Origin of the sequence: Extibacter sp. GGCC_0201, assembly GCF_017566055.1 — a bacterium.
Classification (GTDB): domain Bacteria; phylum Bacillota; class Clostridia; order Lachnospirales; family Lachnospiraceae; genus Extibacter.
The window spans coordinates 1-57,671 of the sequence record NZ_JABFCH010000024.1 but is presented as its reverse complement, the minus strand read 5'-3'; the positions used below and the strand labels follow the sequence as shown (position 1 = coordinate 57,671).

The following is a 57,671-nucleotide window of genomic DNA, read 5'->3' as shown; positions in this document are numbered from 1 at the left end:
GCAGACCTCCAGATTATCCCGTCAGATACATTTCGAATCGAATACTGCCTGGTGGGTCCGAAAAAGCCTGTATGTACGGTAAAGGAAGGGCATCTGACAGTAAGAGAGGCGGAGTATAGGCGTTTTTTTAACTTTACCTTTATGATACCTCAGACCGGTGACTTTACAGATAACTATGTAAAGCTCTATATACCGGAAAATACCGTATTCAATACTGTTCATTTACAGACGGAAGACGGGAATATCAATCTGCCGGCCATAAAAGCCGACACTTTGGATATCAGGTCGGAGTATGGGGATGTCACGTTGAAAGATTTCGAGGGGACGACGTTCTCTGCCTCTCTTGACGACGGCTATTTTTCAAGTCAGAAAATCAAGACCGAACGGATAGAGATGACGAATGAATATGGTGACATCTCACTGAAAGAATTAGAAAGCGATACTCTTGACGCTGGGCTCAATGACGGTGACTTTACAGTGGAACGTCTCATTACCGGAAGTGCGGAGATTGAGAACGAATACGGTGACGTGCATCTTGGACTGTCCGCCTCTGTCAAGGATTATTCTTTAGACCTTGTCACAGAATATGGCAATATACAAATACCGGAATATGATGTCATATCCGGTGATGACGGCAGCCAGTGCCGTGTGACAGGTACGTCCGGGAAGACGGTAAAGGTAAGCTGCGAAGATGGGGATATCCGTATCTTTGATGCGCGTTAATCTGGAAGTTTACGTGAGGCGGATACAAGCCGGATAGAGTAGAACAATGAGGAAGAGCCGGAATCAGGCCAGAGATGTTATGTGAGGTAACATCGCTTTGCCTGATTCCGGCTCTTCTTGCTTACATGACCGTCCTCACCGAGGTTATGCTATCTGCTCTAATACTTCTTCTGCAATATTCCTTGCATGGTCTGAGATACGTTCCAGACAGACAAGTGTATCCAGGAACACGATACCTGCCTCCGTATTGCACTGGTTATTTGTCAGACGCTTGATATGCTTGCTGCGAAGTGCAATCTCCAGATCGTCAGCCTTTGTCTCTTTTTCAATCACCTTCAGCGCCATCTCCCTGCTGCCTTCATTGAAAGCTCTGAGTGCATATTTGTAACTGTCGATACATACGTCGAGCATCTCTTCCAGCTGTTCTTTACCTACGTCAGAGAATGTCACCTTTTTCTCATACAACGTCTCCGCAAACTCGGAAATATTTTCACAGTAATCGCTGATCCGCTCTATGTCAGACACCATCTGAAGCAGATGTGCCACATCCTGGTGTTCCCGTTCGCTTATCTGCAGGGAGCTCAGCTTGATGGAATATGCCGTGATGCCTGCACTAAGCCTGTCCACCGTGGACTCTTCATCCTTCAGGAACTGGATGTCGTCGTGGCTCTTCGTAAATAAGACATTTCTCGCAACATCGAGAGAATCCTCTACAATCTGTCCCATACGTGCGACTTCCTTTACCGTTGACTGCAACGCCATAACCGGTGTCTCCAGAATACGGTCGTCCAACAGCACCCTGCTCTTGTCCTGCTCTGCTTCTTCCACCCGGCCGATTTTCTTTGCCAGCCTGATAATCCAGTTGGACATAGGGAACAGAAGTACCGTGGTTCCAATATTGAAGACCGTATGAACCAAGCTTATCTGCGTCTGTGTTATAACTCCGGTGCCCGCAAGCGGATTCAGCACTTCAAAGTACAAGATAGCAATCAGGCTGAATATTACCGTTCCGATAATGTTAAACAGAAGATGCATGAGCGCTGCCGTCTTGGCATTCTTTTTAGCCCCCATACTGGACAGCATGGCAGTCACACATGTTCCAATGTTCTGTCCCATGATAATATAGATTGCCGCGCTAAACGGCACGAGGCCCGCGGCGGCAAGACTCTGCAGTATACCGACGGACGCGGATGAACTCTGGATGATTGCCGTGACCAGTGCACCCGCAAGTATGCCGAGAAGCGGGCTGCCTCCCAATGTCACGAATATATTGCGAAATCCTTCGGAATCCTGAAGCGGCGCGACTGCCGAGGACATCGTCGTGATACCGATGAACAGAAGACCGAAACCTACGATAATACTTGCTATTTCCTTTGAAGAACGTCTCTTTCCGATAAGCATGATGACAACACCGAGCATGACTGCAATCGGGGCTACTTTTGACGGGCTTAGAAATTCCGCCCACTCTACAGATGAGACAAGCCAGCCGGTCACTGTCGTCCCGACATTGGCACCCATGATGACCCCCATCGCCTGAGACAGGTTCATGATGCCGGCATTTACAAAGCCTACGACCATGACTGTCGTGGCTGATGAGCTCTGTATTACTGCCGTGATTGCCGCGCCGAGAAGCACCCCCATGAGCTTATTCTTCGTCAGCACTTCCAGCAGTGATTTCATCTTATTGCCTGCCGCGTTTTCCAGTCCCTGCGCCATAATCTGCATGCCGTAGATGAACATGCCGAGACCACCGACAAAGGGGATTATAATATTTACGTAGTCCATTGATTTCCTCCTAATGTACTCATATCCTTCAAAACCATCATTTTTACAATACCATTATCATAAGGAGAAAACAACAAGATTTTTTATTTTTTCATTTTAGGTTCAAATATCAAAGATGCCAGATATCCAAAGATGAGAGCCGCAGAGATTCCCACTGCACTGGCCTTGAATCCTCCCATGAAGATACCGATGAATCCGTGGCTGTCTACCGCCTCTTTAACGCCTTTCCACAACACATTGCCGAACCCTAATAGTGGTACACTTGCACCGGCACCGGCAAACTTAAGAAATGGCTCATATATCTGAAGCGCCCCGAGCACCGCTCCCGAACATACGAGCAGTACCATGACGCGGCCCGGCATCAGCTTCGTCCTGTCCAGCAGAATCTGTACAAGAGCACAGATCAGTCCCCCAATCCAGAATGCATTAACATAATCCATATCCTACCTCCTTGTAAATTGGGGACGGGGTATTTTTAGAAAAACTCCGTCCCAAATTAAATTTTCCCTGTCCCTTTTTCGTTTTGCCGTGTCCCTTCTCAGCAGTGTTCGAGCACTATGCCGTGTGCAATACCCGGCACGCTTTCTCCTTCGTTGAAGCTGACGGTGGACATGAGGGCGCCCGTCGGCACGAAAAGTATCCGTTTCCACTCTCCCCGCTCTAGCTTCGGCAGTATATAGGAGGAAAGTGTTACGGCCGCACACCCGCAGCCGCTCCCTCCGGCATGGGTGTCCTGTGTCTTCTGGTCATAGATCGTCATTCCGCAGTCCATATGATTTTTCTTTATATCAACGTTTTTTCCCCTCATCAGATCGAACAGGATGCTTTGTCCGACATATCCCAGATCGCCTGTCACGATACGGTTGTAGTCATCTGGCGTACGGCCGAAATCTTCCAGATTCCTCAATATCGTGTCGCAGGCAGCAGGTGCCATGCATGCTCCCATGTTCTGTGAATCTTTAAGTCCGTAATCTACAATCTTACCGACGGTGATACCTGTCACACGTACATGGCTGCGCTTCGTTCCGACCACGAATGCTCCGCTGCCCGTTACAGTCCAGTGTGCGGAGAGCGGCCTCTGATTCGCATATCCGAGCGGAAAACGGAATTCTTTTTCTGCACTTCCAAAATGGCTGGATGTAACTGCCAGCATGTTATCGCCATATCCCGCGGCTACGCTCATGGATGCCAGCGCGATAGCTTCTCCCGATGTAGAGCAGGCACCGTAAAGGCCGAACATCGGTATGCTCAGCTCCTCGACGCCCATCGAAGTGGCTACCCCCTGCCTTAGTAGATCCCCGCCGAACAGGTATCTTATATCCCGTGCGTCCATATGTGCTTTGCCAAGGGCAAGTACGCACGCCTCTTTCTGCATGGTACTCTCTGCCGCCTCCCACGTCTCTTCGCCGAATAGGTCATTTTCTTCCACCATGTCGAACATGCTTCCGAGCGGCCCTTCTCCTTCTTTTTTTCCAACAACGGATGCGCTGCCGACTATATAAGGTGAGTTTTCAAACGCAATGCTTTGTAATCCCTGAATCATTCTTGTTTCCCTTCCTATCTTACTATTCCTTAATAACATAAAAGAACCGATAGGATTACCTATCGATTCTTATGCTTTCCATTTTCACTTGATTGCATACATCCTTTTCCGGTTTTTGCAAAAACACCATAAGCTCATGGGCCAGTATTGGAAATGCTGCCAGCATCGTCAGCCGGATCCATTCATGAAGTTCGAGATGGACCGTGCCGAAAGCCTGGATGAGTACCGGAATCTCCGTCACAGATATCTGAAGTACGAATCCAAGTATAAAGGCTACAATCATCCATTTATTTTCCAGATGGTTCATGCGGAACACCGACCTGTGGATATCCCGCATCCCAACCGCATGGAACAGCTGCGACATCCCCAATACTGTAAATGCGTATGTCTGGGCTCTCATGAGTATCTCTTCGCTCTGGAGTGCAAGCGCGATATTGGAAATCGAAAACGGGGCGCCTTTGCTCATGAGCAGTTCATAAGGAACCGTAAAAAATGCAGTCAGGCTGATTCCCGCAATGAGCAGTCCATAGAAACATGTACATGCCAGGCCCCCTCTCGCGAACAGGCTTTCCTTGGCTTTTCTCGGAGGCTCTTCCATCAGGCTGTCCCCGTCGTTTTCATCCACGCCAAGCGCCAGCGCCGGCAAGGAGTCTGTAATCAGGTTGATCCAGAGGATGTGGCTTGATTTCAGCGGCGACGCGATGTCACAGAGCACAGCGAGAAACATCGTCATAATCTCGCCGAGGTTGGAGGACAGGAGAAATATTACCGTCTTTCGGATGTTCTCGTACACTCCTCTGCCTTCTTCAATGGCTTTCTCTATCGTTGCAAAATTATCGTCTGTCAATATGATGTCCGATGCCTGCCTGGCCACATCGGTCCCTGTCATTCCCATCGCGATTCCCACATCTGCTGATTTGAGGGAAGGGGCATCATTTACACCGTCGCCCGTCATCGCAACGATATTTCCCCTTGTCTTAAATCCTTTTACAATACGTACCTTATGTTCCGGGGATACCCGGGCAAATACACGTACGTCGTCCAGCTTCTTCAAAAACTTATCCTCCGGCAGGTTCTGCACTTCTTCTCCTGTCATGCACTGTTCCTGGCGTTCTACTATGCCAAGCTGCCGGGCTATTGCAAATGCAGTGTCTACATGGTCTCCTGTTATCATTACCGTCGTAACTCCTGCCTGCTTGAATCTGGCCACCGCACCTTTTGCCTCCGGCCTGGCCGGGTCTCTCATCCCCACCATTCCAATAAAAGTCAATTCCCGTTCCACCGGTGCCGTACCACCAACGCGCATAGCCACTGCCAGCGTTCTCAGCGCCTGCGAAGACATTTTCTCGATTGCTTCTTGAATCTGGCGGCGGTGCGTTTCCGTCATGGCCGTAACATTGCCTCGTATCAGTATGCGGCTGCATCTTTTGAGTACCACGTCCGGAGCGCCTTTTGTATACGTCACGTTAGAAGAGCCGTTCTTGTGCATGGTGGACATCATCTTGCGCCCGGAGTCAAAGGGCAGCTCCTTTTTCCTCGGCATCTCCTTCTCCAGCGCTTCCCTTCGGATGCCATACTGTTCCGCAAGATTCAAAAGGGCCAGTTCTGTCGGGTCGCCGATGCTGTTTCCATCCTTCTGGACTGCGTCGTTACACAACGTCATTCCCTGTAGCAGCTCCTTATGTTCCCTTACGTTTAGCTCCTTCTTGTCTAAGATTCTCTGATTGATATAGCAGCCTTCCACTGTCATCTTATTCTGTGTCAGCGTCCCCGTCTTGTCAGAGCAGACAACGCTTACTGCTCCGAGCGTTTCTACAGAAGGGAGCCTCCTGACTATCGTATGTACCTTTACCATCCGCGTCACGCTTAGTGCCAGACAGATTGTAACGACGGCCGGAAGCCCTTCCGGTACCGCGGCCACTGCAAGTGATATGGCTGTGATAAGCATCTCTGCCATGTTACGGTGCTGTAGTACCGCAATCACAAATAAGGCGGCGCACAGTCCAAGCGACAGTATGCTCAGCATCTTTCCAAGTTCTCCCAGGCGCTTCTGCAGCGGTGTTATCTCCTCCTGGCTGTCATTGATCAGTGCCGCTATCTTCCCGATTTCTGTATGCATCCCTGTGGCTGTCACTATCCCAATCCCACGCCCGTTTGTCACAATGGTGGACATATATGCCATGTTTCTGCGGTCTCCAAGTGGAACGGACGACGCTTTGTATCCTTGTCCCTTCCCTTTTCCGGCAATAAAGTCTACATTTTTTTCAATCGGCAGCGATTCTCCGGTCAGCGCAGATTCTTCTATCTTTAGATTATTTGCCTTGACAAGCCTCATATCGGCAGGTACCTGGCAGCCGGCGTCCAGACATACGATGTCTCCTGGCACGAGCGAAGACGCCTGTACCTCCTGCTCTTTTCCTTCACGGATTACGATTGCCCTTGGGCTTGTCAGCTTCTTCAGGGAATCTAGCGCTTTTTGCGCCTTTCCTTCTTGGATGATACCGACAAACGCGTTCATCAGCACTACGACGATTATAATGATGGCATCGCTGACTTCCTGTAACAGTATAGAAACCGCCGCCGCGGCAAGCAGGACATATATGAGCGGGTCATTAAGCTGCTCGAAGAACGACTCAATCTTCGTCTTCTTTCTGGCAGACTTGAGCTCATTTGTACCATTGTCCTGCAGGCGCTGCGCTGCTTCCGCATAGGAAAGGCCATGCTCTGAATTAGTTCTCAGCTCTTCGCATGTCTCCCTGACTGTCTTGTTTTCAAACATAATATTCCCTCTCCTTATCCGCATTAACCCCTTAAAATGGAATTCAACAGGCCTGTACTTCCTGTCCTAGTACAACCTTATGCGGTAAGAATCGGGAATATGTTGTCTATTGAAAAAATCTATTTGATGATGTCCGCAAGTTTTAAAATCCAATATCCAAACCCGATGGCCCAGCTCGTGAAAATACCATACAGAATAACCGGACCTGCAATCGTGAAAATCTTACAGCCAATACCCATGACCTGGCCTTCCTTCTTGTATTCTATGGCAGGCGCTGCCACAGAGTTAGCGAAACCGGTAATTGGCACAAGCGCGCCGGCTCCGCCCCATTTGGCGATGCTCGGGTATACATTAATCCCGGTCAGCAGTACGCTGAGCAGGATAAGAATGAGAGACGTCCATCCCGCACTCGTGTCCTTATCAAGCCCCACCTTCTCACAATAATTCAAAATTGCCTGTCCTATGACACAGATGATGCCTCCGATAACGAAAGCCTTCGCCATATTTGCCGGAAGATTGTGTACCGGCGTTTTCTGTTTAACATAATTTTCATAAGCCTGCTGCTGTTTTTGCTTATCCACAATTATACCTCCTTTTGGGGATAACTCGGGCGGGTGAGGTTGGGGACGGAGGTTTTTTAAAAAACCTCCGTCCCCAACCTCACTTTCCCCTGTCCCCGATTGATTTTGCCGTGTCTCTTTTTACCAACGGTTGAAAAAGAATATCAGTGAGCCGATTCCTTTGCCCAATGCCATCCCGGCGATTAGATAAGGGATGTATCTCAATAGCTTTACCCGCCGGATAAAAATTGGAAATACGTTTAAGATTTCTGCCAGCGCCATGGACCAGCAGCCAACAAATATGCCTGCAAACAGCCCGAATATCGGCAGCAGGAAGCCGCCGTGCGGTATGTCAATCCTGTAGATAAAGAATATATTGCCAAGCATGCCGCCAAGTGCGACGCAGTCCTCATACAATAAGATGTGTTCTCCGGTGTGCGTACGGTCTGCAAAATCGGATACGACTCCAAGTCCGATGATAAAGGAAAACAGACCGCCGGCAACAACTACTCCGGCGCTAAGTCCGATGAGTGCCAGAAGGATTTGTGCTGCCCACATCCTGCTCTTTGCCCTTTCTGGAATAAGTTTCTATCAATGTCGTCTGGATATCATTTTCATAAAGACGCATCTCAACTTCCATTGGAGTCGGATCTACGGTGAATTTTTTCTTTCCAAAGTGATTAAAGAATATGAGAATACCTATAATCAGCCCGATACAATACGTAAGCTCCAGAATCGTAAAGCCACTAGACTTCTGCCCTGTCACAAGCTTATATATCTGAGAGAACAGCTTGACCGTATCAACGTCATTGTTAAAGGCCATAATAGAAAATGCAGCACCTATGAACGTAATGACGATAACACTTGCTGCTTTCAGGGCATGTACAAGTCCACCGGCCGTCTGCTGCTGTTCGTATGTTACGATAAAATCTTGCTCCCCCAGGTTCTGTATATCCATGTTGGGGAACTGCTCGTGGATAATTTCTATCACTTTTAAGATAGATACTGCAACTCTGTTCTGGCTTTTCTTATCTGTGTGATGAAACTTTAGAAGCTTCAGTGTATTCAGCTTCGGAACGACCGACGGATTGGAGCATTCCATCGTAAGCACGTCCCCTAACGTCACATCGGGCTTGGTGACCTCTACGTTCCTGTCCGCTTTTATATATACTGTCTCGCTGTTTGCCGCCATGCCTACACCCTGCTTTCCGTTTCAGTCATGATTAATGTCCCCTCGCTGATGTCGCTTTTGCTTCTTACATCATTAAAGTAGTAGATACAGCCGATTATCACGGCCGCCGCCACAACACAAATTAAGCATACCCGGAGTTTTTTCCTGGCCTCATCCATACTGACACCCTCCTTATACTTCTTTTGTGGGTTAGTATGGATATATTTCGGGAAAATATACACGGGTATGCTTTTTATATTCTTTCGCGCAGACGTTTTAATATTTTCTTTTCCAGACGCGATACCTGAACCTGGGATATACCCAGCTCCTGACCTACCTGCGACTGCGTCTGGTTGGCAAAATACCGCAGATAGATAAGCTGTCGTTCATCTTTGTTCAGATATTCCAGCAGCTGCTGGAGCAGCATATGGTTCAGTATTTTCTCCTCTCCGCCTTCCTTTTCCGGCAGCTTGTCCATAAGGCGGATTTCCTGTCCTTCCTTTTGATATATCGGTTTATGCAGCGATTCGATATCACCGCTTGCATCCAGAGCCATCGTAAGCTCTTCCCTGTCGACCTCAAGGTATTCTGCTATCTCGGTGATGGTCGGTTCCCGTCCAAGTGCCTCCTGAAGCCTTTCCTGACAGAGATATGCTTTATAGGCAAGCTCCTTTAACGAACGGCTCACCTTGATCATACCGTCATCTCTCAGGAAACGTTTTATCTCTCCTGATATCATCGGAACAGCATAGGTCGAGAACTTCACTTCATACGACATGTCAAACTTGTCGATTGCTTTTAAAAGTCCGATATTCCCGACCTGGAACAGGTCTTCCGCCTCGGCGCCCCGGTTATAAAAACGTTTAACAATGCACCATACAAGTCCTGCATTTTCCTCCACTAACTGTGCTCTCGCTTTTTCATCCCCCTGGTGAGATTTTTGAATCAAAGCGATTGTGTGGTCCATACCTTACGTCCTTTACCAATAGTCTTTTCCATTTTTACGGTTGTTCCTTTTCCTGGTTCAGAATCAACTTCCAGATGGTCCATGAAAGCTTCCATGAACGAAAAGCCCATGCCAGAGCGGTCCAGTTCCGGCTTCGTCGTAAACAACGGCTCCATGGCCCTTTTTACATCCGGAATCCCTTTTCCCTTGTCCTCGATCTCCAGGTATAATGTCTTTTCCTCTGTCCTGCAGCGGATATAGATATTATGTATCTCGTTCTCATATCCATGGATAATCGCGTTGGTGACCGCCTCAGATACGGCAGTCTTGACATCCGAGACTTCTTCCACTGTTGGATTCAGCGAGGTCATAAAAGCTGCTACCGTCACCCTGGCGAACGACTCATTCGATGATCGGCTGTCGAATATTAACTGCATTTCATTCGTATTTTCCATCTACTTATCCTCCTCATATATCTTCATAATTTTTGTTGCTCCGGACATCGTCAATATTTTCTTCATTCTTTCATTGGTGTGGACTGCACACACCTCTCCTCCTAACATATAGATTCGCTTGTAGCGTCCCATAATCACGCCAATCCCCGAACTGTCGCAGAAAACCGTATCCTCAAAATCAAAGATTACATATCGGATATGGTTCTTTTCAATCAGATGGTCAGCCTCCCGCCTGATGCTCTCTGCATTGTGATGATCCAGTTCTGTCGGCAGGAATATGGTAAGACAATTCTCCTGCACTTCATACTTCATGTTACTCCTCCTCTTTTCTATGTTTTATATCGGGACAGGGCAAATTCAATTTGGGACAGGGCTTTTTTAATTGGGGACGGAGGAAATCTAAAAAACCTCCGTCCCCAACCCCTTCTTCGTTGTCACCAAAAAAGGACATGCAATCTAATTGCATATCCTTTATCTTCTGTAACCCTGTTTTATTCCTTATTCAGTTTGATCGTCTGTGCCGCCATCGTCTTTGCTATCCCCGCCGGCCTTCTGTTCATCCAGCGCGCTTTGCGCCTCGGATGCCGCCTCGGTGTTCGGATAGTTCTCGATGATCTTCTGATACTCGATATTCGCCTTGTCCTGGTCGCCTTTCTTTTCATAAGACCGGGCAAGCAGCAGCTTGGCGCCGCCGTCCGAATATCCCTCGTCCATCTGCATTACTTTTTCAAGGTTGCTGATGGCCGTATCATAGTTGGCAACTTCAAAATTATTCTTAGATGTAGAGTACAGGTCCTCGCACATCCTGGGATAGAGCTCCCCGGTTATCTCGTCAAAGCGTTCCCGCCCCACGGTTCCGAGGGACTCGGCATTTACTTTCAGAAGTTCCTCCAGCATGGCATCGTTGCTCATATCTTTCGCATTGTAATGCTTGGAGATATTCATGACGATCTCGTAGCTTTCCTGGGTAGAAGTAGCCGTTGCTTTGGCATTCTCCGTCTCCTCGCTCGTGGAACGGTAATCCTCCAGCTCTTTCTTCAACGCACTTATCTGTGCTTTCTGGGTTGCAATCTGGTCGCTGAACGCCACGGTCTGCTTGTTGAGCTTATCCTGCTTTGAAGCGTTAATCGCGGGCATAATCATAAACCACATGACCGCAACTCCGACAAGCACTCCGATTGCTATATTCACAATCGTATGCAGCCCTGTGTGTTCTTTATAGCTTGATGACACCGGCTGTATGATTGTTTCATTTCCAATATTATAAGTAACGGTCTGCTGCTGTTCCTCGGTATCCTTCTCCTTGATTCTGGCATTTTTAGATCTGCGTACCTGGTTCAGCTCATGCATATACCTGAGCGTGATGTCATCCGTCGTGTCCAGCTTGTGGGCTATCCTCAGGCACTGCCTCGCTTTGGAATACTGCTCCGTCTGTAGATATAATAGCGCAAGAAGCTGATATGCTTTCACAAATGTCGGATGGGCGGCGACGACCTTCTTAAGCTGTATGATTGCCAGGTCCTCACCGTTCTGACGGGCATAGCCAAGAGCCTGATTGAACTTCTTAATCGCCTGATTCAGCGTATCAAGCTCTCCTGGCGTCTCCTGAAGCTTCTGGATGTAATAGTTGGATATGTTTTCATGAGACTGGAAATTCTTGCTGAGGATCCACTCTACCAGAGCCTCGCCGATATCTCCCCTGCCGTAATACACAAGACCAAGAAGGTTTCTGGCTGCAATGTTCGCTCTATTGTATTGTAAACTGCGCCTCAAGGATGTTATCGCACCGGATAAATCCCGGATATTGGCTTTCTTAAGTCCATCGTTATACCAATAATTGGACTGGTATAAGAGTTTCATTGAATAATCCATATATCGTCGTAACCCTTCTTCTACTTCGTCTGCTCTATCATTTCCTTGAGTATATCCGTCATATCAGTCAGATCCTCCTGATAGACCGCATCTTCTATATCTTCCACTTCCACACTGGGCTGGAATTTCTTCAATTCTTCTTCAAAATCAAGCATGCTCTTCTCCTCCTGCCAACAGCTTCTTCACCATTCCCGCCAGATACAGAGAACCAAGACAGTAGATCTCTCCATCTCCTCTGATATCCCGGGCCGTGTCGAGGGCATCCCCCAACTCATTTTTCACAATGACTCTTTTATCTGTATATCGCTCAAATACCTGTCCCAGTTCCCGGGCCGGCAGTTTCCGCCTGTCATCAATCTCCGTGACAATATAAGCCGATGCCTCTAAGTTCCCGCACAGATAAGATATCATCTGTTCATAGCTCTTATCCGCCACTGTGGAAAATATGATTACAGGCCTTGCAGCTTTTCCTTCTTCCAGTATCCGCACGGTCTCTGTAAATGCCTCCACCGCGCCAGGATTGTGGGCTCCGTCAATCGTCACATGAGGGGCCGCTTCTTCCATCCTGCCCTGCCACTTTACCGCAGCCAATGCCTCTTGCCACCGGTCTTCGTGGACGTGTTCGTCTGCGAGAAGATAATCCGCAGCTTCCAGCGCAAGAACCGCATTCATGACCTGATAGACGCCACAGACAGGCATCTGCCACGTAACATCTTTATCATACGCATTCACCCTGCAAAAAGCAATAGATTTACGTCCAACTTCCAGGATTTCGTACGCATTTTTCGAGATTTCTCTACAGGGTGCATGCATCTCTTCTGCCTTCCTCCGAATCACTTCCGCCGCAGGGCGGCAGTTTCCGTCGAAGATCAGAGGCACCCCTGTCTTGATGATTCCTGCTTTTTCAGCAGCTATCTTCTCTATCGTATCTCCAAGTATGTCCGTGTGATCCAGACTGATAGATGTTATGACAGTCAGGCACGGATGTTCCGCAGAATTCGTCGCATCAAGCCTTCCGCCCAGCCCAGTCTCAAGTATGATGTACTCGACGTCTGCCGCAGCAAACGCCTTCATGCCCATGCCATAGAGAAATTCAAAATAGGACGGATGAGATATGCCATCCCTCCCCATCTCTTCAACTACTTCCATGACCTGGCAGAATATATCAAGAAATGTCTCATCATCCACCGGTATGTTATCAATCCGGATCCGTTCATTGATGGATATAAGATGAGGGGACGTAAAGAACCCTGTCCTTTTCCCCTCAGCCATCAGCAGCGCTTGTATATATGCACACACCGAACCTTTTCCGTTCGTCCCTGCCACATGGACAATCTTCCGGTCTTCACCCGGATGTCCAAGCCGCCTTAAGAACTCCCTCGTATGATCCAGCGTGTGCTTTTTCGTAAATTTGGGCAGCTCTTCAATATAGGCTGCAGCCTCATCATAATTCACTGCTCTCACCACTATTCTCCTGAATTATCAGTCTGCTTGGTCCACGATTTATCAGGGTCTGTCCCGGTACCTTCCTGCACCGTCAGAACACCATCCTGATATACGTATTCATTTGACGTCCGGAAGGTCGTATTGCTGGAGCCCATCTGGACGACCGTGATGACGTCTCCGTCTGACGGAGTAGTCTCCGGCAGATCAATCCGGGTATTATTCAGAAATGTACTCTTTTGCTTTTCCCCGTTAATAAATACCTTGCTGTGCTTTGTAAAGTTCTCCCCGTACAGGCTGCAGCCCTCCTCGAGATGCTTCACTACATTCGTGAGCGTGACGTCTTTGACTCCCATCTGCATATGGCCTTCCGTGATAGGCACGTTTCCATTATAAACGTATTGCTTGCCATACAGAATGTCATATTGCAGAAGCTCCAGATCCGACAGGTAGTTCTTTGTCTTCCTGCGTTCCTGGTGATAGTTGAATACGGTTCCGGAATGAATATCAAGGCGGTCAAATACATCCGCCATAATCTGATAGGACGGAATGTTGCGGTCTTCTTTCTCCAGTCCGATATTGTCCCAGATAACATAGTTCGTATTGTAGAGATAACGGCCTTTCAGGTCTTCCGCTTTCAGCCCCATCGTCGGAAGATGGTCACCGTAGAATACGACCACTGTCGGTTCCCCTCTCTCTTCGATGGCCTTTACGAGGTCCCCCGCAAACTGATCCATCTCATACACCTGGTTCACATAGTATTCCCATTTATTTTTCAGGCCTTCGTCTTCAATACCTTCCACCTTGATCTTCGGATTTTCAATTATCTGTTCTTCCGGATAATCCCCATGGCCCTGCACGCTGACACCAAACACAAAGTCCTGCTGTTCTGTCGTATCCATGGCATCCATAATGTGCTGGATGAGGATATCGTCTTTTGCCCATCCGTTCTCTGTCGTCTGCAGGATATTCATGAACTCTTTGCTTGTAAAACTGTCAAATCCGATATTGTTAAATACATTTGCCCTGCTGTAGAAATTTCCCCCGTTATTGTGCAGCGCATGAGACCCGTAACCGAGAGCGGCCAATGCAGTGGCGGCACTTTCGGCCGTCTGGTTCTTAAGCACCGTCTTATACGGATACTCGCCGGGGCCAAAATACCTGAGGTTCATGCCTGTCAGCACTTCAAATTCCGTATTCGCCGTACCTGCGCCCACGGACGGCACTTTAAAGTAGCCGGAGGAATAGTTCTTGTACATGGCATGTAGGTTCGGGCTGGCATCCTCGGATGTAGTAAAGAACTCTGCATCTGCCACGTCAAAATAGGATTCCAGCTGTATAAAGATGATATTCGGCAGCTCCTCTTGCGTACGGCCGGTCTCGTTTTTGGTAATTTCTCCATTATTGCTTATCTTTTCAATCGTCTTCTTATTGTAATCGTTCGGCTCATTGATGCCCGTATTGAACACGCTCGCCATAAAGCAGTATGGGAAACCATAATCTTCGTAAGCAAATGCTATATTTCCGAAATACGTCGATACGACTCTCTTTTCTACCGCAAGATTAGAGAAAAGCCCATATGCGGCAAAGCATACGATTATGCCAAGCAATGCCCATACATGATGGACCTTGCCTTCGAACTGCCCGCCGCGTTTCCACATGGACACGACCCAGATGACGACGGATGCGATACCGATGATCAGGACGACAAGCTCAAATCCGTTAAAATAATTGTTGATAAGACTCAGACCATCCTTTGCCACTTTCAGATCCTGCGCGTTAAATGGCGTGACCCGCTTAAGCAGCATATAGCCGTTGGCCACTCCAAGAACGAGCCAGAACACGCTGATTAAGATTCTGACAAATACTCTCCTCCTGAACAGGTACACGATAGAAAACGTTATGAATATCATAAATGCATTGTAGAAAAATACCATAGGCGTACCTGTCATATAATCCAATGCTTCAAACAGGGAATGCCTTGATATCGCTTCAATCACGAGGTTGAGGAAGCATGCAAGTATCACATGTAATAGAAGGGAGAAGCGGTTCATAAACTTATACACCGGCTTCATCTTCCTTGCAAAAGCGCTGTTGCGGCGCTGCTCGATAATCATGGCACGCCTTTCCTTTCTGGCCTTCCAGTAAGCTTTGGCGTCTTCCTTATTCATATTTTTCAATTTATGAAATGTACCCTTTATATCAGGTTTTTTTATCTGAATCTTCATATTATCCCCTTATGGCTGTCTGGCTTTCAATCCTTCCAGCCTTTCTTTTACCTGTTCTAACATCTGCTGATATTTTACAAGCTTATCTTTTTCCTCCTGGACCTTTGCCTCCGGAGCCTTGCTCATGAACTTCTCATTGTTCAGCATCCCTGTGGCACGTGCGATTTCTTTTGTAAGCCGTGCCTCTTCCTTTGTCAGACGTTCTGTTTCCTGTTCAAAATCTACAAGCTCATTGAGCGGAACATAGGCAATTGCATCCGGCACGACGACAGAGACCGCATCTTCCGCGATACCATCTTTGTTATGCTGAATGATAAAGTCGCTTGCACAGGACATTCTTATAATAGAATCCTTGAGCATGTCAAGGCCGCAGCACAGCTTTTCGTCCTCGCTCACAACGTAAATCTTCGTTTTCCTTGCCGCAGGCACATTCATCTCTGCGCGGATGTTTCGCACGCCGGAAATTATCGCTTTCAGATGCTCTGCCACGTCCTCTGCCTCCGGATAGTTCCTGTCTTCCCGGTACTTGGGCCATGTGGACCTCATCAGTGACTCCTCCTCAGGCACAAGCTTGCCATAAATCTCTTCTGATACGAAAGGCATAAACGGATGAAGAAGCTTAAGCGCATCTTTCAGCACAGTTTTCAATACCCACAGCGCAGCATTGGCTGACTCCGGCTCTTCCTGTGCACGGTAGATTCTCTGCTTCGCAATCTCAATATACCAGTCGCAGAATTCGTCCCAGATAAAATCATAAACCTTCTGAAGCGCAATACCAAGCTCAAACTTATCCATATTTTCCGTCATGTCGTGAATCAGCCTGTTACACTTGGATAAAATCCATCTGTCGCCGGGCAGAAGTTCAGACACTTCCGGCTCTTTTATCTCTTTGCCTTCGATGTTCATCAGAATAAAACGCGACGCATTCCATACCTTATTGGCAAAGTTACGGCTCGCTTCTACTCTTTCATTATAGAAACGCATATCGTTGCCCGGTGCATTTCCTGTCACCAGCGTCATGCGGAGCGCGTCTGCACCATATTGGTCGATAATCTCCAACGGGTCGATACCATTTCCAAGAGATTTGCTCATCTTACGTCCCATCGAATCTCTCACAAGTCCGTGGATGAATACGGTATGGAACGGCGATTTGCCGGTATGCGCATACCCGGAGAACACCATCCGGATAACCCAGAAGAAGATGATGTCATATCCTGTCACTAGCACGTCGGTAGGATAAAAGTAATCCAGGTCTTCATTCTTCTGCGGCCAGCCAAGTGTGGAAAATGGCCACAGCGCGGAACTGAACCACGTGTCAAGCGTATCCTCATCCTGTGTGAAATGTGCGCTTCCGCAGTGCGGACAACCTTCCGGCCTCTGCCTTGCCACAACAACTTCACCACAATCGTCACAGTAATAGGCCGGAATCCTGTGGCCCCACCAAATCTGGCGGGAGATGCACCAGTCACGTATATTTTCAAGCCAGTGCAGATAAATCTTGTCAAAACGTTCCGGAACAAATTTCAGCTCTCCCGTCTTGACTGCTTCAATGGCAGGTTTTGCCAGCTCTTCCATCCTTACGAACCACTGCTGCTTGATAAGCGGCTCTACTGTCGTATGGCAGCGGTCATGAGTGCCTACATTATGGGAATGGGGCACAACTTTGACGAGGTAGCCCTGTTCCTCAAGGTCCTTTACGATTCTCTTTCTGGCCTCATACCGTTCAAGGCCTGCATATCTTCCGCCATTTTCGTTGATGGCAGCGTCATCGTTCATGACATTGATTTCCGGAAGATTGTGGCGCTTGCCGACTTCAAAGTCGTTCGGGTCATGAGCCGGTGTAATCTTTACGGCGCCTGTACCAAACTCCTTGTCTACATAGTAATCTGCAACAATCGGAATCTCCCTGTCTACAAGCGGGAGCAATGCCGTCTTTCCAACGATGTCTTTATATCGCTCGTCATCCGGATGCACCGCAATCGCGGTATCTCCGAGCATCGTCTCCGGACGTGTGGTCGCTATTTCAAGGAATCTGTCTGTACCGACAATCGGATACTTCACATGCCAGAAGGAACCGTCTTGTTCCTCATGTTCAACCTCTGCATCCGAAAGGGAAGTCTTGCAGACCGGGCACCAGTTGATGATTCTGGAACCTTTGTAAATATATCCTTCTTCATACAGTTTGATGAATACTTCCTCTACTGCCTTGGAACAGCCTTCGTCCATAGTAAACCGTTCTCTGTCCCAGTCACATGACACACCGAGCTTCTTAAGCTGCCCTTCTATCGTCCCTGCATATTCATCCTTCCACTGCCACGTACGCTCTAAGAACTTTTCTCTTCCAAGCTCTTTCTTATCAATGCCCTCTCCTTTGAGCTGGTTCGTAACTTTAACCTCTGTGGAAATAGCGGCATGGTCCGTCCCCGGAATCCAGAGTGCATTATATCCCTGCATTCTTTTATAGCGGATAAGGATATCCTGCAATGTGTTATCAAGCGCATGTCCCATATGCAGTTTGCCGGTAATATTCGGTGGCGGCATCACTGTTGTAAATGGCTTCCTGCTTCTGTCCACTTCAGCATGAAAATATTTGTTTTCACACCATTTTTCATATAATTTCGGTTCAATCTCTTTCGGATTGTATGTTGTTTCCAGGTTCTGACTCATAGTTTCCTCCTCATACTCCTTTGTAAATGTTTCACACTCTTTTCACAATTCGGGGCAGGTAAAGGATGCCAGGAAGCACCCTGCCAAATAAAAAATCACCCCTTACCAGCATGTAAAGGGCGAATTGAAATCCGCGGTACCACCTTCATTGTACAGAAGAAACTGCTTCTATACATCTCATCATATTCGCTAACGGGAACGACTCCGGGATGGTCTACTTGCCCTTCAACCAACCGGCTCCAAAGCTACCTTCCGTCACTCCTACTTGAAACCATCTTCCAGCCCGTGGATGGTCCTCTCTTGCAAGGGTGGTGCCGTACTCTTCTTCTTCAACGCCTTTATCTTAATAAACTAATGAATATCATAGCCATCTAAGCCTGGTTTGTCAAGGTGTTTAGAGGATTTTCAGAATATCTTAAGGAGTTAAAAATATATGGTTTTCAACTTGTCAATCTTGTGTTATAATCATGCCATGGGGTATTGGCGCAGTTGGGAGCGCGCTTGAATGGCATTCAAGAGGCCACGGGTTCAAGTCCCGTATACTCCACTTCCGGCAAAAATCATTAAGAACCCGCAATCCTTTCAAAACAGAGGGATTGCGGGTTTTCTGTATGCAGAACTTCTATTCTGTATATGCCGTAAAATATGCAGTTATGCAACACGGCGCAACATGAAGTGCAATATAGAAAATGGCCTTGCCCGCCCGGCCGTCATTTTGTGCCAGCGGTGAAGGAAAAACTGTTTCCAGGCTCCCTATATGGTTAGACTATAGTTTTGCAAGAATTATCCGTGCATTTATGCTGTACTTGGAGGTAACTGCAAGGTGAAGCCAACCACAGTATGACCATCTGGAGGAGTGTAAGCTACATTTACATCAGCCTGTCCTATAATAGCGATTTCATAAGATCCTATATTTTTTGTTTCAAATCTTAGTTTGCTATTTAAAACCTCTCCCTGCCGGTTGTCCAGCGCATAGCCTTCTTCCATCGTCTCAAGGTTGTTCTCGATATTTACCGGGCCTGCCGGTCCCCGGTCTCTCTTGTCACCTTTCGGGCCCTGAATTCCCTGTAATCCTTGCGGTCCCGTCTTACCTGTCTCACCTTTTTCGCCTTTTGGTCCTTTAAATCCTGCAACGCCTGGGTCGCCTTTTGGACCTCTGGCCGGCACCTGCGTGTCAGATTCTCCTATGTGCCAGTTGCCATTTTCACCGATGTAGATTTCCGGTATAAAGCTTGTTGTCTCTTCCATATGTATGTCCTCCTTGTTATTTGGTAGCTATATCCTGTCAAAAACAATTGGAACAAGAAGGGACAATATGGTAATTTTTTTCTTTTTCTAACGGTAATCCAGATATAAAAGACCTTTCTACCACGTCTACCCCCGTCTCAGAGCATCCCCCATGACTTCAGAATATATAGCCAGCCGGTAAGGGAAAATGCGCTGAAAAACGTTGTCAGCATGATAACGCTTGATGACAATATTCCATCGTGTCCCATATTCTTTGCCATCACGAAGCAGCTTACCGTCGTTGCAGACCCAAGCATGACAAGTATTGCGACCAGCTTCTCCTCCCGGAAGCCCATCTGAATGGCCACCGGCAAAAATAAAGCGCAGAACCCCACCAATTTTAACACGGCGGCAGTAAGGGCCGGCCTGGCTTTTGCGAAGGCCCTGTGGACATCAAAAGAGGCCCCCATCGCCATCAGTCCCATGGGCGTTGCCATTCCCGAGATGCTTGTAACCGTTTTTTCTACGATATGAGGCATCGGAATCTTAAGTGCAGACCATAACAGACCTGCTGCAATACCGATGATGATTGGATTTGTAACAATCCCCCGCAGTGTCATCCTTACCACCTTGCTGCTCAGCTTCTCACGTCCCGGGCAAAAAACAGACAGCATAGCAACTGCCATAACATTATATAGCGGCACGCTTCCAATAATCATGAGCGGCGCCATCCCTGCCGTACCGTATATATTCTGAATAAACGCTATTCCCAGAAGTGCCGCACTGCTTCGATAGGATGACTGTATAAATTCTCCTTGAATCGTTCTATCCTTCCACAAAAATGAGACAGCTGCAGATATGGCTATGCTGGCGACAGTTGCCAGAAGACAAAACAGAACAAACCTCGTATCCCAGACCTGGCTGAAATCCACCGTAGCAAGGTCATGAAACACAAGTACCGGAAGTGGGACAAGAAATACAAACCGGTTCATTTTCTCTGCAAAAATGTCATCAATCCATCCGATATATTTGAGCAGCAGCCCCAGAAGCATCAATATAAAAATAGGAACTGTCGCATTTAAACTAAAAATCAAATTATCCATGGTACCTCCCTGACCAGGCTGGGGACACCCAGGATTTAGTTGGGGACGGAGGTTTTTTAATTTTCCTCCGTCCCCAACTACGTTTTGCCGTGTCCCTCTTTAGAGAAATAATTTTTTGTATATATTGTAATCTTCGTTTTTATACACATTTATCACCACTCGTTCCACATTGGATGTGGATAAGTATTTATCAATCACGTGGATAGCAGTTTCTGCTGCCAGCTTATTTGGAAAATGGAATTCTCCTGTCGAGATGCAGCAGAATGCGATAGATTTCAGATTGTGTCTTTCTGCCAGCTTCAGGCAGCTTTTGTAGCAAGACTTCAGCTGTTCTATCTGCTGATCTGTTACCTTTCCCCCAACTATCGGTCCTACCGTATGTATGACATGGCTGGCAGGCAGGTTATATCCGCCCGTCAGCTTTGCCTTTCCGGCTGGCTCTTCGTGTCCCTGCTCCTCTATTATCTGTGCACATTCGTTGCGCAGCTGTAGTCCTGCCGCTGAGTGGATAGCATTATCGATACATCCATGGCACGGGACGAAGCATCCCATCATCTGAGCGTTAGCCGCATTGACTATTGCATCTGCCCTGAGCCTGGTGATGTCACCTTGCCAGAGGATGATCCGGTCTGCATTTTTTATCTCAGTACATGGATATTCGTCTCCGATTACCGGTAGCTTCCTGACATCTACGACCCCTTTTTCTTCCAATTCCTCCTGCAGCAGTTCATCCTGTACTTTTATAACCTCTGGAGGTACCGGCCCTGGAAACCGGACGTTCATCAAGCTTCTTAGGAGCCTTCTCTTCTCCTGCATGTCAACAGGTTTTGGAATAGACGCATAGCCCGTATTTTCCGCGAGAAGCTGTTCAATTAAATACTCTATCTTGCCTTCTCTGTTCATAAGCCACCTCTTATCTTCCTATATATATTGCTTTATGACCGAATATGCCTCGTACAGTTCTTCGTAGGACATCCTGCAGTTTGCCGGGCTTGTAGACGGCAGCGCAACCGCCTCGATTCCTGTCTTCGGCATGCAGTACCGCTTATACAGCTGTGCCGCCTTCGTGCCTGTCGTAAAAACTGCCTGTATCGGAGCATGTTTCAATATGATGTCCAAATCGTTTGCCACAGGGTTGCGGATGCTGCTGTCATCCGCGCCTTTTATGTCGCAGCCCGCCAGCACATCCCACACTGCAATCTTATATTTCAGGGCAAATGCTGTCTTTTCCTCTTTCGTCTGCGGCTGCGGGGCCCCGCATACATCTGGGAGCACTTTCCAGAACCGGTTCCTTGGATGTCCATAATAGAAGCCGACTTCCCTGGATTTAGGGGATGGCATTGTGCCAAGCATCAATATACGGGATTGCTCATTGTAAATGGGCTGAAAATTATGAGTAATATATTCCTGCTGCATCTTCCTACCTCCTGTCTGTACAAGGTCAGCTGGCAGAGGAACACAAGGTTAATAGCTGCCAATCGACGCCAATCATTCATACTATACAGCATCACGCTTGGCTCGTCAAACAGCACGGTGTAAATTCGTGAAATCTTAAACTTTTGTTGAGTAAACATACTCATTATGCTATAATTCATACAAACGTACTAATCACAAAGGTATATCCTGAGTGAAAAGGCGCACAGAAAAGTTCGATATAACAAGGAGATACTATTCTCTGACGAAGGTCTGCGCCTATAGGTGCAGATTTTTTTTATTTCCTACGATATTTATCCAGAGGTGATATATGAGAGAGCTCATCGACAAGCTACAGGAAAATAAGGCTTTATCCAAATACGAATGGACCGTATTAATCGAAGGTCGGTCGCCAGAACTCGCTGAGTATCTGTTCCAGCAGGCGCGCAGCGTACGCCACAAGTATTACGGACATGACGTGTATGTCCGGGGACTGATTGAATTTACCAATTACTGCAGAAATGACTGCCTTTACTGCGGTATTCGTAAAAGTAACCTGAAGGTGTCCCGATACCGGCTGTCCAAGGAGGAGATACTCTCCTGCTGCGAAACAGGTTATAGCCTGGGGTTTCGCACTTTCGTACTTCAAGGTGGGGAAGATGCCGGTTATGACGACTCCAGGCTGTGCGGCATCATATCCGCTATAAAGACAGGCTGGCCAGACTGTGCTATTACTTTATCTGTCGGGGAGCGCAGCTATGACAGTTATAAGGCTCTCCATGACGCTGGTGCAGACCGTTATCTTCTCCGTCATGAAACATACGATGCAGAGCACTACGCAAAGCTGCATCCGCCTCTGTTGAAAGCGGCAGATCGTCAGGATTGCCTGTGGAACCTGAAAAAGATTGGTTACCAGGTGGGAACCGGCTTCATGGTTGGCTCGCCTTACCAGACTGCCGGGCATCTTGCAGAGGATATGCTGTTTATAAAGGATTTAGATCCGCAGATGGTTGGCATCGGCCCATTCATTTCCCACCGTGACACGCCATTTGCCGGACAGTCTTCCGGCACGCTGGAGCTTACATTATTTATGCTCGGTCTACTGAGGCTCATGATTCCCAAGGTGCTTCTCCCCGCCACGACAGCACTTGGAACGATTCATCCAAAAGGGCGGGAACTTGGAATCCAGGCCGGCGCAAATGTTGTCATGCCGAATCTGTCTCCTACGACTGTCCGGAAAGATTATGCGCTCTATGACAATAAGATCTGTACCGGCGATGAAGCTGCGGAGTGCAGGAACTGCCTGGAGCGCCGTATGGAATCAATCGGATATCACGTAGTTACCACTCGTGGTGACTCACTGAATATATAACTTATAAATCTTATAAAATAATGGAGGTAATGTACTATGTATGATGTAAATTCAAAACATGCGGATGATTTCATCAATCACGAGGAAATCCAGGAAACACTGGCCTATGCCGATGAGAACAAAAACAACCATGCATTAATCGAGTCACTTATTGAGAAGGCAAAGCTTAGAAAGGGGCTGACTCACCGCGAAGCTTCTGTTCTGCTCGCATGTGAAGATGCGGATATGAACGAAAAAATCTTCCGTCTGGCAGAACAGATTAAAAAGGATTTTTATGGAAATCGGATTGTTCTGTTTGCCCCGCTCTATCTTTCCAACTACTGCATCAACGGCTGTACATATTGTCCATACCACATGAAGAATAAGCATATTGCCCGCAAGAAGCTCACACAGGAAGAAATCCGCAAAGAAGTCATCGCCCTGCAGGACATGGGGCATAAGCGGCTTGCCTTAGAGGCCGGAGAAGACCCTGTACGCAACACGATGGAGTATTATCTCGACTGTATCAACACCATTTACAGCATCAAACATAAAAATGGCGCAATACGAAGGGTAAATATCAATATCGCCGCTACCACGGTTGATAACTACAGGCTGTTAAAAGAAGCAGGAATCGGCACCTACATCCTCTTCCAGGAAACATATCACAAGGAAAGTTATCTGCAGCTTCATCCAACCGGTCCAAAGCATGATTACAACTATCATACGGAAGCCATGGACCGTGCGATGGAAGGCGGTATTGATGATGTGGGCGTCGGCGTATTGTTCGGCCTCGACAAATTCCGGTATGAATTTGCCGGACTACTCATGCACGCTGAGCATCTGGAAGCTGCGTTCGGAGTCGGCCCGCATACAATCAGCGTACCACGCCTGAGAAATGCAGACGATATCGATGCCGATGCATTTACAAACGGCATTGATGACGACACCTTTGCAAAAATAGTTGCCTGTATACGAATCGCTGTACCTTATACCGGTATGATTATCTCCACACGTGAAAGCCAGAAAACGCGTGAAAGAGTGCTCCATCTCGGTATCTCGCAAATCAGCGGAGGTTCCAGGACAAGCGTAGGCGGCTACTGCGAACCAGAGCCAGAAGACGAGAAATCCGAACAGTTCGACGTCATTGACAACCGTACCCTCGATGAAGTCGTACGCTGGCTTATGGAGATGGACTATCTGCCAAGCTTCTGTACCGCCTGTTATCGCGAAGGCCGTACAGGCGACCGCTTTATGTCTCTGTGCAAGAGTGGGCAGATACAGAACTGCTGCCATCCAAACGCCTTGATGACGCTGGAAGAATATCTGATGGATTACGCATCACCTGAAACGAAAGCCATCGGAGACAAATTGATAGATAAAGAAGTCTTAAACGTTCCAAATGAAAAAGCACGGCAGGTCGTACTCGAGAACCTTCGCCTCATACGCGAAAACAACCGGCGAGACTTCCGGTTCTAAATATTTGGGGACGGAGGTTTTCTAAAAAAACCCCGTCCCCAATTAAAATATCCCTGTCCCTTTTTCAATTCACTATGTCCCTTATGGAAAGGAATAATATATGAGCTTAAACAGTACCCCTTCTTCCGAACGTATCCATATTGGTATCTTCGGAAAGCGCAATGCTGGCAAATCCAGTATTATCAATGCTCTTACCGGGCAGAACCTGGCAATCGTATCAGATGTAAAAGGTACGACAACCGACCCTGTTCTCAAGGCAATGGAGCTTCTCCCACTCGGCCCCGTCGTTATGATTGACACACCTGGACTTGACGACGAAGGCGATCTGGGCGCTCTCAGAATACAAAAAGCCTATCAGGTATTGAATAAAACAGATATTGCAATACTTGTGGTCGATGGAACTGTCGGAATGACCAAAGAAGACCATGCCATTTTAAATCGTATAAAAGAAAAAGGAATACCTTCCATCGTCGTTTTGAATAAGGCAGACATCGCTCTGCCAGGACAGTTTACGGATGCCCCCTCACTTGGGCTGGCCCCAGAGGATTATTTTATGTGGGTGAGCGCCTCTGATATGAGTAATATATTTGAGTTAAAAGAACTTATCGCTACACTTGTCCCTGCAGATGACCCTAAATTAAGAATTGTAGGCGACCTTATCGAGCCTTCAGACTTCATCATACTAGTTGTTCCAATTGATAAGGCGGCGCCAAAGGGACGCCTCATACTACCTCAGCAGCAGACCATACGCGATATCCTGGAAGCTGATGCTGCTGCCATTGTCATAAAAGAAAATGAATTATCCCACACCCTTTCATCTCTTGGGAAAAAGCCGGCTATGGTAATTACAGACAGTCAGGTATTTGGAAAAGTATCAAAAGAAACACCGGATGATATTCCACTCACCTCGTTTTCAATCTTGTTTGCAAGATATAAAGGCAGTTTAAGAACAGTAGTAGACGGCGCCAGGACTTTAGGCACACTGGAGGATGGTGATACAGTCCTTATCGCTGAAGGATGTACACATCACAGACAGTGCGACGATATTGGCACCGTAAAGCTGCCCCGACTGATTCAAAATTACACAGGGAAAAATATCAACTTTGAGTTTACAAGCGGCACCGAATTCCCAATTGACTTATCCACATATAAGCTGGTTATCCACTGCGGTGGCTGTACCTTAAACGAACGTGAAATGAAATACCGACTGAAATGTGCAGAAGATGCACGATTACCAATAACGAACTACGGAATTGCCATAGCACATATGAATGGTATACTAGAGCGGAGCATAGAAATATTCCCAGAATTATAAAAAGGGACACCCTATTTTTAATTAGGGACGGAGGAAAATTAAAAAACCTCCGTCCCTAATTTGTCCCCAATTTCTTCAGAACTTCTAAATCTTGCCGTAAAATTCTTTATAAATTCTTCAGAAATGCTACAATACATCTTTATTTCTTTTCGTTACAATATTCATATCAAATTAAAACATTATCTTTTCCTAGGGGGGATTTTGATATGAAGACAATGGCAAAGAAAATTGAAAGCACTGTTTTATCGCTCAGTCCATTTACTGAATTAAACTATGAACGTACGTATTCTGTTGATTCTTTAATTCTTATGTTTTTCGCATTCTCTGGAATCGGCTGGATTTGGGAGGTATTTTTACATATCATTGAAGATGGCATGATTATAAACCGGGGCGTTATGACTGGTCCATGGCTTCCAATATATGGTATGGGCGGCGTCTTGATACTGGTTGTTCTTAAGAGCTGGAGAAACCATCCTACGCAGCTTCTTTGCATGATCATGGGATTATGTGGAGTGATTGAATATGTAACAAGCCTTATGTTGGAAACTATATTTGGTGCCAGATGGTGGGATTACAGCGATATGTTTCTTAACATCAACGGCAGGGTTTGTGTGGAAGGTCTTGTGATATTTGGTATCGGCGGTCTTTTCTTTATATATATCATCGCTCCTAAAATGGACAACCTGCTGCAGAAGTTTTCATCGAGGTCTAAATTCATCGTGTGTGTATTTTTGACCGCTGTATTTCTGGGCGACCTAGTGCACATGTTCATAGCACCTAACATGGGATTCGGTATAACTTCATAATCAGGCAAACATTGGCCGGGGACGGAGGTTTTTTAGAAAACCTCCGTCCCCGGCCAATGTTTGCCCTGTCCCTTTTATAATCTACTTTTCCACAATTTGTGGATTAAGTATTCTTTTGCCTCTTTACAGTCTTTTATATGTATTGATTTATTTCCGATAATATATTCAACTGTCTCCTGCCATTCTTTTAGTTCGTATTCGTTTTCATCTATTGACTCTATTGCTCCCAATACTTTATCACTATATATAGGCAGAATGACATCTGACAAATAGACACATCCCGCTTTGGACGCTATCACCGCCAGCAGCTCTTCCCTCGTATTCTTTTTCATCTTCTATTCCCTTCCTGCGCCTTATCCGACTACATCCCCTCAAAGAAATATGGCTACAAAATCAGACATTTTTATCCATCAATGATACTATTATTTTATGTAATCGCTTTAATTAAGTAGGATTTGTGTTAAAACGCTTTGAACTTTGTTGTTATTATATGGAAATTTATGTCTACATTTCTATCCATTTTTATACCAATTTATCGTCCATGTATATCATTCTCTTCTATATAGAGCTTAATCCATTTTGAAACTGTCGTATGGTTCGTCCCCATGATCTTCCCTGCCCTGCGCATACTAATCTTGCCCTGTCTCCACAGTTCGAACACGTGAGGAAACTCCTCCGGTATCTCTTTTGCAGGCCGGCCGAAAGCAACGCCCCTCGACTTGGCAACCGCAATTCCTTCCGCCTGCCTCTGCCGTATATTCTCACGTTCTATCTGGGCCACATACGACAGTATCTGTAGTACGATATCTGCGATAAACTTACCGGTAAGTCCGTTTACCTGGTTCCTCGTATCCAGCAGCGGAAAATCTATGACGACAATATCAACATCCTTTGTTTTCGTCAGGAGCCTCCATTGTTCTATAATCTCATCATAATTTCTCCCCAATCGGTCAATTGACTTCACGAACACAACATCTCCTGCATGCAGCTTGTTCATCATATTCTGATAATTGGGCCGATCGAAATCTTTTCCCGACTGCTTGTCTATGTATATGTTTTCTTCCGGCACTGATACTTTTTCCAACGCTGCAATCTGACGCCCGATGTTCTGTTCCTTGCTCGATACCCTGACATAACCATAGCATATTTTATCCATTCTGATCTCTCCTTCTCCGTATATAATATCGTAAATGAGAGTATTATATATTTCCAAATATTACCATATGTTATGATATAAAACAGTTGTTTTGACAGAATGATATTATAATAATCGAGTAGGAGGCTAGCCATTACTTGGTTAGCCTCCCTCTCACACCACCGTGCGTACCGTTCGGTACACGGCGGTTCAATCAACTTAACAAGCACCACACCTTTCGGTATAGTAGTCTAACATTGAGATTAGTCCAAATGAAGCTAATCTCTTGTTTGTTATAGCTGGGCTCACATCTGATGCTCTACATACTCTTGCATAACCTTTTGCGTATGTAGTTCTCCATGCTGCCCATCTTGGAACTCCAGGTTTTATCAGATTTTGCGCTCTGTTTTGAGGTGTTTTCCAATATTTCCAGACACACATACGTATTCGATATCTTATACGTCCATCCATATCTCTACATATGCTTTTCATACTACCGATTTTAAAATAATTTATCCACCCTCTGGTTAGTTCATTAAGTTTCTTTATTTATACTGATGTGCCTTACTGTCAAAATAAAATCCAAATCCAAGGTATTTAGTCCGCTTGGTCTGTCTACCTTGCTCTTTGTCACATTTACTTTAAACCCTAGATTTACCTCAATAAACTTCGTGAGATTTCTCATCACTCGCCTTGCCGACATTTCACTACCGACCATGATAATACAGTCGTCCGCATATCTGACAACGTTCAGTCCTCTTTGTTCCATCTCCTTGTCCAGTTCATTTAGCATGATGTTTGCCAGAAGTGGCGAGAGACTTACACCTTGTGGTGTGCCTATCACTGATTCCTTGTATTCATCATCTACCATAATTCCACTGACTAAGAACTTTCTGATGATTGAAATAACTTCTCCATCTTTGATTGTTCTTCCTATAAGGGTCATCAGTTTGTCATGGTTTACTGTGTCAAAGAACTTTTCCAAATCAATGTCAACTATCCAATGCAAATGAAACCGCTGTGAGACCTCCACGCTTAAGGTGCACGCTCTTTCTCTCCATCTATCCGCCGCATTTACTCTGCTTCTACAAATGTGGTAGTTATCAGACTTTATTGCTCCCTCTAGAGCGCGCCCACGGCGCGCAAACCAAAAAGCGGAGCGCCTCAGGCGCTCCGAAATTTTAATCCATGTCAATATGTTTTTTATCTGTGTACAGCTATCTGTCCTAGCACTTCACCGATAGGTGCGGCAATTGTCAGATCCGCGCCCACTTCCTTCGCCGTAGCACTTTTGTTAATCACCACAAGGTGACTGCCTCTGAAATAGTCGATAAATCCGGCTGCCGGATACACGATGAGCGACGTGCCGCCGATAATAAGAGTATCCGCCTCGCAGATTGCCTTAATGCTTTTTGATATGACCCCCGCATCCAGACTTTCCTCGTAAAGTACCACATCCGGCTTGATGAGCCCGCCGCACCCGCACCTTGGGATGCCGTCTGCCTGCTTGACATATGCCGCCTCATAGAACTTTCCACAAGCCTGGCAATTGTTTCTGTGGATACTGCCGTGGAGTTCCAGTACATTCCTGCTTCCTGCGGCCTGATGCAGTCCGTCAATATTCTGTGTCACGATTGCCTCCAGCTTTCCGGCCTCCTCCAGTTCCGCCAGCTTCTTATGGGCCGGATTCGGCTCTGCATCCAGAAACATCATCTTCTCCTTATAAAACTCATAGAAATCCTCTGTATTCCTCGTAAAGAAGCTGTGGCTCACTATCTGTTCCGGTGAATACTTGTACTTCTGCCTGTAAAGTCCATCCGCGCTTCTGAAATCCGGAATACTGCTCTCTGTAGAGACCCCCGCGCCTCCGAAAAATACGATGCGGCTGCTCTCATCGATAATCTCCTGAAGTCTCCTCACATCCTCGTCCATGGTATTACCTCCTGTCCGTTATCCATAAATATTGAACTCGTACTAGTCTGCCTGCATATCCCTTCTTTCGCTTACAATCTAGTTTGCCTGATTCAATTACACTGTAATTCTATTATAGCGCAAAAAAACCATGCTGTAATCCTATAAATACAGCATGGTTCTATTATCTTCTATCGGCTGCTTATCTCTGCGTTCGTTGACTTTATCCAGTCAATCACTTCGAGCAGGCTGCCCATCCGGGCTGTTATCCCGTCCAGGACTTCTTCCGGTATATCTGTTTCATCCGGAATATATATGATATATCCCCCTGCCGCCTTGCCTGCCAGGACTCCTGCAGTACTGTCCTCCAGCACAAGGCATTCGCAAGGGCGGCATCCAAGCTCTTCCGCCGCTTTCCAGAAAATGTCCGGCTCCGGCTTGCTCTTTTCCACCGCATCTCCGCAGATGCACGCAGAAAGGTACTCATAAGCCCCTGCACGTCTGATGATATCCACAGCCCTATCATGAGCGGTGGATGTGGCAACCGCCATCGGAATCTGCTCTTCCTTCAGATAGTCCATCAATTCAAACAGCCCTTTTTTAATAGGTATGCCGTCTCTCTTCGTAAGCATTTCAAAAAAGTCATGCTTTACTTCCTTCACATATTCATAGTCCACATCCGGACCAAGTGCTTCGGAAAATAATCTTCTTATCTGCGCCGGGTTCCCGCCCCTGAAACTTTCAATAAGCCGGTCATCGATATCCAGATTCAGCTTCTCCCCGGCCATCCGCCATGTCACGGTAGACAGATGTTCCGTATCGAACATCGTACCATCCATATCAAATATTACGCCTTTTACCATCCGCCTCTCCCGCCTTCTGTACTCTGCATTCTTTGCTCTGCTTTCTTTACTTTGCTTTCTTTTCTCTGTTTCCTTAGCTACTGCTGCCGTCCCCGCTGTCACGGCGCTGGCTGTAGCCGCAGAAGAATTCATCAAGAGCGTCCAGCGTCTTGACAAGTACCGGAATCTCATCTTCGCTGAGCTTATCCAGTATAGCCTGCGTCATCTGGCGGTGGTAGTCTTCGTGGTGCCTGTATGCGCTTACCCCCTTATCCGTCAGCTTCACATACACGACCCGTCTGTCTTCCTCGCTTCTCCTGCGCTCCACGTACTTTTTATTTACAAGGCTGTTCATGGCAGTGGTGAGAGAGCCTACGGTGATGCCAAGCCTTCGGGCTATCGCAGACATATTATTACCGTCCCCGAGGCCGACCGCCTCTATCACATGCATGTCATTATTCGTCAGGTCTTTGAACTCCTCTGTAATAATTGCCTTTTCCTCAAGCTCCCATATCTCATTGATCAAGTTCACCAGTATATGGTTAATTGTCTTATAAGCGTTTTCCATCTTACGCTCCCTCTTTGAATACCATCAACATTTACCTGTCTACCATTATACCCTCTCAGGCAGAAGAGAATCAATAACTTCTTTTACGGTTTCTATCCGGTCTGCTTTATATGCATTGGCTCCGCAGAACAGAAGCGCGTCTTCCACTTCTCCCCTGGCCGCATGGATAAGAGCGTCCGTAATACAATACGGAATCTCATCCGGGCTGCATTTGTGAAGGCAGCCATGGCATGGGCTGTGAGGTATCCGCTCCCCTGACAGCACCCGCTCCATAAATGCATTTCTAATTGCTCTCCCCGGCATACCGACCGGGCTTTTAACAATAACGACATCTTCTTTTCCAGCTCTTAAGTACGCTTCTTTGTAACGGACGTCCGCGTCACACTCTTCTGTGGTAACGAATCTGCTGGCTACCTGGATGGCGTCTGCTCCAAGGGAAAATGCGTGTGCAGCCTGGTCGGAAGTCTCTATCCCACCTGCCAGGGCGACAGGTATCTTCTGGTCATATCTGTCTTCATATCCCTTTACCGTGTCCATAATCCTCAGAATCTCGGCATCATAAGAATCCCCTCCGAACAGCTCCAGCTGCTCCCTCGTAAACCCGAGATGTCCTCCGGCCTTTGGACCTTCAATAACGAGCAGGTCGGGGACACGTTTATATTTCCTGTCCCAGTATTTTAAAATTACCTGGGCAGATTTATCCGTGGAGACGATAGGTGCCAGCTTAACCTCTGAATCTCCCGCAATCTTCGGAAGCTCTGTGGGAAGGCCCGCTCCTGAGATAATCAAGTCCGCCCCCGCCTCTATCGCGGCACGTACGTATGCCTCATAATGGCGCATCGCCACCATGATGTTGAACCCGATTACTCCATGGGGCGCAGCCTCTCTGGCCTTATCATACTCCTTGGGGATTGCCCGCAGGTTTGCTTCCAGAGCATTCCTGTCAAAATCGGGTTCTCTATAACCAATCTGGGCGGCAGAGATAATCCCTATACCGCCCTCACGAGCCACAGCCCCGGCCAGGCCGCCCAGGCTGATTCCAACGCCCATGCCCCCCTGTATGACCGGTACCTCTGCTCTGATATTACCCATTACCAACGGTGCTGTTTTCATCCTGACATCTCCTACATTCTCCGGAACCGCATATATCTGTGCTCTGTCAGCTCTTCCTCCGACATCTGCCCGTAAATTCCGAGAAATCCCTCCATATATTTCTTAAGCTTAGACGTAACCTCTCTCAGGTTCTGTATCGTATAGTGTACCGGTTCTTTTACGATGCGCTCGACGATTCCCGCCTCAAGCAGGTCTTGGGCCGTAAGCTTCATCACCTCTGCAGCCTCTTTTGCCCGCGTGCTGTCCTTCCACAGAATACTGGCAAATCCCTCAGGCGACAAGATAGAATACACCGAGTTCTCCAGCATCCATACTTCATCTGACGTCGCCATCGCAAGAGCTCCGCCGCTTCCGCCCTCACCGATGATGACAGATAGTACAGGCACCTTGAGCGCAGACATCTCATATATGCTTCTGGCAATCGCCTCACCCTGTCCCCGTTCTTCTGCCTCCAGCCCGCAGAATGCGCCTGGCGTATCCACGAAGCAGATGACAGGACGGCGGAACTTCTCCGCCTGTTTCATGAGGCGAAGTGCTTTCCGATATCCGTCCGGTGACGGCATGCCAAAATTACGTTCAATATTTTCCTTCGTATTCGTACCCTTCGCCTGGGCAATAACCGTAACGGGACATCCTTCAAACCTTCCCACTCCCCCGATTATCGCTTTGTCATCTGCAAAGCACCGGTCTCCGTGGAATTCTATAAAATCTGTAAACATAGCCCGGATGTAATCTTCTCCCACCGGACGGTCTTTCATCCTCGATAATTCCACCCGGTCCCATGCGGATGCCACTTTGTTATATTGATCTGTTATATTATCACTTTCCGGCATGGCTGCCGTACCGGCTTTTGTCTCCTCACGGCCCGTGTGGAGCTTCAGGATACGGGAAAGCGTGCCTTTGAGCTCAGGCCGCTCTATAATTCCATCTATGAATCCATGTGCAAGCAGAAACTCGGAACGCTGGAACCCTTTCGGCAGCTTCTGGCCAATCGTCTGCTCGATAACCCTCGGCCCTGCAAATCCGATGAGAGCACCCGGTTCTGCCAGGATGACGTCTCCCAGCATGGCAAAGCTGGCTGTCACCCCTCCGGTCGTCGGATCTGTCAGCACGCTGATATACAGCTGCCCGGCATCGCTGTGCCGCTTCAGTGCGGCGGACGTCTTAGCCATCTGCATGAGGGAAGTGATGCCTTCCTGCATCCTGGCGCCGCCGGAACAGGCAAATATAATGACTGGAAGCTTTTCCTTCGTTGCCCGCTCCACTGCCCTTGCTATCTTCTCTCCGACAACCTCTCCCATACTGGCCATGAGAAAGCGTCCGTCACATACCCCGATTACGGCATCCGTGCCGTCTATGCGGGCTCTGCCCGTAATGACCGCCTCTTCAAGCCCAGTCTTCTCCTGCAGAGCTTCCAGTTTCTCTTCATACCCTTTATAGTCCAAAGGGTTTCTTGTCGTAAGTCCTCTGTCCCATTCTTCAAATGTTCCTTCATCGGCTACCATCTCTATCCTGCGGTATGCATGTACCCGGAAATAGCCTCCGCACTTTGGACAGATATAGCCACCTGCTTTTACATCTTCCGTAATGATAGCCTGGCCGCATCGATTGCATTTTCTCAAAAGTCCCTGGGGCACTTCCGGCTTGGCTTCCTTAAGCGAGATGTAATTCTTCCGGCTGGAAGAAAGCCTTGTCTTCTTGAACATATTTTCTAATTTCATAGGAGCTCACCTTTACATTTTCTCGATAAATTCAATGTCAATGTTGCCTTCCTGGTAATCTGGATGGCCTAATATCTCATACTGGTAGTCTACATTTGTATCGATACCTTCGATAATCACTTCTCCGAGGGCGCTCTGCATCTTCCGTATCGCTTCCTTGCGGTTCTTAGCCCATACGATGAGCTTTGCCACCATGGAATCGTAAAAAGGCGGTATCGTGTATCCGCTGTAGATGGCTGAATCTATACGGATTCCTTTGCCTCCGGGAAGATACATGTCTGTAATCGTACCCGGGGACGGGCGGAACCCTTTTGCAGGGTTCTCTGCGTTGATCCTGCACTCGATTGCATGGCCCGAAAGCTGTATCTCATCCTGAGTATAGGAGAGAGGCCTGCCGGACGCAATACGTATCTGCTCTTTGATCAAATCGATGCCGGTAACCCATTCCGTCACAGGATGTTCTACCTGGATCCGGGTATTCATTTCCATAAAATAAAAGTTTCCACTTTTCTCCAGCAGAAATTCTATCGTTCCGGCGTTGACATATCCTGCCGCTTTCGCTGCCCTGACCGCCGCGTCCCCCATCTTCTTCCTGAGATTTTCATCCAGCGCTACGGAAGGGGATTCCTCTATCATCTTCTGGTGGTTCCTCTGGATAGAGCAGTCACGCTCTCCGAGGTGTATCACATGTCCCTGGCTGTCCGCTAATATCTGGAACTCGATATGTCTTGGCTGCTGTACAAAGTGCTCGATATACATCGTATTATCGCCAAACGCCATCTGCGTCTCTTTCTGGGCAGTCTGAAATGCCTGGGAGAATTCCTCCGGCGTCTCTGCCACCCGCATCCCTTTGCCGCCTCCGCCGAGGGCGGCCTTCACGATAACCGGGTATCCTATCTGGGCTGCGATGACGGCACCTGCTTCCGCATCATATATAGGTTCCGTACTTCCCGGTATGACCGGTACGCCTGCCGCAGTCATAGTATTTCTCGCTTCCTGCTTGTTCCCGAGTCTGGCGATTACGCCGGATCCCGGTCCTATAAACGTAATGTTGCACTGCTCACACAGCTCTGCAAACTTACTGTTCTCGGACAGAAATCCGAATCCCGGATGGATGGCGTCCGCCCCGGTAATAATCGTCGCACTGATAATCCGGTCCATGCTCAGATAGCTTTCGCTTGACGGAGCAGGTCCGATGCATACGGCCTCATCGGCCAGCTGTGTATGGAGGGCATCTTTGTCTGCTTTAGAATATACAGCCACTGTCTCAATTCCCATCTCCCGGCATGCACGGATGATACGCACCGCAATCTCCCCGCGGTTGGCAATCAATATCTTCTTAATCATGTAACTCACCTATCCAATCATAAATGTCAGTTCCGCGCTAACGACGGTCTTGCCGTCTACGGATGCCACAGCTTCTCCCACGCCGACAGGACCCTTCTGCCTGATGATCTTCGTCTCCAGACGTACCTTGTCTCCCGGTATGATCTTGCCTTTGAACTTGCATTTGTTAATCCCGCCGAAATAAGCAATCTTGCCCTTGTTGGCCTCCTTGCTCAGGATTGCCACTGCTCCCACCTGCGCGAGAGCTTCTACGGTAAGAACGCCCGGCATCACCGGCTCCTGCGGGAAGTGGCCTGCAAAGAAGTCCTCCCTGTATGTGACGCATTTATAGCCGATTGCATACTCTCCCGGCTCGTAATCCTCGATATAGTCAACCAGAATAAACGGGTGACGGTGAGGGATAATTTCCTTGATCTGACTGATGTCTAAATGATTCATATTTCCTCCTTGGGGACGTGATCTTTTTCAAAAGGGTTACGTCCCAAATTGAACTTTACCCTGTACCTTTTTTAACGGATGCAGAACAACGGCTGGCCGTATTCTACTGCCTGGCCGTTTTCCACAAAGATTTCAGCGATTGTGCCGTCATAGTCACTCTCAATCTCGTTCATCAGTTTCATCGCCTCTACAATTGCAAGTGTCTGGCCTTTTTTTACTGTATCGCCGACAGATACGAAGGCTTCCGCTTCTTCAGACGGTGCTGTGTAGAATGTCCCTACGAGGGGGGATTCTACAATCTTTCCGTTGGGCTGAGCTGACTGGCCGGCTGCCTCTGGCTCTTCCTTTTGTGCCGCGGTGCTCTGGACCGGAACTGCCGGTGTGCCCGCCGACGGCGCTTCGGTCATAGCAGCCTGCCCGGCAGCCACGACGTGTACGTTATCTTGTTTCTTTGTGAGATGAAGCTTAACTCCGTTCTCTTCGTATTTTAATCCGGTCAGTTCTGACTCTGATACGGCTTCTATAAGTGATAGCAGATTTTCAAATTCCATACTATTAAAGTCCTTTCTAACCTTCGAATTTCTTAACTAATAAGGTTGCATTATGCCCGCCGAATCCGAGGGAATTGGTAAGCACGTATGTGATATCCTTCTCAATCGGCGCTCCGACCGCGTAATTTAAATCGCACGCTTCATCCACGGTCTCCGTACCGGCCGTCTGATGGATGAATCCGTCCTGTATGGACTTCACGCAGGTGATGAACTCCACACCGCCAGCTGCTCCGAGGAGATGGCCGATCATAGATTTGGTGGAGTTGATGACGACGTCTTTCGCCGCATCGCCCAGCGCCAGCTTGATAGCCCGTGTCTCGAACAGGTCATTGTGATGGGTGCTCGTTCCGTGTGCATTGATATAATCTACCTGTGACGGTCTGATATTGCCCTCCTCTATTGCCAGAGTCATTGCCTTTGCAGCCCCCCCTCCGTCCTCTGCCGGCGACGTGATGTGGTATGCATCCCCGGTGGAACCATAGCCTGCTACTTCCGCATATATTCTGGCGCCTCGTTTCTTGGCATGCTCCAGTTCTTCCAGCATGACAACACCGGCACCCTCGCCGAGGACAAATCCATCCCTGTCTCTGTCAAATGGAATAGAAGCACGCTTCGGGTCAGTGGATGTAGAGAGCGCGGTCAGGCTCGTAAAGCCCGCCACACCTGTCGGACAGATACAGCTCTCCGTCCCCCCTGCAATCATTACGTCGGCATCGCCGTACTGGATGGCCCGATAGGCGTCCCCGATACAGTTGGTGCCCGATGCGCAGGCAGTCACCACATTGGTACATTTCCCTTTGAATCCGAGCTGTATGGAAATGTTACCGGCTGCCATATTGGAAATCATAAGAGGTACCATGAGCGGATTCACCCGGCCCGGCCCCTTTTCCTTGATCTTCGTATGTTCCTGCTCCACACGTTGGAGGCTGCCGATGCCAGAACCTACGATGACTCCCGCACGGTAGGCATCTTCCTTCCCTATATCAAGCCCTGAATCCTTATATGCTTCCAGAGCCGCAGCTACTGCATACTGGGAAAATAACTCCATCCGTTTTGCGGCTTTGAAATCCATATAGTCTTTTGCCGAGAAATCCTTTACCTCCGCCGCAAGCTTTACTTTATATTCTGTTGTATCAAACTTCGTTATCTCTCCGATACCGACCTTTGACTCTTTGATGCCGGACCAGAACTCTTCTACGGAATTTCCTATCGGAGTCACTGCTCCCATTCCTGTAACCACAACTCTTTTCTTCATATTGCTGTCTCCCTCTGTCATCTGCACTTATGCTACATTACCATGCCGCCGTCCACGTGGATTACCTGTCCCGTAATATATCCAGACGCCTCTGATGCAAGAAATGCGGCCAGCTTCGCCACATCTTCCGGCCTTCCGAACCTTGCGAGCGGTATCTGTGATACCGTCGACTCTTTTACCTTCTCCGGCAGGGCATCTGTCATGTCTGTCTCGATAAAGCCGGGCGCAATCGCGTTCACCGTAATACCACGGGACGCCAGCTCCTTTGCCGCCGCCTTCGTAAGCCCGATGATGCCAGCTTTAGACGATGCATAGTTTGCCTGGCCTGCATTGCCGGCAACGCCTACGACAGAGGACAGGTTGATGATTCTCCCGCTCTTCTGCTTCAGCATCTGGCGGGAAGCGAAACGAATCGTATTGAATGCTCCTTTTAAATTGACATCGATCACTTTGTCGAAGTCTTCTTCGGACATCTTCATCAACAGTCCGTCCTTTGTAATGCCTGCATTATTGACGAGAATATCCAGGCTTCCAAACTGCTTCACGATACCTTGAACCAGCTCTTCGCATTTGGCAAAGTCAGAAATATTACACTGATATATCTCTGCCCTTCCGCCTCTGCTCTCTATCTCCTGCTTCAAATCCATGGCCTTATCCTGGGAGCCGTTATAGTTAATTACCACTATGGCGCCTCCCTTGGCAAGCTCCAGGGCAATCGCCCTTCCTATGCCACGCGCTCCTCCTGTGACCAGTGCTACTTTTCCTTCCATGCCGTGCCTCCTTCTAAATCAATCTGCAAGCGCTGATTACCGTCTCCATGTCAGCCCATTCTGCAATGTTATATACCGTTACAGCCCGGTTGATCTTCTTCATGAATCCGGCCAGCGTCCTGCCCGGCCCGATTTCTATAAATGTATCCACCCCGTCAGCTATCATCGTCTCCACGCTCTGCTGCCAGCGCACCGGCATGCTTACCTGTTCCGCAAGCAGTGCTTTTGTCTGTGCGATGTCCGCCACCTTTTTAGCGGTTACGTTCGTCACATACGGTACCGTCAGCTCATGAAGCTCAACCTTTTTAAGCTCTGCCGCAAGCCTGCTGCCTGCATCCTTCAGCATCGGCGAATGGAACGGGCCGCTTACATTAAGCGCGACCGCCCTTTTTGCCCCTGCAGCTTTCAGTGCGTCACAAGCCTCTTCTACCGCTCTTGCCTCTCCGGTAATGACAATCTGACCCGGACAGTTATAATTGGCAATCGTAACCCCGGGCATATCTTCCATCACCTGCTCAATGGCTTCCCCTGCCATACCGAGGATAGCCGCCATGGCTCCCTCTCCCGCAGGCACGGTATTCTGCATCAGTATGCCGCGCTTACGCACAAGACGGATAGCGTCCATAACATCCATCCCTCCCGCAGCTGCGATGGCGCAATACTCACCGAGGCTTAAGCCTGCGGTGACAGTTGGGGTCAGGCCCCCCTTTGCCACATCTTTCAAAGTCTCCGTTATGGCAAGGCACGTCGTCACGAGCGCCGCCTGTGTATATTCTGTCAGATCAAGTTTTTCATTTTCCTTAAAGCACAGTGCTTTCATGTCCAGTCCGAGTGCCTCGGAGGCTTTATCGTATATGTCTCGGGCGATGGGGCTGTTCTCATAGAAATCTGCGCCCATCCCTGCTTTCTGGGAACCCTGTCCCGGATAGATATATGCAATCTTACTCATACACTTTCGCTCCCTTTACCAGCGCGTCCGTCTCGCTCACCAGCTTCTGAATCAGCTCCTTACAGGACATTCTTTCTTTTACCATTCCTGCAATCTGTCCTGCCATGACGCTTCCGTTCTTCACATCGCCGTCCACAACCGCTTTCCTCAGGCCGCCAAGCGTAAGGTACTCCAGTTCCTCAAAACTTGCTCCGTTATTTTCCAGTTCGATATATTTCTTTGTCATCTCGTTGCGAAGGGCCCGCACCGGATGTCCGGTCGTTCTGCCTGTCACTCTGGAATCGATATCCTTCGCCTTGATGATTCTCTCTTTGTAATTGTCATGTACGATGGACTCATCTGTCACTACAAAATGTGTCCCCATCTGTATCCCCTGTGCACCGAGCATAAATGCCGCGGCCGCGCCTCTGCCGTCCGCGATACCTCCCGCGGCGATGACAGGGATATGTACCGCATCCACAATCTGCGGCACAAGCACCATCGTCGTATTTTCGCCGATGTGCCCGCCTGCTTCGCATCCTTCTGCTACGACGGCATCTGCTCCGCAGCGTTCCATACGTTTTGCAAGGGCTACAGAAGCAACCACAGGAATCACCTTCACTCCTGCCTCTTTCCACATTTTCATGTATTTTTCAGGATTTCCGGCTCCGGTCGTGACAACTTTCACGCCTTCTTCTACGATTACCTTAGCCACTTCATCCGCATATGGGCTCATGAGCATGATATTCACTCCGAACGGCTTATCTGTCAGCTTTTTAGCCTCTCTGACCTGGTCTCTCACCCAGTCTGCCGGAGCACTTGCCGCACCGATAAGTCCAAGTCCGCCGGCCTCGGATACTCCTGCTGCCAGATGATATTCGGCGACCCAGGCCATGCCTCCCTGGATGATCGGATATTCAATTCCCAATAATCTGGTTACTTCTGTCTTCATACTGCCAACCTCGCTTTATTCGTTCTGTTTATTTGTGTGCTTCTACGTATTTGATAACATCGCCTACTGTTGCAATCTGCTCCAGATCTTCCGTCGGAATCTCCACACCGAACTCTTCTTCCAGCGCCATCACCAGCTCAAATAAGTCAAGAGAGTCTGCGCCCAGGTCATCTTTGAAGGAAGAAGCCTCTGTAATCGTGCTCTCCTCTACTCCTAAGTTGTCTGCTACCATTGATTTAATCTTTTCTAACATCGTCGATCTCCTTTATATACATTTTTTATATAGTTTCGCCAGTAGGCGTAACTTACTGCCATTCAAGGACGCTTGCTCCCCAGGAAAGGCCTGCGCCGAATCCTGCGATAATAATCCGTTGTCCTTTTTTCAACCGTCCGTCTCTGCTCATTTCATCCAATAATATTGGAATGCTTGCAGATGACGTGTTACCGTATTCCTGAAGATTCATAGGAAATTTTTCCATATCTTCTCCGAGCCTTTTTGCAACTGCTTCTACAATCCGCTTATTCGCCTGATGGAGGACATAATAGTCAATATCCTGCGTGGCCAGTTCATTTATATCCAATACCTCACGAATCACTTCCGGAACGCGCCGTGCTGCAAATTTGAACACCGCCTGCCCGTCCATCTGCATATACGTCTCTTCCTCAGGCAGACTCTTCCAGTCCTTTACGTAACGGCTCTTGCATGTTAATGCATCACCTTTCCGTCCGTCAGAATGTGTCACGGTCTGGTACATACGTCCGTTCGCAGCTTTCAGCACCGCCGCTCCCGCACCGTCGCCAAACAGGATACATGTCCCGCGGTCCTGCCAGTTTGTAAGGGTGGACAGGCTCTCACTGCCAATCACAAGAGCACAGTTGTACATACCGCTCGCTATGTATGCCATAGCAGTATTATAAGCAAAGACAAACCCTGAGCAGGCCGCGCCGCCCAGGTCAAAACAGGTCGCATTGACTGCTCCAATAGCCTTTTGTACACAGCAGGCAGCACAGGGAAGGATGACATCAGAAGAAATCGTTGCCACAAGTATCAAATCGATATCCTCCGGTCGGGTCCCTCTGTCCTCAAGAGCGCGCCTTGCTGCCTCTGCAGCCATGGTAACGGTCGTTTCTTCCTGTATGATATGCCGGCGAATGACTCCTGTCCGCTCACGGATCCACTCGTCGCTCGTCTCTACAATTTTTGCCAGGTCATTATTGTCCATTGTATAGGATGGGGTAAAAGAACCCGTTCCGTGTATTACTGCTGCCATATGATTGTCCTCTTGCTATACATTTCAGACGGTTATGTCTGGATTGATGCTTTCCGTTTTATTGTTTTGTGTTTCAATTATTTTGACTTTCAAAGTATATATCTAAAAAATAAGTTTGTCAAGTAGTTTGAGCATCAAAATAATACGACACAAACAGACATTCCGTATTGCTGCTATGTCTATCTGTGAATAATTAATCTTTGAATTTCCTTAACATCTCCCTTAAATATAAACAAGTAAACTATAAACATACCTGCGAATAATACTGTTCCGGCCCACTCTAACAAACTTCCACACAATATAAAAGCTATAACCATAACAGTTTCTGCTACAATAGTTTTTGCACAGCTCCTTTTCATAATCTTACATATCTTAATCTCACCCACACTGCATCTGTATGCCAGTACGATTAAAATGGCAAGCATTGCTCCTATCAGGCTGTCCATAATATATATAGTAAAAAATGACAATACAACTGCCAGTGCAACAGATACGATGTTTATTCTAAATAGTATCTTTTCTTCCCTCAACGTCTTCAGAAAAGTAGATACAAGGACAGAACTCTTGCATTCATACACGCAAATTGGAAGCAAAAATGCAGCATAGCTAATGCTGGCTTCATATTGCGGCAGCCACCATATAAGGAGTTTGGTCATAGGATAATAAAATATCATACAACCGAACAAGCCTATCACGACAACACAGTTGATAATTGGGTACAGCCTTGACAGCTCCTTCCTGTCTGCCCTGCGCAGTGCTGGGAACAGCGTGACAGCAACCGCATTGATGCACTGCAGGAATACATTGGCGATGCTGATAGTAAGGGTAACCTCAGCAAAAGTCGTAATACTCCAGTGGTTCTCTATACACCATCTCGTAATACCTATAATTATCGTCCCCGCTAAGGTAGCAAATAAAAGCTTATAACCGCTCTGTATTGCTTTTTTCCCCTCTGCTGCCGCCAACTTTACATCCGCTCTTCCCCGTGACGTAATATCCTTACAACAGAAAATGACATAGACAAGTGACAATACTCTTCCCACTGTATCCAGCAGGATGAGCAGAAGATAGCTTTTCAAGCCACATAGCACTGCTATAATACTGAGACCAACCGAAACCCCTCTCCATATTACGATTGTCAAACTGTATTCTTTTATTCTGTTTGTCGCCTGAATAATAAACTGCAGATATCTCCAGATATTAACGACAGCACCTGCAAAGCAAGAGAATGAAAAGACTATTTTCTTCTCCGGTGTCATAGGACATATAAGGACTACTACAAATAATACTGAAAAGACGATTGTCATAAATACAGAAAGCAGACGGTATTGCGCTGAGAGGCTCTTTTTATCAATATCATGATATGACATACCCCCAATTTCCAGATAGGTCCCTTCCGGCCATCCTAATGCTGCAATGGAACTGTAAGTGACATAAAATATGTATAATTGATAGTACCCATAGGCATCTACGCCGATAAACTTTGGAATAATCAGCATTGCCGCCATCCCGAGTATAACAGATATGACGTTAGCCCCGACACTATATGAAAGATTGGTTATAAATTTACTATATTTTATCTTCAATTGTACTTCCTTCGCTGTTCTCTCCGGGTATTCTCTCGCAGATACTGCAAGGAATATTCTCGTTGTATTCTTAATTGCTCATCAATATATTTCCAGTCAATCTCTCTCGTTAAAACCTGCTGGAAGTTTTCTACACATGCGTCTGTCTTGTGTTCAGAAAGCCCGGTCTTTTTCAAAAGGCCTTTCTGACGGTTATTGTTCACCGTCTTTTTCCCTGATGTATCAGTCCTGTCAAGAACAACGAACTTCTTGTGGAAAAGAAGAGAAAAGCACAGACCGTGAAAGCTGTCCGTAAAAACGATGTCTGCATTACTAATCAGAGATAACCATTCCTGAGGACCTGCCTCATATATCTTAATATGCGCAAAGTGTTCATCTTCTTTCTTATAATGGCCCTGTGCATGGGGAATGGACAGGATTTTTATCCTCTCTTTATCACAGTAATCCCTGATTGCCTTTCTCTGCTTCTTATCCACGCCAATAAGGTATACAAAAGCGTACCTCTCATACTTTCTTTCATCAGATCCACTTCCAACTTTTTTCCACTCATCACCGCTTAAAAGCAGCGTCGGGTCAAGAGATACTACACACTGTCTGCTGCAATTTTGTTCAATAATCTTTTTCGCTTCATATTCTCTTACAGATATCTCATCCAGTCCTTCAAGCGCATACTGCAGATATTCCGCCTCCTTGTCCGTCAGCAGTTCTACCCCCATAGAAGCAGCATAGGATATCTTCTTTGTTTTTTTCCCTGCAAATTTTAAAAAGTAGATGTCGTTCCAGGAGCATGGATTCCATATCTGGTCGCTTCCGGCAACTATAATGTTGTAATTATCTCTACATTCTTTGATGCTGCTTTCATCGTATGAGGCGCTATGCGGTATCTTCTCCATAAATTTTTCAAAGTTTTCGACTCTGTTTCTTATTCCAACTCTGATGTGAGGGATAGTTAAACGAATCGCTTTCAAACCTGCTTTTCTCTTTAAAATGCTGATTATTTCCGACATCTGCAATTTTTTTATCTTGTGGATAACCAAATCTTTATAGTTTTGGCAATAATCAATTACTTCCGTATCATATCCCAGCTTTTCCATTACTTTAACCATGGCATAGGCCTGCAGTATCCCTCCATAATTATAATTTTTATGATATAATGTTATAATTCCACACTTTTCCATAGTAATTCACCTTTTATCCCTATTGCCAAAAGAACATATATGGCATCGTATCCCCTATGTTATTTATATTTAATCTTAAAACATACTGAAGCCCGATGAGCGAGTAAAATATTCCGTTCATCAGCGTTTTATTCTTTATAAACCTCATGTTTTCTGTTACATATGGCACGAACAGTATAAGCACCGGACTAAACAGAAACGACACTCTGGAAAATATCTCCAGCCGAAAAGACAGCCAGTAAAACTCTAATTCCAGAATAAAGGTCCACAAGTATAAATTAAAAGTACTGTCTGTTTTTTTAAAATCCGTTACTACCAGTATAAAAATAAATATAAGTACATGGAAAATAAACACGGCTCCATTCGTAATCTGTGATGTCGCAAGGTATCTACGATAAACTTCCGGCACAAACAGACTTATTACCGGGAGCAGTCTGTCATAAAGCATAAGCAGAACACCGCCTGCACCAAATAACACGGCTGCCCGGAATCTGGTCAGCCTTATCTTAGGAAGAAAATATAGGATGCCAAATATAAATACGCTTTGATGCATCTGCATGGCCAGTACAATCATCGCCAGATACTTCCATATCTTTCTTTCCATTATAAAGCAGTAGCTGCCTAGCACAATCAGGCACGCGATACTGCTTGGCATCATATTCAGAGCCGTCTGATAAATCCCGAGGGAAATATACAAAAAAAGGCTGAGAACAGGTTTTACAGAATATTTCTTTACCATGATAGCCAATGCGGCAAATAATAAGATACTGTTACATACCGTAATTGTCTGCCCCGACTCAAAGAAAAATCCAAGCAGTTTGTTATATATCATATAACCTGTTTCAATCAGATATCTGTCTGCATAATAACTCAAATCCTTCCACGTATGCAGTTGTGCTATATTTTCATAATACGCATAGTAGTTCTTCGTATCAGCTCCTACCGTTATCCCTCTCAAAACTGCAATTAAGGCAAGCAATATTATTGCAAGCCAAAAGGATATATCAAGCCCTGCTATCTTATACTGTCTTCGGTTACACCCATTTATTGCCAGAAGCGAAATCGCAATAAAGCTCGCTAAATATATCGTCATCTCTTAACCTCGATACTTAATCCAAAACCACTCTTTCGCAGTCTTTGGTTTTTTTATCGCCTTTCCACGGAACACCATCTGTATAATCGACAATCTTTTCTCTATAGCTGTCGTAACCTCCAATAACCTTGGCCGGTACTCCGCCGACTACAGACCCGTCAGGTATATTCCCTGTGACAAGGCTGCCCGCAGCTATAATAACATTATCCCCAATCGCTCTTTTATATTCATCTCTCAAAAGAAACATCTTTATATAATGATATATTCTTTTATACTTGTCCATTTCAATATCCTATCCATTCATAAGCTTCGTCCATGTTTGTACATTACTCTGGACAGAAAACTTTTCCATTCCATAGTTCCATGCTGCCAGCGACTTCTTTTCTCTCTCTTCAAACGGCAATTCAAAATAATTATTTAATGCATGGCAGAACTCTTCAATATTACCACTTTCTATCAAATCTCCAGAAAAGCCATCTTCAATCTGTTCCCCCATGGCACCAACATCAAAAGCGACAACATATCTGGATGCCTTATATGCATCTATCACGACACCAGACTGCGTTGCAGTCTTATATGGAAGCATTATTACTTCTGCATCTTTAAGATACGAATAATATTCTTCATTGGAAACATAATCAAGAACCAGATTCAGGTTCGGATACGAATCCATTCCCCTCAAATACTTTTCCGCCTCTTCTGTAGCTCTTCCGACAATATCAAATGATATCTGCGGACAGCCTTTTATAATCTCTTCCATATACTCAACACCCTTATACAGATTAATGCGTCCTAAAAACAGAACTTTCCCGGTTTCCCTAAGAGGTATATATTCTCCAAAATCTTTGTAAATATCAATAAATCTTATGTTTGAACGCTTCACCTTGTATGCATGGGAAAGATAATCAATATATTTTCTGCTATGGACGACAACATAATCAGCGAATATACCTATAAGTCTGTTAAATATACGTAATATTTTTGCCTGCCTGTCACCTTCGTGAGGGATAATATCGTGTATTACATGGAATTTCTTCACTTTCCTTAAGAATACAAGAAGTGGGAGATTCCACACATGTAACGATTCTAAATAAATGGTATCTATATGTAATTTCTTAATTATACGAACTATTTTCAAGTATTCTCTGACACGGAAAGTTCCCTTACATATTCCCGGTCTTTTCGGTGCATCAACAAAAAAATTATGACTGTCAAATTGAACCTCATATTTAGGATTCTGGATGCCAATCGTATATATGTTAGATTTATCCGTGAGCTCCCGGTATAAGGAATAGATTATCTCCTGGTGATCCATATTGTCAGAAAAACTTATGATAGCAACTCTCAATTCCGCTTCACGCTCCTTGCTTTTTGTACTTACATTTCCAATATTCCAGCATTTCTTTTACAGTCTGTTCAAGATTAACCCGCTGCTCCCATCCGGTATCTTTTTTGAGCTTTTCAACATCACCCACGATAATCCTTTCGTCTGTCGGGCGCAGCAGTTTTTTATCCACATGAAGTTGGAATTGTATCTTCAGCTCATTCTCAATCATATGTATGATGTCACTGATTTTATAGACCTTTTCAGATGATATATTGTATACTTCCCCGGCCTTCCCTTTTTCTGCGAGAGCCCTTAGCGCCGCAATCAGATCTTTTACATCCATTATTGCCCGCTCTGTATTGATATTGCCGACTGATAATACTGGATTTTCACAGTTCACATACAACTGTTCTATGGCTCTTTTTGTAAAATCAGATGTGACATCGTTTCTCTTCCTCGTTCCCGTAGTATTAAAAATTCTTGCCCTGATTGTCCTGATGCCATCGTTGGCAAAATACTGGTAAGCAAGCAGGTCTTGCCCCACCTTGCTTACTCCATATGGATGCAGCGGCTTTAACTGCACACTTTCTTTTACCTTTTCATTATCCATCTCCTCCAGCGTCTGCCCATACTCTGCACTGGAACATGCCACTATAACTACAGGGTTATAATGAGGGCAGTCTTTCCGGATCTCTTTTATAGTCTCAAATACTGCTATCGTACCACCAATATTAATATCCATCGTCTCATAAGGCTTGTCCCAGGATACTGTCGGATAGCTCTGTGCCGCCAGATGATAAATCTGGTCCGGCATATAATGCTTAATAATTTTCTCAATGTTTTTCGGATAGCGGACATCACACTCTATCATTTTAATATCATCAGAGATTTCACACATATCTACGGTTGGTTTATAATAGGTTCCTATTACCTCTATCCCTTCCCAGGCCATTATCTCTGCCATGTGTGATCCGACCATTCCACCTGCACCCGTAATCAAAACTGCCATTTTAAATTCTCCTCTCAAAAAACTCATCTTCCAACATCAGACACAAACTGTGATAGACAGGCAGATGAAGCTCTTGTATCAGATACGTTTCAGTCTCTGGTACTTTAATCGCCACATCCGCAGCACTGCCCAAATATCCACCATCCTTTCCAGTCAGACCTATCACTTTCATTCCTTTTGCCTTTGCGGCAATGACTGCATATTTTATATTGACTGCATTTCCGGATGTCGATATCCCCCACAGCACATCTTCTGTCTGCCCATATCCCCATACCTGCTGCGCATATACCAGGTTTCCGTCTACATCATTGGCAAATGCGCTGCACAGTGACAGGTGGTTCCCTAGCGCAATTGTCGGCAACGCTTCCTGCAGGCTGTCTGCAAGCGTACTTCCCATATCATTATCGATATTGCATAACTTTTCGCGCATTTCAAATGTCAGCAACCTCCTGGACTCGAACCCTTTCATCAGTTCTCCCACAATATGTTCTGCGTCTGCGGCACTGCCCCCATTACCTCCTACCAGTGTCTTGCCTCCGCTAATATAACAGTTCTTCAGCAGTTCAAATGCTTTTTCTATTTCCTGTCTTACAATATGTAATTTGGGGTATCGGTCAATTAAAAAATCCATCCTCTGTTGCTGTCTCTTATTCATGCTTCATCCTCTTTCATTGCAGAATATCCTGAATGCAGCAAAGTAAATCCGTATATTCCTCACCTTTTCCTATTTTTGCTGTTTTGGATCCTGCCGCTTTCCCCGCTTCCACGTCTGTTTCACTGTCTCCAATCATCCACGACCTGCTCAAATCGATGTTATAATCTTCTGCAGCACGCAGGAGTAAGCCCGGGCTCGGTTTTCTACATTCGCACTTTACTTTATATTCCTCCCGCTCCCCTTCATAGCCCTTATCGGGATGATGGGGACAGTAATAAAGTGCGTCTATATAAGCCCCCCCTCTGCCTAACAGTGTCTCCATCTTATTGTGGATCTCTTCTAATTCCTCTATGGTAGCTTCTCCCCTGGCAACCACAGGCTGGTTTGTAACCACTATCGCCAGATAGCCTGACTTGTTGATTCTCCGTATTGCTGCTTCTACCCCTGATATTAATTTAAAATCGTCTATGTGTTTTAAAAAGCCTGCATATTCGTTGATTGTCCCGTCTCTGTCCAGAAATATGGCCCTTTGTTTCTCCCTCAGATTTTTTCCCTTTACTTTTCCTGACAGGATATCCATTTCAACTTCAGCCAGCCTCTCAGGAGTTCCCATATCCTTCACATACTCAGGGCTGTCATATGCATACAGCATTCCCTGGGGAATCAGTTGTTTTAATACATCTCTGTCCATATCCATCTTTTTGAGCTCTCTCATCTCATACAATATCTGTGGGGATAATATATGCAAGCCGGCATTCACTCTGTTTTTGTACCATTTCCGCTCATCTTCTTTGCAGAGCCATTGAAACACGCGTCCGTCCGTGTCTGCTTTTATAATCCCGCTGTCAAAAGGATGGTCGTTAGGATGAATGAAAATTGTGGCTTTTCCTTCTTTTTTTCTGTGATGTTCTACAAATCTTCCAATATCGATATCAAAAATTATGTCTCCGTTTATAAGCAGAAACTCTTCTTCTATTCTATTTTTTAATAAATACAAAGCTCCGGCAGTACCCAGAGGTGTCTGTTCAACTATGTACTCGATCTTCACGCCAAAATCTGTGCCGTCTTTAAAATATGCCTGTATCTGCTCTCCTTTGTAACCAATGACAATAATGATATCTGTATAACCCTGTTTCTCGAGACACTCAATCTGATATTCTAATATAGGCTTTCCCAATATAGTTATCATCGGCTTCGGAACCAGCGCATTCACAGCCGCTATTCTCGTTCCCATTCCGCCTGCCATAATAACGGTTTTCATCTCTTGTCCTCTCTTCCCGGATATTACCTGGCACCCTCCAAATCAAAGCTTTCCGGTGCGTAATAGATTACTCGTGTTCCATCTTCTTCAAACGTAAAAGGGATATATAGAAAATCCTTCAGCATTTGTCTTACATTATCCTGATATTCTGGTTCCACGTAAAATAGTAAGAATCCACCACCGCCTGCTCCCAGCAGCTTTCCACCTACCGCGCCTGCTGATTTTGCTTTTTCATAGCATAAATCGATGACATCGGTCGATACTTTTTCAGATATGTTTCTTTTCAATTTCCAAGTATAGTCAAGCAATCTTCCAAATTCCGTCAAATCCGTCTTTGTTGTCAGCACTTCTTCCGCTACATCTACCAGCTTCAGCATTTCTAACAGCCGGCTCTCCTTCTTTTTGATAGATAACCGGGTTTCTTTCTGTATATCGGACGAAAACCTTGAAAAACCGGTAAAGAACAGCATCAGCCTGTTGTTCAGCTCTTTTTTTCGTTCCAGCTGCAGAATGACAGGACTAACTTTATAGCCGTCTGCTCCAAAATCTATCCGGTTAAACCCGCCATACGATGCCGCAATCTGGTCCTGGATTCCTCCTGCCTCACCACACAGCGTCCTTTCCAGATAAATAGCGTCATCAGCTAATGTCTTCTTAGATACTCTTTTCCCTTTCAAAGCATAAAAGGCATTCAACATGCCTACTGAAAAGGAACTGCTCGTACCCAGTCCTGAACGTGCAGGCAGATCGCCTTCATAGGTCAGACGCAGTTCATACATCTCCAGATATTTCATGGCTTCCCGTATTGCCGGATGTTCAATTTGAGAAATGTCAGTTACTCTTTCTATTTTTGAATATACCAATTCTGACGTATATTCAAAAAACCTGGGCAGATGTCTGACATTAACATAGCAGTACTTATTAAAGCTTGTAGAAAGCACCGCACCGCCATGTTCCTGATAGAATTCCGGGAAGTCTGTGCCCCCGCCGAAAAATGACATCCTGAATGGTGTCTTAGTTGTAATCATCTAAGTATTCTCCTATGTATCATATTAATATTTTTTCACCCTCCGAGATGCACCTGAGGCAGTCCTGCTGCCTTCTTCTATTCCTTCGGTGCTCTCAGGAATAAACAGGATTTTTATTGTCCAGACAATCAGCTTTAAATCCAGCAGTACAGACTGCTCATTGATATATAGCAGATCCAGCCTGAGCTTGTCATATGGTGTTGTATTATACTTCCCAAATACTTGTGCATAGCCCGTCAGACCTGCTTTGACCTTCAGCCTCAGGCCAAATTCAGGAAGCTCTTTCAGATACTCCTCTTCGATTTCCGGTCGTTCAGGCCTTGGTCCTACGATTGACATATCTCCTTTTATGACATTGAGCAGCTGAGGAAATTCATCTATCCTTGTCATCCGAATGAATTTTCCCACAGGTGTTATCCTGGAGTCATTTCTGCTCGCTAACCGGGCCCCTTCTTTTTCAGCATCAACAACCATGCTGCGGAATTTAAATATCTTAAATGTTTTGTGTCCTACGGTCAGCCTCGTCTGTTTATAAAATACCGGGCCTTTGTCATATAGCTTTATGCATAACGCTACAATAAGCAGTACAGGAGACATGATAATCAGGCCACTTAATGCTAGAAGGATATCTGCAAGCCGTTTTGCGGCAGGATAATACCATCGTACCGCCTCCCTCCGTTTACGCATAAAAGGAATATCCAGCGAGTGGGATATTTCATACTCCGATGCCAGAATCTCTTCTATATCCCTTGTGATATATAACTCGACATTTTTATTTTCACAATAGTTTATAAAGTATTTCTTGCATCTGTCACTTACTTCATATAGATATATCTTTTCACAGTTATCGATGGCTTTTCCTATCTCTTGCTTTTCTTCATTTTGCCTAAAGCATCCTGTCAATATATGTACTTTCTTTAATGCCTCAATCTTCTTCACGAGCCGCTCGTAGTCGTTCTTCCCATATATTATAATGGTCCGAATAGGAAGCATGTACTTCATTATCCATCTGTTGAAGCCAAATGTAACAACCATCATACCCGCCAGCTGTATTATAAATATATTAAGGATAGGAATGATGAAAACTGGTTTGTGATAGTATATGGTAGCTTCTACATAAAGAAACATATCTGCCATTCCAAAACACAATAAATGAAAATACGCCAGATCTGTCAGGCGGTATTCACCAATTCTATAAGCATGGTACATTTTAGCCAGCACGTGATAAACGACAGAATACAGTGCGGCTATGAATAATAATTTTATCCGTCCCTCATACCCTTCATCCCACCATGGGCTGTAACTTACATCCCACATAATCATGGCCAGCAAAAAAGCAAACAACAATATAACCAGCTTATAAATAAACTTTATTATTTTAATCTTATCCTGACGTACTTTTTTCATCCACATCACTCTTCTCCGCCCCGCTGCTCTTTTGTATCCTGTTACTTCTCTTCTCTGACGTTCCTCATCTTCTCCGAAATCTGCTGAACCGACTTTTCATCCGGCCACATGACATACAGCGGCTGTAATCCTGATGAATAACACGCTTGGCTATCCCCTTTTCCTGCTGCAGCAGCGGATTCAATCGTCCAAGCTGTTCCATCTGAAATCTGCATATTAATCAACCGCGACATCTCGTCCTGGGTCATATTCGTCTCCACGCAATCACTGATATTCCTTAATATTTCATTTGCGCTTGTCAGGATAGCAGGGGACATCGCTTTTTGTAAGATGGCTGTCAATACAGCCTCCTGATTTTTCCCTCTCTGGTTATCTCCAGATTCAAAGCTATACCGTTCCCTTGAAAATGCCAGCGACTCTTCCCCGTTCAAATGGTTGATGCCCTTCTTGAAGCTGAAGCCCATTGCCTTAAAGTCATAATCAGAATGTACATCTATGCCGCCGAGCGCATCCACAATCGTAATGAGCGAAGTAAAGTTAACCCTTGCATAATAGCTGATGTCAATTCCATATAATTGTTCCAGCGTATTCATGGATACATCCACCCCATATATTCCCGCATGTGTCAGCTTATCCCTCTGCTCACCGGATACCCCTGGAATCTGTACAAAATAATCTCTTGGCGTTGTTGTCAGCAGAATCTTCTTTGTCTTAGGGTTAACGGTCATAATAATGTTAACATCGCTTCTGCTGTTCGTCGTAATCGGGCCAGAGACGTCAATTCCACTTATATAAATATTGAACGGCTCCTCTACATCCGTTTCCTCTGGTTCAATAGGAGTGTCTATTCCATATTGATATAAAATTCTTATCTCGGATGAATAATCCTCTATCGCGTCCTCTAAGATTCCATTAAATGCCTCGTTATAAATGGCAGCATCAATCCGGCCTTTCAGAAGTGCTTCTGCTTCTTCCTGCAAGGTTGCGTACTCTTCCAGCTTCATATCCCTTCCTATTACTTTCTGCACATCTTCAACCATCTTCCGATTGTTATCCTTGTCCACTGCCGTCTGCACGCCGAAACGATAGTTCTTTGCAGCCAAAAGATTCGCGGCCGGATCGTCTTTTTTTACTACCACAATCATGTTATCGGTCTTATAAGAAGCTCCCCCTACATCTTTCATAATCTGGGCCGCCTGCATCGTATAAAATAAACCACCTGCCAGACAGATGCTGATAAGGGCACTCAAGACAATCCCCACTATATTTAATTTGCTCTTTACACACTGTACTCCAAAGCAGAACCCGAACAGTACAAGAAGCAATATAACCATTGATACAATATATTTTGCGGGTAGTAATCCACTGTTCCAGACAACAGCAATCAGCCCAACTGACAATAGAAGCTGGATTAGCGCAATGAACTTGCCTGCCATGTGTCTGCCTTTCTTTTTCTTTGATTGGATATGCTTTTCCATATGTATTCTCCACTTCTTATTGTACGGTCAAACTAAAAGTCTTAACGTCAGATGTGTTTCCTTCGCTGTCGCTTACGTAGATTCTGAGTTCATATGTCCCCGCTGTATTTACATCATAATTACCATCTGCATGAATATGCCGGTACAACGTATTTTTATCATCTTTGTCATCTACTACGTCTTTTACAAAACGTGTGGCATCAAAGACATCTCCCGCTTTAATCTGTGCACTATCAGCAGTCAAGGCGATTGCCGGCCTGATACCATCCGGTTTTAACTCCTCTTCTTCACCATCTGGACCTGCATCCACATCAGCATCATCTTTCTCATCATCCTGGCTGTCAGATGTCTCACTGTTTTTCTTATCCTGCGTATCTGTCGGAATATTCTGAACATACTCAACCTTACGGACAGCAGTACCGACGTTCTTATCTCTGTCCAGCACGCCATAATATACTACTGCTTTTCCGTTATCCAACGGTATGACTCTGTCAACAAATACCCTGTCCGTCAAATCGCCATCGTGGCTGTCTTTTGCCGAAACCCCTTTCAGAAGACTACTATAGTCCGCGCCTTCTGCATAGGTTATCTCTATCTCTTCCACACTGACCACCGGCGGATTATTATCTTCACGCATGGACAGCATCACCGATACGGCACCGAGCACGACACAGCCCGCCGCCAGCACCAAGACCAATAACTGTTGCTTCATCTTAAGTTATCCTCTACTTTTTCCCATATTCTCCGTAATATTTGCCATAATACTTGCCGTAATATTTATTCTGCTTCATATTCACCTTATTTAACACGACACCGAGGATGGAACAGTTGGATTTCTCCAGCTGTTCTTTCACGACACGTGCAAATTTGTAGCTAATTGCATTCGCTGCTATAACTAGCACTGCCGCATCACAGACTGTGGCTACAATGGCACTGTCAATCACGCTCCCCAATGGTGGGGCATCAATGATTATGTAATCGTATACCTTTCTCGCGCTGGCCATCAGAGAACTGAAACGCTTATAGCCGAGCAGTTCAGCCGGGTTTGGAGGGGTAACTCCGGAAAATATCACCATCATGCCTGGTTCCTGAGTCTTGTAGATGATATCATCTACCTCAGACTGCCCGGACAGGAAATGGCTGAGTCCTTTCAGGTCTCCATTTACCTTATGCCTTCCCATCAATACCGACTTTCGCAGATCCGCATCTATAAAGAGTACCCGCTTGCCTCCTTCTGCGAGGGACTGAGCGAGAGATAGTGAAACTGTACTTTTCCCTTCATTAGGTGTGCAGCTTGTAAATACTATCACTTTATTGTCTGCGCCCGAAAACTCTACATTCGTACGAAGGGTCTTATACGCTTCATTACTACGGTAGTCCTTCCCCATATTCTTCAAATATATTTCCTGCATGATATAGCCTTCCTCCTTACTGTTTCATTTTTCTAACAAATTTTTTGGCAGACATGCCCTTTACTTTCTTGGATTTTTTTACCCCTTCCTGAATCGGAATGGAAGTCAGGACATTAAGGCCAAGATAGTGCTCTACATCATCGGGCGTCTTAATCGTATCATCCAATACAAAAATAAGCACAATAATTGCCAGTGCAATAAGGATTCCCAGCATTCCACCAATCGCCATATTTTTGGCAAGGCTCGGCGACGATGGCTCTTTGGGAAGATTTCCCTCTTCAAATGTATTGACCGAATCTGCATCCATAATCTCTGTAATCTGGATGCTGACGGATTCTCTCAGTGCATCTGCAATTTCTTTTGCCGTCTTCGGATCCTGATTCTCGACAACAATGGTCAGTATCCTCGTATCTGTCGGCGTTTCAACAGTAATCAGGCGTTCCAGCTCTTCTATCTCCATATCCAGATTAAGTACCGCAATCACCTGCTCCAGAACCGGCCTGCTTTTCACCAGTTCCATATAATCTTTCGTAAGCTGTGTCCCTGTCTGTATATCACTGTAAGTTACGCCTGCACTGCTGTCCTGCTTTGTCAGGACATACATCTTAGTCGTAGATGAATACAACGGTGTAATAAATACCTTTGTTCCTACAAACGCAAGCAATGCCATAAATATTCCCGCCAGAATGACAAGATGTATCTTGTTCCACACGGCCAGAAACAATTCTGTAAGGTCTATATTGACGTCATCATTCTCAAAATCTTTATTTATAATACTGTTATATTTCATTTTCAACCCTTCTCTTCAGCATTCCCTTGGCATTGCCGAAGAATATCCTCCTCACATAGTCTTCTCCATACCTTTTTCCCACATAATCTGCCGCTTTTTTCATTCTGGGTGCCCGGTGTATGGCGCCATGTGCGTCCGTACCGACACAGAATACCAGATTACGGTCCATAAGTTCCTTCACATATTTTCTTATCTTTCTTCCACTATCTCCTGTAATGCTTCCTGCATTAATCTGGATCAGCGTACCCATTTCCCACAAATGTTCTGCATAGACTACATTCTCGACAAGACAGTGGTACCTTTCCACATGAGCCAGGATAACCTCGTACCCGTTCATCTGAAGCTGTTGGATTCCCTGCAGGATATATGTGTATGTATCAGAAGGGGAGAATTCGACGAGAACGATATCCCTCTTGTTCATACTCAACACTCTTCCCTTCTTTAATTTTTCAGGTATATCCTGTCCAAAATAAATCTCTGTCCCGAGATATACACGGAACCGTGCATCAATCCTGTGCGCCGCTCTCCTTACTGCCTTCAATCTTTCAAACAGTATCTCCGGGTGTTCTCTGCCTCTTCTTGGATGATAGTGGGGTGTGGCAATCATACAGCGGATGCCCTCGTCATAAGCAATTTTAAGCATCTTCTCCATCTCTTCTATGCTTTTGGCCCCGTCATCAACCTCAGGCAGTATATGGCAGTGCATATCTATATAGCCGCCCATAAATCTTCCTTTCTAATACTTCTTTCTACAAGATGTACGCTATGGTCATGGCAGAAAAAACTGCCTCCTTTCCCGTCCATCATCTTGTAGAGTATGCTAAAGTACACCTTAGTACACCTTAGTACACACAAAAATACTTGCTTTTAGCCTGAAAAAAGGTATAATAGATATAGTAATTTTACATAAAAAAAGCACTTCTATCGAAGTACTTTAAGGTGTACTTTTGCATATTTTTTAAACAGAAGGTATCTGGCTGGCAAAATATTCTACAAATCAAGCTGCTTAATCTGGTTGAAGAAATAGCTCCTGCTGACCCCAAGCCTTTCGAGTGCCTGCTGGCATGTGATTTCCTTTTCTCTCCATTTCACGACCGTTTCCCGAAAGCCTTCCGGAAGCGGCTTTTTTTCTCTTCCAAACCTGACTCCTCTTGCTTTCGCCGCTGCAATCCCCTCCGCCTGGCGCTGCCTGATATTTTCCCTCTCAGTCTGTGCCACATAGGAGAGTATCTGCAGTACAAGGTCCGCAATAAAGGTCCCCGTAAGGTCATCCCCCCTCGTCCTCGTGTCAAGCAGAGGCATATCTATGACAACGACATCTGCACCAATCTGCTTTGTCAGCACCCGCCACTGTTCTAATATCTCATTGTAGTTTCTGCCCAGCCTGTCTATGCTCTTTACAAACAGGACATCTTCACTTTTCAGCCTTTTCAGCAGCCTCCGGTATGCAGGCCTTTCGAAGTCCTTTCCACTTTGCTTGTCAATAAAAAGGCGGCTCCGGGGAATTTCATATTCCGCCAGAGCCGCCAGCTGCCTTGCTTCGTTCTGATCTTTTGATGATACTCTGATGTAGCCAAACGTATTTGACATGCGGATAACCCTCCCTTATTCTATTGAGAAACCATTTGTATGTATTTCTCTATTTTAGGAGCATTAATCCACTAATTTCTACTGTAAATTTTTTCCAACTTCTTGTCCCCTTGGACTTCCGGCCACGCCGCCGATGCCTGTCTCCCTTAGGCTGACATCCATCTTCTCGCCCACTTCGCGCATGGCATC

General features: G+C 46.2%; 57 protein-coding genes, 1 tRNA gene, 1 pseudogene and 1 other annotated feature (1 of these 60 running past the window's edge). Of the genes and pseudogenes, 6 read left to right on the top strand and 53 right to left on the bottom strand.

Annotation, left to right across the window (positions count from 1 at the left end; all coding sequences use genetic code 11):
* On the top strand, positions 1 to 723 hold the 3' portion of the coding sequence (locus HJV72_RS15090) for a DUF4097 family beta strand repeat-containing protein (RefSeq protein ID WP_208072137.1). It extends 216 nt beyond the left edge of the window; 723 of the gene's 939 nt are visible here — the last part of the coding sequence; its start codon lies off the left edge, out of view; its stop codon occupies positions 721 to 723.
* A gap of 144 nt (positions 724 to 867) precedes the next feature.
* On the opposite strand, the gene HJV72_RS15085 is transcribed toward HJV72_RS15090, so the two are convergent.
* From HJV72_RS15085 to HJV72_RS15015, 16 genes are all read right to left on the bottom strand, one after another.
* Positions 868 to 2,508, bottom strand: coding sequence for a Na/Pi cotransporter family protein (locus HJV72_RS15085; protein ID WP_208072135.1), 1,641 nt, complete (start codon positions 2,506 to 2,508; stop codon positions 868 to 870).
* A gap of 83 nt (positions 2,509 to 2,591) precedes the next feature.
* Complete coding sequence (gene spoVAE, locus HJV72_RS15080; RefSeq protein WP_208072133.1) at positions 2,592 to 2,948, bottom strand: stage V sporulation protein AE; 357 nt, start codon at positions 2,946 to 2,948, stop codon at positions 2,592 to 2,594.
* A 98-nt stretch (positions 2,949 to 3,046) separates the two neighbouring features.
* Positions 3,047 to 4,051, bottom strand: a complete 1,005-nt coding sequence (locus tag HJV72_RS15075) for a stage V sporulation protein AD (protein WP_066573257.1) — start codon at positions 4,049 to 4,051, stop codon at positions 3,047 to 3,049.
* Between the two features lie 55 nt (positions 4,052 to 4,106).
* On the bottom strand, positions 4,107 to 6,830 hold the full coding sequence (locus HJV72_RS15070; protein ID WP_208072131.1) for a cation-translocating P-type ATPase: 2,724 nt from the start codon (positions 6,828 to 6,830) through the stop codon (positions 4,107 to 4,109).
* 119 nt (positions 6,831 to 6,949) lie between these two features.
* Entirely contained in the window at positions 6,950 to 7,411 is a 462-nt protein-coding gene (locus tag HJV72_RS15065) for a SpoVA/SpoVAEb family sporulation membrane protein (RefSeq protein WP_208072129.1), read from the bottom strand.
* A 120-nt stretch (positions 7,412 to 7,531) separates the two neighbouring features.
* Positions 7,532 to 7,948: a stage V sporulation protein AB gene (locus HJV72_RS15060; RefSeq protein WP_208072127.1), complete on the bottom strand. Its 417-nt coding sequence runs from the start codon at positions 7,946 to 7,948 to the stop codon at positions 7,532 to 7,534.
* Positions 7,908 to 8,582, bottom strand: coding sequence for a stage V sporulation protein AA (locus tag HJV72_RS15055; protein WP_066573242.1), 675 nt, complete (start codon positions 8,580 to 8,582; stop codon positions 7,908 to 7,910). Before HJV72_RS15055 ends, HJV72_RS15060 begins: the two co-directional genes overlap by 41 nt.
* 2 nt (positions 8,583 to 8,584) lie before the next feature.
* Positions 8,585 to 8,740 carry a hypothetical protein gene (locus HJV72_RS15050; protein WP_181992926.1) on the bottom strand — a complete coding sequence of 52 codons (156 nt, stop codon included), beginning with the start codon at positions 8,738 to 8,740 and terminating at the stop codon, positions 8,585 to 8,587.
* A gap of 74 nt (positions 8,741 to 8,814) precedes the next feature.
* The gene (locus tag HJV72_RS15045; protein ID WP_208072125.1) at positions 8,815 to 9,528 is read right to left on the bottom strand and encodes a SigF/SigG family RNA polymerase sporulation sigma factor; all 714 of its coding nucleotides are present in this window, start codon (positions 9,526 to 9,528) and stop codon (positions 8,815 to 8,817) included.
* Positions 9,507 to 9,962: an anti-sigma F factor gene (gene spoIIAB / locus HJV72_RS15040; protein ID WP_208072123.1), complete on the bottom strand. Its 456-nt coding sequence runs from the start codon at positions 9,960 to 9,962 to the stop codon at positions 9,507 to 9,509. Before spoIIAB ends, HJV72_RS15045 begins: the two co-directional genes overlap by 22 nt.
* Positions 9,963 to 10,274: an STAS domain-containing protein gene (locus HJV72_RS15035; protein WP_066573237.1), complete on the bottom strand. Its 312-nt coding sequence runs from the start codon at positions 10,272 to 10,274 to the stop codon at positions 9,963 to 9,965.
* A gap of 186 nt (positions 10,275 to 10,460) precedes the next feature.
* Positions 10,461 to 11,834: a tetratricopeptide repeat protein gene (locus tag HJV72_RS15030; RefSeq protein ID WP_208072121.1), complete on the bottom strand. Its 1,374-nt coding sequence runs from the start codon at positions 11,832 to 11,834 to the stop codon at positions 10,461 to 10,463.
* A gap of 20 nt (positions 11,835 to 11,854) precedes the next feature.
* The gene (locus tag HJV72_RS20005; RefSeq protein WP_006442847.1) at positions 11,855 to 11,989 is read right to left on the bottom strand and encodes a hypothetical protein; all 135 of its coding nucleotides are present in this window, start codon (positions 11,987 to 11,989) and stop codon (positions 11,855 to 11,857) included.
* The gene (locus HJV72_RS15025) at positions 11,982 to 13,289 is read right to left on the bottom strand and encodes a bifunctional folylpolyglutamate synthase/dihydrofolate synthase (protein ID WP_208072157.1); all 1,308 of its coding nucleotides are present in this window, start codon (positions 13,287 to 13,289) and stop codon (positions 11,982 to 11,984) included. Before HJV72_RS15025 ends, HJV72_RS20005 begins: the two co-directional genes overlap by 8 nt.
* An 11-nt stretch (positions 13,290 to 13,300) precedes the next feature.
* The gene (locus HJV72_RS15020; protein ID WP_208072119.1) at positions 13,301 to 15,505 is read right to left on the bottom strand and encodes an LTA synthase family protein; all 2,205 of its coding nucleotides are present in this window, start codon (positions 15,503 to 15,505) and stop codon (positions 13,301 to 13,303) included.
* A gap of 9 nt (positions 15,506 to 15,514) precedes the next feature.
* Complete coding sequence (locus tag HJV72_RS15015; RefSeq protein ID WP_208072117.1) at positions 15,515 to 18,172, bottom strand: valine--tRNA ligase; 2,658 nt, start codon at positions 18,170 to 18,172, stop codon at positions 15,515 to 15,517.
* 112 nt (positions 18,173 to 18,284) lie between these two features.
* Positions 18,285 to 18,514, bottom strand: a binding site (T-box leader).
* Between the two features lie 132 nt (positions 18,515 to 18,646).
* Here HJV72_RS15015 and HJV72_RS15010 point away from each other — a divergent pair.
* A tRNA-Ala gene (locus HJV72_RS15010) sits at positions 18,647 to 18,719 on the top strand.
* Between the two features lie 248 nt (positions 18,720 to 18,967).
* Here HJV72_RS15010 and HJV72_RS15005 read toward each other — a convergent pair.
* The 4 genes from HJV72_RS15005 to HJV72_RS14990 form a co-directional block, all read right to left on the bottom strand.
* On the bottom strand, positions 18,968 to 19,420 hold the full coding sequence (locus tag HJV72_RS15005) for a collagen-like protein (protein WP_208072115.1): 453 nt from the start codon (positions 19,418 to 19,420) through the stop codon (positions 18,968 to 18,970).
* Positions 19,421 to 19,557: 137 nt separating this feature from the next.
* The gene (locus HJV72_RS15000) at positions 19,558 to 20,502 is read right to left on the bottom strand and encodes an AEC family transporter (RefSeq protein WP_208072113.1); all 945 of its coding nucleotides are present in this window, start codon (positions 20,500 to 20,502) and stop codon (positions 19,558 to 19,560) included.
* Positions 20,503 to 20,601: 99 nt separating this feature from the next.
* Complete coding sequence (locus tag HJV72_RS14995; RefSeq protein ID WP_208072111.1) at positions 20,602 to 21,405, bottom strand: protein-ADP-ribose hydrolase; 804 nt, start codon at positions 21,403 to 21,405, stop codon at positions 20,602 to 20,604.
* Positions 21,406 to 21,423: 18 nt separating this feature from the next.
* Positions 21,424 to 21,918, bottom strand: coding sequence for a DNA-deoxyinosine glycosylase (locus tag HJV72_RS14990; protein ID WP_208072108.1), 495 nt, complete (start codon positions 21,916 to 21,918; stop codon positions 21,424 to 21,426).
* 328 nt (positions 21,919 to 22,246) lie between these two features.
* On the opposite strand from HJV72_RS14990, the gene hydE reads away from it, so the two are divergent.
* The 4 genes from hydE to HJV72_RS14970 all read left to right on the top strand — a co-directional run bounded on the left by hydE (position 22,247) and on the right by HJV72_RS14970 (position 26,866).
* Entirely contained in the window at positions 22,247 to 23,287 is a 1,041-nt protein-coding gene (hydE, locus tag HJV72_RS14985; protein ID WP_208072105.1) for a [FeFe] hydrogenase H-cluster radical SAM maturase HydE, read from the top strand.
* A gap of 36 nt (positions 23,288 to 23,323) precedes the next feature.
* A complete protein-coding gene (gene hydG / locus HJV72_RS14980; protein ID WP_208072103.1) occupies positions 23,324 to 24,745 on the top strand; it encodes a [FeFe] hydrogenase H-cluster radical SAM maturase HydG in 1,422 nt (473 codons plus the stop codon).
* Between the two features lie 100 nt (positions 24,746 to 24,845).
* Positions 24,846 to 26,060: a [FeFe] hydrogenase H-cluster maturation GTPase HydF gene (gene hydF / locus HJV72_RS14975; RefSeq protein ID WP_208072101.1), complete on the top strand. Its 1,215-nt coding sequence runs from the start codon at positions 24,846 to 24,848 to the stop codon at positions 26,058 to 26,060.
* A 206-nt stretch (positions 26,061 to 26,266) separates the two neighbouring features.
* Complete coding sequence (locus tag HJV72_RS14970) at positions 26,267 to 26,866, top strand: putative ABC transporter permease (RefSeq protein ID WP_208072099.1); 600 nt, start codon at positions 26,267 to 26,269, stop codon at positions 26,864 to 26,866.
* A 74-nt stretch (positions 26,867 to 26,940) separates the two neighbouring features.
* Here HJV72_RS14970 and HJV72_RS14965 read toward each other — a convergent pair whose 3' ends face one another.
* The 33 genes and pseudogenes from HJV72_RS14965 to HJV72_RS14805 form a co-directional block, all read right to left on the bottom strand.
* Positions 26,941 to 27,198 carry a hypothetical protein gene (locus tag HJV72_RS14965; protein WP_208072097.1) on the bottom strand — a complete coding sequence of 86 codons (258 nt, stop codon included), beginning with the start codon at positions 27,196 to 27,198 and terminating at the stop codon, positions 26,941 to 26,943.
* Between the two features lie 200 nt (positions 27,199 to 27,398).
* Entirely contained in the window at positions 27,399 to 28,022 is a 624-nt protein-coding gene (locus HJV72_RS14960) for a recombinase family protein (RefSeq protein ID WP_208072096.1), read from the bottom strand.
* A 198-nt stretch (positions 28,023 to 28,220) separates the two neighbouring features.
* A pseudogene (locus HJV72_RS20370) lies at positions 28,221 to 29,004 on the bottom strand (reverse transcriptase domain-containing protein); the annotation flags it as partial.
* A gap of 200 nt (positions 29,005 to 29,204) precedes the next feature.
* Positions 29,205 to 29,933, bottom strand: coding sequence for an NAD-dependent protein deacylase (locus HJV72_RS14950; RefSeq protein ID WP_208072094.1), 729 nt, complete (start codon positions 29,931 to 29,933; stop codon positions 29,205 to 29,207).
* A gap of 170 nt (positions 29,934 to 30,103) precedes the next feature.
* Positions 30,104 to 30,907 carry an HAD family hydrolase gene (locus tag HJV72_RS14945; protein WP_243765660.1) on the bottom strand — a complete coding sequence of 268 codons (804 nt, stop codon included), beginning with the start codon at positions 30,905 to 30,907 and terminating at the stop codon, positions 30,104 to 30,106.
* A complete protein-coding gene (locus HJV72_RS14940) occupies positions 30,849 to 31,322 on the bottom strand; it encodes a MarR family winged helix-turn-helix transcriptional regulator (RefSeq protein WP_208072092.1) in 474 nt (157 codons plus the stop codon). Before HJV72_RS14940 ends, HJV72_RS14945 begins: the two co-directional genes overlap by 59 nt.
* A 45-nt stretch (positions 31,323 to 31,367) precedes the next feature.
* Complete coding sequence (locus tag HJV72_RS14935; RefSeq protein ID WP_208072090.1) at positions 31,368 to 32,435, bottom strand: NAD(P)H-dependent flavin oxidoreductase; 1,068 nt, start codon at positions 32,433 to 32,435, stop codon at positions 31,368 to 31,370.
* An 11-nt stretch (positions 32,436 to 32,446) separates the two neighbouring features.
* Entirely contained in the window at positions 32,447 to 34,156 is a 1,710-nt protein-coding gene (locus tag HJV72_RS14930) for an acetyl-CoA carboxylase carboxyltransferase subunit alpha (protein WP_208072089.1), read from the bottom strand.
* Between the two features lie 12 nt (positions 34,157 to 34,168).
* Positions 34,169 to 35,503: an acetyl-CoA carboxylase biotin carboxylase subunit gene (locus HJV72_RS14925; RefSeq protein ID WP_208072087.1), complete on the bottom strand. Its 1,335-nt coding sequence runs from the start codon at positions 35,501 to 35,503 to the stop codon at positions 34,169 to 34,171.
* A 9-nt stretch (positions 35,504 to 35,512) separates the two neighbouring features.
* On the bottom strand, positions 35,513 to 35,941 hold the full coding sequence (fabZ, locus tag HJV72_RS14920) for a 3-hydroxyacyl-ACP dehydratase FabZ (protein WP_208072085.1): 429 nt from the start codon (positions 35,939 to 35,941) through the stop codon (positions 35,513 to 35,515).
* Positions 35,942 to 36,012: 71 nt separating this feature from the next.
* The gene (gene accB, locus HJV72_RS14915) at positions 36,013 to 36,492 is read right to left on the bottom strand and encodes an acetyl-CoA carboxylase biotin carboxyl carrier protein (protein WP_208072083.1); all 480 of its coding nucleotides are present in this window, start codon (positions 36,490 to 36,492) and stop codon (positions 36,013 to 36,015) included.
* A 16-nt stretch (positions 36,493 to 36,508) separates the two neighbouring features.
* Complete coding sequence (gene fabF, locus HJV72_RS14910) at positions 36,509 to 37,747, bottom strand: beta-ketoacyl-ACP synthase II (protein ID WP_208072081.1); 1,239 nt, start codon at positions 37,745 to 37,747, stop codon at positions 36,509 to 36,511.
* 32 nt (positions 37,748 to 37,779) lie between these two features.
* Positions 37,780 to 38,517: a 3-oxoacyl-[acyl-carrier-protein] reductase gene (gene fabG, locus HJV72_RS14905; RefSeq protein WP_208072080.1), complete on the bottom strand. Its 738-nt coding sequence runs from the start codon at positions 38,515 to 38,517 to the stop codon at positions 37,780 to 37,782.
* A 13-nt stretch (positions 38,518 to 38,530) separates the two neighbouring features.
* The gene (fabD, locus tag HJV72_RS14900; protein ID WP_208072078.1) at positions 38,531 to 39,466 is read right to left on the bottom strand and encodes an ACP S-malonyltransferase; all 936 of its coding nucleotides are present in this window, start codon (positions 39,464 to 39,466) and stop codon (positions 38,531 to 38,533) included.
* The gene (fabK, locus tag HJV72_RS14895) at positions 39,459 to 40,397 is read right to left on the bottom strand and encodes an enoyl-[acyl-carrier-protein] reductase FabK (protein WP_117770676.1); all 939 of its coding nucleotides are present in this window, start codon (positions 40,395 to 40,397) and stop codon (positions 39,459 to 39,461) included. The genes fabD and fabK overlap by 8 nt, the downstream gene beginning before the upstream one ends.
* A gap of 28 nt (positions 40,398 to 40,425) precedes the next feature.
* Positions 40,426 to 40,650: an acyl carrier protein gene (locus tag HJV72_RS14890; RefSeq protein WP_208072076.1), complete on the bottom strand. Its 225-nt coding sequence runs from the start codon at positions 40,648 to 40,650 to the stop codon at positions 40,426 to 40,428.
* Between the two features lie 52 nt (positions 40,651 to 40,702).
* Complete coding sequence (locus HJV72_RS14885) at positions 40,703 to 41,668, bottom strand: beta-ketoacyl-ACP synthase III (protein ID WP_208072074.1); 966 nt, start codon at positions 41,666 to 41,668, stop codon at positions 40,703 to 40,705.
* Between the two features lie 179 nt (positions 41,669 to 41,847).
* The gene (locus tag HJV72_RS14880) at positions 41,848 to 43,254 is read right to left on the bottom strand and encodes a hypothetical protein (RefSeq protein ID WP_208072072.1); all 1,407 of its coding nucleotides are present in this window, start codon (positions 43,252 to 43,254) and stop codon (positions 41,848 to 41,850) included.
* A complete protein-coding gene (locus HJV72_RS14875) occupies positions 43,251 to 44,432 on the bottom strand; it encodes a polysaccharide pyruvyl transferase family protein (protein WP_208072070.1) in 1,182 nt (393 codons plus the stop codon). Before HJV72_RS14875 ends, HJV72_RS14880 begins: the two co-directional genes overlap by 4 nt.
* A 19-nt stretch (positions 44,433 to 44,451) precedes the next feature.
* A complete protein-coding gene (locus HJV72_RS14870) occupies positions 44,452 to 45,525 on the bottom strand; it encodes an EpsG family protein (protein ID WP_208072068.1) in 1,074 nt (357 codons plus the stop codon).
* Between the two features lie 16 nt (positions 45,526 to 45,541).
* Positions 45,542 to 45,808, bottom strand: coding sequence for an acyltransferase (locus HJV72_RS14865; RefSeq protein ID WP_208072066.1), 267 nt, complete (start codon positions 45,806 to 45,808; stop codon positions 45,542 to 45,544).
* Between the two features lie 9 nt (positions 45,809 to 45,817).
* The gene (locus HJV72_RS14860; protein ID WP_208072064.1) at positions 45,818 to 46,873 is read right to left on the bottom strand and encodes a glycosyltransferase family 4 protein; all 1,056 of its coding nucleotides are present in this window, start codon (positions 46,871 to 46,873) and stop codon (positions 45,818 to 45,820) included.
* A 7-nt stretch (positions 46,874 to 46,880) separates the two neighbouring features.
* Positions 46,881 to 47,861 carry a GDP-mannose 4,6-dehydratase gene (locus HJV72_RS14855; protein ID WP_208072062.1) on the bottom strand — a complete coding sequence of 327 codons (981 nt, stop codon included), beginning with the start codon at positions 47,859 to 47,861 and terminating at the stop codon, positions 46,881 to 46,883.
* A 1-nt stretch (position 47,862) separates the two neighbouring features.
* Positions 47,863 to 48,516: a D-sedoheptulose-7-phosphate isomerase gene (locus tag HJV72_RS14850; protein ID WP_208072060.1), complete on the bottom strand. Its 654-nt coding sequence runs from the start codon at positions 48,514 to 48,516 to the stop codon at positions 47,863 to 47,865.
* Between the two features lie 13 nt (positions 48,517 to 48,529).
* On the bottom strand, positions 48,530 to 49,777 hold the full coding sequence (locus HJV72_RS14845; RefSeq protein ID WP_208072058.1) for an HAD-IIIA family hydrolase: 1,248 nt from the start codon (positions 49,775 to 49,777) through the stop codon (positions 48,530 to 48,532).
* Between the two features lie 23 nt (positions 49,778 to 49,800).
* The gene (locus tag HJV72_RS14840) at positions 49,801 to 50,805 is read right to left on the bottom strand and encodes a GHMP family kinase ATP-binding protein (protein ID WP_208072056.1); all 1,005 of its coding nucleotides are present in this window, start codon (positions 50,803 to 50,805) and stop codon (positions 49,801 to 49,803) included.
* 24 nt (positions 50,806 to 50,829) lie between these two features.
* The gene (locus tag HJV72_RS14835; protein WP_208072054.1) at positions 50,830 to 52,212 is read right to left on the bottom strand and encodes an exopolysaccharide biosynthesis polyprenyl glycosylphosphotransferase; all 1,383 of its coding nucleotides are present in this window, start codon (positions 52,210 to 52,212) and stop codon (positions 50,830 to 50,832) included.
* Between the two features lie 41 nt (positions 52,213 to 52,253).
* On the bottom strand, positions 52,254 to 53,690 hold the full coding sequence (locus HJV72_RS14830) for an LCP family protein (RefSeq protein ID WP_243765659.1): 1,437 nt from the start codon (positions 53,688 to 53,690) through the stop codon (positions 52,254 to 52,256).
* A gap of 16 nt (positions 53,691 to 53,706) precedes the next feature.
* Positions 53,707 to 54,402 (bottom strand): hypothetical protein, encoded by a 696-nt coding sequence (locus HJV72_RS14825; RefSeq protein ID WP_208072052.1) that lies wholly within the window; start codon positions 54,400 to 54,402, stop codon positions 53,707 to 53,709.
* A 13-nt stretch (positions 54,403 to 54,415) separates the two neighbouring features.
* Positions 54,416 to 55,102, bottom strand: coding sequence for a CpsD/CapB family tyrosine-protein kinase (locus HJV72_RS14820; protein WP_208072050.1), 687 nt, complete (start codon positions 55,100 to 55,102; stop codon positions 54,416 to 54,418).
* A gap of 16 nt (positions 55,103 to 55,118) precedes the next feature.
* The gene (locus tag HJV72_RS14815; protein ID WP_208072048.1) at positions 55,119 to 55,892 is read right to left on the bottom strand and encodes a YveK family protein; all 774 of its coding nucleotides are present in this window, start codon (positions 55,890 to 55,892) and stop codon (positions 55,119 to 55,121) included.
* The gene (locus tag HJV72_RS14810; RefSeq protein ID WP_208072046.1) at positions 55,882 to 56,616 is read right to left on the bottom strand and encodes a CpsB/CapC family capsule biosynthesis tyrosine phosphatase; all 735 of its coding nucleotides are present in this window, start codon (positions 56,614 to 56,616) and stop codon (positions 55,882 to 55,884) included. The genes HJV72_RS14815 and HJV72_RS14810 overlap by 11 nt, the downstream gene beginning before the upstream one ends.
* 266 nt (positions 56,617 to 56,882) lie before the next feature.
* Positions 56,883 to 57,482, bottom strand: a complete 600-nt coding sequence (locus tag HJV72_RS14805) for a recombinase family protein (RefSeq protein WP_208072044.1) — start codon at positions 57,480 to 57,482, stop codon at positions 56,883 to 56,885.
* Positions 57,483 to 57,671 lie beyond the last annotated feature (189 nt).

Coding starts and splice junctions, on each gene's coding strand:
- HJV72_RS14875 (WP_208072070.1), bottom strand. CDS start 44,432: ATGGAAAAGTGTGGAATTATAACATTATATCATAAAAATTATAATTAT.
- HJV72_RS14850 (WP_208072060.1), bottom strand. CDS start 48,516: ATGAATAAGAGACAGCAACAGAGGATGGATTTTTTAATTGACCGATAC.
- HJV72_RS15005 (WP_208072115.1), bottom strand. CDS start 19,420: ATGGAAGAGACAACAAGCTTTATACCGGAAATCTACATCGGTGAAAAT.
- HJV72_RS15055 (WP_066573242.1), bottom strand. CDS start 8,582: ATGGCGGCAAACAGCGAGACAGTATATATAAAAGCGGACAGGAACGTA.
- HJV72_RS15020 (WP_208072119.1), bottom strand. CDS start 15,505: ATGAAGATTCAGATAAAAAAACCTGATATAAAGGGTACATTTCATAAA.
- HJV72_RS14825 (WP_208072052.1), bottom strand. CDS start 54,402: ATGAAGCAACAGTTATTGGTCTTGGTGCTGGCGGCGGGCTGTGTCGTG.
- HJV72_RS14945 (WP_243765660.1), bottom strand. CDS start 30,907: ATGAATTCTTCTGCGGCTACAGCCAGCGCCGTGACAGCGGGGACGGCA.
- hydE (WP_208072105.1), top strand. CDS start 22,247: ATGAGAGAGCTCATCGACAAGCTACAGGAAAATAAGGCTTTATCCAAA.
- hydF (WP_208072101.1), top strand. CDS start 24,846: ATGAGCTTAAACAGTACCCCTTCTTCCGAACGTATCCATATTGGTATC.
- HJV72_RS14890 (WP_208072076.1), bottom strand. CDS start 40,650: ATGTTAGAAAAGATTAAATCAATGGTAGCAGACAACTTAGGAGTAGAG.
- HJV72_RS14870 (WP_208072068.1), bottom strand. CDS start 45,525: ATGACGATATATTTAGCGAGCTTTATTGCGATTTCGCTTCTGGCAATA.
- HJV72_RS14925 (WP_208072087.1), bottom strand. CDS start 35,503: ATGATTAAGAAGATATTGATTGCCAACCGCGGGGAGATTGCGGTGCGT.
- HJV72_RS20005 (WP_006442847.1), bottom strand. CDS start 11,989: ATGCTTGATTTTGAAGAAGAATTGAAGAAATTCCAGCCCAGTGTGGAA.
- fabD (WP_208072078.1), bottom strand. CDS start 39,466: ATGAGTAAGATTGCATATATCTATCCGGGACAGGGTTCCCAGAAAGCA.
- HJV72_RS14885 (WP_208072074.1), bottom strand. CDS start 41,668: ATGGCAGCAGTAATACACGGAACGGGTTCTTTTACCCCATCCTATACA.
- HJV72_RS15030 (WP_208072121.1), bottom strand. CDS start 11,834: ATGGATTATTCAATGAAACTCTTATACCAGTCCAATTATTGGTATAAC.
- HJV72_RS15015 (WP_208072117.1), bottom strand. CDS start 18,172: ATGAGTCAGAACCTGGAAACAACATACAATCCGAAAGAGATTGAACCG.
- spoIIAB (WP_208072123.1), bottom strand. CDS start 9,962: ATGGAAAATACGAATGAAATGCAGTTAATATTCGACAGCCGATCATCG.
- HJV72_RS15035 (WP_066573237.1), bottom strand. CDS start 10,274: ATGAAGTATGAAGTGCAGGAGAATTGTCTTACCATATTCCTGCCGACA.
- HJV72_RS14810 (WP_208072046.1), bottom strand. CDS start 56,616: ATGGGCGGCTATATAGATATGCACTGCCATATACTGCCTGAGGTTGAT.
- HJV72_RS14995 (WP_208072111.1), bottom strand. CDS start 21,405: ATGAACAGAGAAGGCAAGATAGAGTATTTAATTGAACAGCTTCTCGCG.
- HJV72_RS14960 (WP_208072096.1), bottom strand. CDS start 28,022: ATGGATAAAATATGCTATGGTTATGTCAGGGTATCGAGCAAGGAACAG.
- fabF (WP_208072081.1), bottom strand. CDS start 37,747: ATGAAGAAAAGAGTTGTGGTTACAGGAATGGGAGCAGTGACTCCGATA.
- HJV72_RS15075 (WP_066573257.1), bottom strand. CDS start 4,051: ATGATTCAGGGATTACAAAGCATTGCGTTTGAAAACTCACCTTATATA.
- HJV72_RS14970 (WP_208072099.1), top strand. CDS start 26,267: ATGAAGACAATGGCAAAGAAAATTGAAAGCACTGTTTTATCGCTCAGT.
- HJV72_RS14935 (WP_208072090.1), bottom strand. CDS start 32,435: ATGAAAACAGCACCGTTGGTAATGGGTAATATCAGAGCAGAGGTACCG.
- fabG (WP_208072080.1), bottom strand. CDS start 38,517: ATGGAAGGAAAAGTAGCACTGGTCACAGGAGGAGCGCGTGGCATAGGA.
- HJV72_RS15085 (WP_208072135.1), bottom strand. CDS start 2,508: ATGGACTACGTAAATATTATAATCCCCTTTGTCGGTGGTCTCGGCATG.
- HJV72_RS14820 (WP_208072050.1), bottom strand. CDS start 55,102: ATGCAGGAAATATATTTGAAGAATATGGGGAAGGACTACCGTAGTAAT.
- HJV72_RS15050 (WP_181992926.1), bottom strand. CDS start 8,740: ATGGATGAGGCCAGGAAAAAACTCCGGGTATGCTTAATTTGTGTTGTG.
- fabZ (WP_208072085.1), bottom strand. CDS start 35,941: ATGAATCATTTAGACATCAGTCAGATCAAGGAAATTATCCCTCACCGT.
- fabK (WP_117770676.1), bottom strand. CDS start 40,397: ATGAAGACAGAAGTAACCAGATTATTGGGAATTGAATATCCGATCATC.
- HJV72_RS14805 (WP_208072044.1), bottom strand. CDS start 57,482: ATGTCAAATACGTTTGGCTACATCAGAGTATCATCAAAAGATCAGAAC.
- HJV72_RS14940 (WP_208072092.1), bottom strand. CDS start 31,322: ATGGAAAACGCTTATAAGACAATTAACCATATACTGGTGAACTTGATC.
- HJV72_RS14845 (WP_208072058.1), bottom strand. CDS start 49,777: ATGAAAACCGTTATTATGGCAGGCGGAATGGGAACGAGAATAGCGGCT.
- hydG (WP_208072103.1), top strand. CDS start 23,324: ATGTATGATGTAAATTCAAAACATGCGGATGATTTCATCAATCACGAG.
- HJV72_RS15045 (WP_208072125.1), bottom strand. CDS start 9,528: ATGGACCACACAATCGCTTTGATTCAAAAATCTCACCAGGGGGATGAA.
- spoVAE (WP_208072133.1), bottom strand. CDS start 2,948: ATGGATTATGTTAATGCATTCTGGATTGGGGGACTGATCTGTGCTCTT.
- accB (WP_208072083.1), bottom strand. CDS start 36,492: ATGGAATTTGAAAATCTGCTATCACTTATAGAAGCCGTATCAGAGTCA.
- HJV72_RS15000 (WP_208072113.1), bottom strand. CDS start 20,502: ATGGATAATTTGATTTTTAGTTTAAATGCGACAGTTCCTATTTTTATA.
- HJV72_RS14835 (WP_208072054.1), bottom strand. CDS start 52,212: ATGAAAAAAGTACGTCAGGATAAGATTAAAATAATAAAGTTTATTTAT.
- HJV72_RS14815 (WP_208072048.1), bottom strand. CDS start 55,892: ATGAAATATAACAGTATTATAAATAAAGATTTTGAGAATGATGACGTC.
- HJV72_RS14950 (WP_208072094.1), bottom strand. CDS start 29,933: ATGGACGAGGATGTGAGGAGACTTCAGGAGATTATCGATGAGAGCAGC.
- HJV72_RS14990 (WP_208072108.1), bottom strand. CDS start 21,918: ATGCAGCAGGAATATATTACTCATAATTTTCAGCCCATTTACAATGAG.
- HJV72_RS15070 (WP_208072131.1), bottom strand. CDS start 6,830: ATGTTTGAAAACAAGACAGTCAGGGAGACATGCGAAGAGCTGAGAACT.
- HJV72_RS14855 (WP_208072062.1), bottom strand. CDS start 47,861: ATGGCAGTTTTGATTACGGGTGCAGGTGGAATGGTCGGATCACACATG.
- HJV72_RS14965 (WP_208072097.1), bottom strand. CDS start 27,198: ATGAAAAAGAATACGAGGGAAGAGCTGCTGGCGGTGATAGCGTCCAAA.
- HJV72_RS14840 (WP_208072056.1), bottom strand. CDS start 50,805: ATGATTACAACTAAGACACCATTCAGGATGTCATTTTTCGGCGGGGGC.
- HJV72_RS14865 (WP_208072066.1), bottom strand. CDS start 45,808: ATGGACAAGTATAAAAGAATATATCATTATATAAAGATGTTTCTTTTG.
- HJV72_RS14930 (WP_208072089.1), bottom strand. CDS start 34,156: ATGAAATTAGAAAATATGTTCAAGAAGACAAGGCTTTCTTCCAGCCGG.
- HJV72_RS15060 (WP_208072127.1), bottom strand. CDS start 7,948: ATGTGGGCAGCACAAATCCTTCTGGCACTCATCGGACTTAGCGCCGGA.
- HJV72_RS14830 (WP_243765659.1), bottom strand. CDS start 53,690: ATGGAAAAGCATATCCAATCAAAGAAAAAGAAAGGCAGACACATGGCA.